The organism is Hymenobacter rigui (genome assembly GCF_003944715.1).
GTDB classification, from domain to species: Bacteria; Bacteroidota; Bacteroidia; order Cytophagales; family Hymenobacteraceae; genus Hymenobacter; species Hymenobacter rigui.
This window is the reverse complement of record NZ_RWIT01000004.1, coordinates 343,050-400,720: the sequence shown is the minus strand read 5'-3', so window position 1 is coordinate 400,720 and position 57,671 is coordinate 343,050. Positions and strand designations below refer to the sequence as shown.

At 60.1% G+C, this 57,671-nt stretch carries 49 protein-coding genes (2 of these 49 cut by a window edge); 29 read left to right on the top strand and 20 right to left on the bottom strand.

Features of this window, described 5'->3' with window-relative positions; all coding sequences use genetic code 11:
• A protein-coding gene (locus EI291_RS10775) for a DUF1361 domain-containing protein (RefSeq protein ID WP_125419820.1) crosses the window boundary here: on the bottom strand, window positions 1–541 show its 5' portion. The gene continues 155 nt to the left of window position 1, outside the view; 541 of the gene's 696 nt are visible here — the first part of the coding sequence; its start codon is at window positions 539–541; the stop codon falls past the left edge of the window.
• 221 nt (window positions 542–762) lie between these two features.
• Here EI291_RS10775 and EI291_RS10770 point away from each other — a divergent pair, with 221 nt between their 5' ends.
• The 5 genes from EI291_RS10770 (at window position 763) to EI291_RS10750 (ending at window position 6,586) form a co-directional block, all read left to right on the top strand.
• Window positions 763–2,733 (top strand): ABC transporter substrate-binding protein, encoded by a 1,971-nt coding sequence (locus EI291_RS10770; protein ID WP_170172598.1) that lies wholly within the window; start codon window positions 763–765, stop codon window positions 2,731–2,733.
• A 102-nt stretch (window positions 2,734–2,835) separates the two neighbouring features.
• Window positions 2,836–4,158: a glutamate-1-semialdehyde 2,1-aminomutase gene (hemL, locus tag EI291_RS10765; RefSeq protein WP_125419818.1), complete on the top strand. Its 1,323-nt coding sequence runs from the start codon at window positions 2,836–2,838 to the stop codon at window positions 4,156–4,158.
• 184 nt (window positions 4,159–4,342) lie between these two features.
• Window positions 4,343–5,203 (top strand): hypothetical protein, encoded by an 861-nt coding sequence (locus EI291_RS10760; protein WP_125419817.1) that lies wholly within the window; start codon window positions 4,343–4,345, stop codon window positions 5,201–5,203.
• Between the two features lie 112 nt (window positions 5,204–5,315).
• Window positions 5,316–5,852: a dCTP deaminase gene (dcd, locus tag EI291_RS10755; RefSeq protein ID WP_125419816.1), complete on the top strand. Its 537-nt coding sequence runs from the start codon at window positions 5,316–5,318 to the stop codon at window positions 5,850–5,852.
• Window positions 5,853–6,064: 212 nt separating this feature from the next.
• On the top strand, window positions 6,065–6,586 hold the full coding sequence (locus EI291_RS10750; protein WP_125419815.1) for a hypothetical protein: 522 nt from the start codon (window positions 6,065–6,067) through the stop codon (window positions 6,584–6,586).
• 130 nt (window positions 6,587–6,716) lie between these two features.
• On the opposite strand, the gene gldC is transcribed toward EI291_RS10750, so the two are convergent.
• From gldC to EI291_RS10715, 7 genes are all read right to left on the bottom strand, one after another.
• A complete protein-coding gene (gene gldC / locus EI291_RS10745) occupies window positions 6,717–7,055 on the bottom strand; it encodes a gliding motility protein GldC (protein WP_125419814.1) in 339 nt (112 codons plus the stop codon).
• Window positions 7,056–7,154: 99 nt separating this feature from the next.
• Window positions 7,155–8,279: a DNA polymerase III subunit beta gene (gene dnaN / locus EI291_RS10740; protein ID WP_044002528.1), complete on the bottom strand. Its 1,125-nt coding sequence runs from the start codon at window positions 8,277–8,279 to the stop codon at window positions 7,155–7,157.
• Window positions 8,280–8,376: 97 nt separating this feature from the next.
• Window positions 8,377–8,649: a hypothetical protein gene (locus EI291_RS10735; protein WP_125419813.1), complete on the bottom strand. Its 273-nt coding sequence runs from the start codon at window positions 8,647–8,649 to the stop codon at window positions 8,377–8,379.
• 97 nt (window positions 8,650–8,746) lie between these two features.
• On the bottom strand, window positions 8,747–10,468 hold the full coding sequence (gene gldG, locus EI291_RS10730; RefSeq protein WP_125419812.1) for a gliding motility-associated ABC transporter substrate-binding protein GldG: 1,722 nt from the start codon (window positions 10,466–10,468) through the stop codon (window positions 8,747–8,749).
• Window positions 10,469–10,572: 104 nt separating this feature from the next.
• Window positions 10,573–11,298 (bottom strand): gliding motility-associated ABC transporter permease subunit GldF, encoded by a 726-nt coding sequence (gene gldF / locus EI291_RS10725; RefSeq protein ID WP_125419811.1) that lies wholly within the window; start codon window positions 11,296–11,298, stop codon window positions 10,573–10,575.
• A gap of 119 nt (window positions 11,299–11,417) precedes the next feature.
• A complete protein-coding gene (gldA, locus tag EI291_RS10720; protein ID WP_125419810.1) occupies window positions 11,418–12,326 on the bottom strand; it encodes a gliding motility-associated ABC transporter ATP-binding subunit GldA in 909 nt (302 codons plus the stop codon).
• Window positions 12,327–12,459: 133 nt separating this feature from the next.
• Window positions 12,460–13,152, bottom strand: coding sequence for an SDR family oxidoreductase (locus EI291_RS10715; protein ID WP_125419809.1), 693 nt, complete (start codon window positions 13,150–13,152; stop codon window positions 12,460–12,462).
• Between the two features lie 61 nt (window positions 13,153–13,213).
• Here EI291_RS10715 and EI291_RS10710 point away from each other — a divergent pair, with 61 nt between their 5' ends.
• The gene (locus tag EI291_RS10710; protein ID WP_170172597.1) at window positions 13,214–13,942 is read left to right on the top strand and encodes a GIN domain-containing protein; all 729 of its coding nucleotides are present in this window, start codon (window positions 13,214–13,216) and stop codon (window positions 13,940–13,942) included.
• 103 nt (window positions 13,943–14,045) lie between these two features.
• Here the strand turns inward: EI291_RS10710 and EI291_RS10705 are convergent, their stop codons facing one another.
• A complete protein-coding gene (locus EI291_RS10705) occupies window positions 14,046–14,756 on the bottom strand; it encodes an SDR family oxidoreductase (protein ID WP_125419807.1) in 711 nt (236 codons plus the stop codon).
• 114 nt (window positions 14,757–14,870) lie between these two features.
• On the opposite strand from EI291_RS10705, the gene EI291_RS10700 reads away from it, so the two are divergent.
• Entirely contained in the window at window positions 14,871–15,602 is a 732-nt protein-coding gene (locus tag EI291_RS10700; protein WP_125419806.1) for an MlaE family ABC transporter permease, read from the top strand.
• A gap of 82 nt (window positions 15,603–15,684) precedes the next feature.
• Window positions 15,685–16,494 carry an ABC transporter ATP-binding protein gene (locus EI291_RS10695; RefSeq protein ID WP_125419805.1) on the top strand — a complete coding sequence of 270 codons (810 nt, stop codon included), beginning with the start codon at window positions 15,685–15,687 and terminating at the stop codon, window positions 16,492–16,494.
• Between the two features lie 101 nt (window positions 16,495–16,595).
• On the opposite strand, the gene EI291_RS10690 is transcribed toward EI291_RS10695, so the two are convergent.
• The 4 genes from EI291_RS10690 to EI291_RS10675 form a co-directional block, all read right to left on the bottom strand.
• On the bottom strand, window positions 16,596–17,138 hold the full coding sequence (locus tag EI291_RS10690) for a YfiT family bacillithiol transferase (protein ID WP_125419804.1): 543 nt from the start codon (window positions 17,136–17,138) through the stop codon (window positions 16,596–16,598).
• A gap of 104 nt (window positions 17,139–17,242) precedes the next feature.
• Window positions 17,243–17,869 carry a bifunctional nuclease family protein gene (locus EI291_RS10685; RefSeq protein ID WP_125419803.1) on the bottom strand — a complete coding sequence of 209 codons (627 nt, stop codon included), beginning with the start codon at window positions 17,867–17,869 and terminating at the stop codon, window positions 17,243–17,245.
• A gap of 102 nt (window positions 17,870–17,971) precedes the next feature.
• Window positions 17,972–18,949 carry an electron transfer flavoprotein subunit alpha/FixB family protein gene (locus EI291_RS10680; RefSeq protein WP_125419802.1) on the bottom strand — a complete coding sequence of 326 codons (978 nt, stop codon included), beginning with the start codon at window positions 18,947–18,949 and terminating at the stop codon, window positions 17,972–17,974.
• Window positions 18,950–19,086: 137 nt separating this feature from the next.
• On the bottom strand, window positions 19,087–19,827 hold the full coding sequence (locus tag EI291_RS10675) for an electron transfer flavoprotein subunit beta/FixA family protein (protein ID WP_125419801.1): 741 nt from the start codon (window positions 19,825–19,827) through the stop codon (window positions 19,087–19,089).
• A 74-nt stretch (window positions 19,828–19,901) separates the two neighbouring features.
• Here EI291_RS10675 and EI291_RS10670 point away from each other — a divergent pair, with 74 nt between their 5' ends.
• The 7 genes from EI291_RS10670 to EI291_RS10640 all read left to right on the top strand — a co-directional run bounded on the left by EI291_RS10670 (window position 19,902) and on the right by EI291_RS10640 (window position 30,072).
• Window positions 19,902–20,243 carry a tetratricopeptide repeat protein gene (locus EI291_RS10670; protein ID WP_125419800.1) on the top strand — a complete coding sequence of 114 codons (342 nt, stop codon included), beginning with the start codon at window positions 19,902–19,904 and terminating at the stop codon, window positions 20,241–20,243.
• A 185-nt stretch (window positions 20,244–20,428) separates the two neighbouring features.
• Window positions 20,429–21,106 carry a response regulator gene (locus tag EI291_RS10665; RefSeq protein ID WP_125419799.1) on the top strand — a complete coding sequence of 226 codons (678 nt, stop codon included), beginning with the start codon at window positions 20,429–20,431 and terminating at the stop codon, window positions 21,104–21,106.
• Between the two features lie 196 nt (window positions 21,107–21,302).
• On the top strand, window positions 21,303–22,652 hold the full coding sequence (locus EI291_RS10660) for an ATP-binding protein (RefSeq protein ID WP_125419798.1): 1,350 nt from the start codon (window positions 21,303–21,305) through the stop codon (window positions 22,650–22,652).
• A gap of 385 nt (window positions 22,653–23,037) precedes the next feature.
• Window positions 23,038–24,117, top strand: a complete 1,080-nt coding sequence (locus tag EI291_RS10655; protein ID WP_125419797.1) for an efflux RND transporter periplasmic adaptor subunit — start codon at window positions 23,038–23,040, stop codon at window positions 24,115–24,117.
• A gap of 241 nt (window positions 24,118–24,358) precedes the next feature.
• Window positions 24,359–25,645 carry a TolC family protein gene (locus EI291_RS10650; RefSeq protein ID WP_125419796.1) on the top strand — a complete coding sequence of 429 codons (1,287 nt, stop codon included), beginning with the start codon at window positions 24,359–24,361 and terminating at the stop codon, window positions 25,643–25,645.
• 2 nt (window positions 25,646–25,647) lie between these two features.
• Complete coding sequence (locus EI291_RS10645) at window positions 25,648–26,802, top strand: efflux RND transporter periplasmic adaptor subunit (RefSeq protein WP_240635487.1); 1,155 nt, start codon at window positions 25,648–25,650, stop codon at window positions 26,800–26,802.
• 108 nt (window positions 26,803–26,910) lie between these two features.
• Window positions 26,911–30,072, top strand: a complete 3,162-nt coding sequence (locus EI291_RS10640; RefSeq protein ID WP_125419795.1) for an efflux RND transporter permease subunit — start codon at window positions 26,911–26,913, stop codon at window positions 30,070–30,072.
• 221 nt (window positions 30,073–30,293) lie between these two features.
• Here the strand turns inward: EI291_RS10640 and EI291_RS10635 are convergent, their stop codons facing one another.
• Window positions 30,294–31,169 (bottom strand): alpha/beta hydrolase, encoded by an 876-nt coding sequence (locus EI291_RS10635; protein WP_125419794.1) that lies wholly within the window; start codon window positions 31,167–31,169, stop codon window positions 30,294–30,296.
• 164 nt (window positions 31,170–31,333) lie between these two features.
• Between EI291_RS10635 and EI291_RS10630 the strand changes: the two genes are divergently transcribed.
• The 3 genes from EI291_RS10630 (at window position 31,334) to EI291_RS10620 (ending at window position 35,849) form a co-directional block, all read left to right on the top strand.
• Window positions 31,334–32,230, top strand: a complete 897-nt coding sequence (locus tag EI291_RS10630; protein WP_125419793.1) for a DUF5996 family protein — start codon at window positions 31,334–31,336, stop codon at window positions 32,228–32,230.
• A gap of 108 nt (window positions 32,231–32,338) precedes the next feature.
• On the top strand, window positions 32,339–34,807 hold the full coding sequence (locus tag EI291_RS10625; RefSeq protein WP_125419792.1) for a M1 family aminopeptidase: 2,469 nt from the start codon (window positions 32,339–32,341) through the stop codon (window positions 34,805–34,807).
• 190 nt (window positions 34,808–34,997) lie between these two features.
• A complete protein-coding gene (locus EI291_RS10620; protein ID WP_125419791.1) occupies window positions 34,998–35,849 on the top strand; it encodes a transporter in 852 nt (283 codons plus the stop codon).
• Between the two features lie 216 nt (window positions 35,850–36,065).
• On the opposite strand, the gene EI291_RS10615 is transcribed toward EI291_RS10620, so the two are convergent.
• A complete protein-coding gene (locus EI291_RS10615; RefSeq protein ID WP_125419790.1) occupies window positions 36,066–37,031 on the bottom strand; it encodes a formylglycine-generating enzyme family protein in 966 nt (321 codons plus the stop codon).
• Window positions 37,032–37,191: 160 nt separating this feature from the next.
• Here EI291_RS10615 and EI291_RS10610 point away from each other — a divergent pair, with 160 nt between their 5' ends.
• Complete coding sequence (locus EI291_RS10610; RefSeq protein WP_125419789.1) at window positions 37,192–37,620, top strand: EamA family transporter; 429 nt, start codon at window positions 37,192–37,194, stop codon at window positions 37,618–37,620.
• A gap of 1 nt (window position 37,621) precedes the next feature.
• Here EI291_RS10610 and EI291_RS10605 read toward each other — a convergent pair whose 3' ends face one another.
• From EI291_RS10605 to EI291_RS10585, 5 genes are all read right to left on the bottom strand, one after another.
• Window positions 37,622–38,524, bottom strand: coding sequence for an NAD(P)/FAD-dependent oxidoreductase (locus EI291_RS10605; RefSeq protein WP_125419788.1), 903 nt, complete (start codon window positions 38,522–38,524; stop codon window positions 37,622–37,624).
• A gap of 123 nt (window positions 38,525–38,647) precedes the next feature.
• The gene (locus EI291_RS10600; protein WP_125419787.1) at window positions 38,648–39,595 is read right to left on the bottom strand and encodes an NAD(P)-dependent alcohol dehydrogenase; all 948 of its coding nucleotides are present in this window, start codon (window positions 39,593–39,595) and stop codon (window positions 38,648–38,650) included.
• Between the two features lie 276 nt (window positions 39,596–39,871).
• Window positions 39,872–41,479, bottom strand: coding sequence for a SulP family inorganic anion transporter (locus tag EI291_RS10595; RefSeq protein WP_125419786.1), 1,608 nt, complete (start codon window positions 41,477–41,479; stop codon window positions 39,872–39,874).
• Between the two features lie 187 nt (window positions 41,480–41,666).
• Window positions 41,667–43,073, bottom strand: a complete 1,407-nt coding sequence (locus EI291_RS10590) for a sensor histidine kinase (RefSeq protein WP_125419785.1) — start codon at window positions 43,071–43,073, stop codon at window positions 41,667–41,669.
• Between the two features lie 244 nt (window positions 43,074–43,317).
• Window positions 43,318–43,995 (bottom strand): response regulator transcription factor, encoded by a 678-nt coding sequence (locus EI291_RS10585; protein ID WP_125419784.1) that lies wholly within the window; start codon window positions 43,993–43,995, stop codon window positions 43,318–43,320.
• A gap of 274 nt (window positions 43,996–44,269) precedes the next feature.
• On the opposite strand from EI291_RS10585, the gene EI291_RS10580 reads away from it, so the two are divergent.
• From EI291_RS10580 to EI291_RS10535, 10 genes are all read left to right on the top strand, one after another.
• Window positions 44,270–45,055, top strand: a complete 786-nt coding sequence (locus EI291_RS10580; protein WP_125419783.1) for a polysaccharide biosynthesis/export family protein — start codon at window positions 44,270–44,272, stop codon at window positions 45,053–45,055.
• Between the two features lie 54 nt (window positions 45,056–45,109).
• Complete coding sequence (locus tag EI291_RS10575) at window positions 45,110–47,503, top strand: GumC family protein (protein WP_125419782.1); 2,394 nt, start codon at window positions 45,110–45,112, stop codon at window positions 47,501–47,503.
• Window positions 47,504–47,605: 102 nt separating this feature from the next.
• The gene (locus EI291_RS10570; protein WP_125419781.1) at window positions 47,606–49,225 is read left to right on the top strand and encodes a lipopolysaccharide biosynthesis protein; all 1,620 of its coding nucleotides are present in this window, start codon (window positions 47,606–47,608) and stop codon (window positions 49,223–49,225) included.
• 2 nt (window positions 49,226–49,227) lie between these two features.
• The gene (locus EI291_RS10565; RefSeq protein WP_125419780.1) at window positions 49,228–50,388 is read left to right on the top strand and encodes a glycosyltransferase family 4 protein; all 1,161 of its coding nucleotides are present in this window, start codon (window positions 49,228–49,230) and stop codon (window positions 50,386–50,388) included.
• The gene (locus tag EI291_RS10560) at window positions 50,385–51,686 is read left to right on the top strand and encodes an O-antigen ligase family protein (protein ID WP_125419779.1); all 1,302 of its coding nucleotides are present in this window, start codon (window positions 50,385–50,387) and stop codon (window positions 51,684–51,686) included. Before EI291_RS10565 ends, EI291_RS10560 begins: the two co-directional genes overlap by 4 nt.
• 34 nt (window positions 51,687–51,720) lie before the next feature.
• Entirely contained in the window at window positions 51,721–52,740 is a 1,020-nt protein-coding gene (locus EI291_RS10555; protein WP_205701591.1) for a nucleotide-diphospho-sugar transferase, read from the top strand.
• A gap of 99 nt (window positions 52,741–52,839) precedes the next feature.
• The gene (locus EI291_RS10550) at window positions 52,840–54,138 is read left to right on the top strand and encodes a glycosyltransferase family 4 protein (RefSeq protein WP_125419778.1); all 1,299 of its coding nucleotides are present in this window, start codon (window positions 52,840–52,842) and stop codon (window positions 54,136–54,138) included.
• A 30-nt stretch (window positions 54,139–54,168) separates the two neighbouring features.
• Window positions 54,169–55,008: a glycosyltransferase family 2 protein gene (locus EI291_RS10545; RefSeq protein ID WP_125419777.1), complete on the top strand. Its 840-nt coding sequence runs from the start codon at window positions 54,169–54,171 to the stop codon at window positions 55,006–55,008.
• A 46-nt stretch (window positions 55,009–55,054) separates the two neighbouring features.
• Window positions 55,055–56,257 (top strand): hypothetical protein, encoded by a 1,203-nt coding sequence (locus EI291_RS10540; protein WP_125419776.1) that lies wholly within the window; start codon window positions 55,055–55,057, stop codon window positions 56,255–56,257.
• 597 nt (window positions 56,258–56,854) lie between these two features.
• Window positions 56,855–57,671, top strand: the 5' end (the start) of a protein-coding gene (locus tag EI291_RS10535; protein WP_125419775.1) for an Ig-like domain-containing protein. Its footprint extends 2,390 nt past the window's final position; the window shows 817 of its 3,207 coding nt (coding positions 1–817); its start codon is at window positions 56,855–56,857; the stop codon falls past the right edge of the window.

Below are 57,671 nucleotides of genomic sequence, written 5' to 3'. Positions count from 1 at the left end.
CCGGGTTGGTGAGGATGTCCCAGCTGTTGAAGCGCAGATACCGGCCCAGGTACACCCCGAAGCTGCTGAGCAACAGCGCCACCGTGGCAAAGCCCCAGCCCGCGGCCCAGCCCAGGCGGCGCGTTACCAGCTGCTGCATGTCGGTGAGGGAGGCGTAGCCCAGCATCAGCCCGTTCCAGGCGCAGCTCAGAATCAGGGCCAGATCATACCAGTACGGCACGCCGGCGCGGGGCTCCAGGTGAAACAGGTCGGTGAGGATGTAGGGGGCATTGGGGAAGAACAGCAGCCACACCACTCCTACCGGCAGCAGTACCCGCGCCTTCAGCCGCCCCGCCGAGAGGCCCAGCATGGTGCTCAGCCCGAACGGAATCAGCGCCAGAAACAGGTTCCAGAGCAGGAACACAAACGTGATTTTGTGCACCAGAAATACCCGGAACACAATCAGCACCACGCTCAAAGCCAGGGAAGCCCCCAGTAGCAGCAGCAGATACAGGCGCTGCCGCAGCTGCGGCACGGAATAGGTAGCAATGGATAAGGCCATACAGACAAGTTCGGGAGTTTTAGGCGGATGTGGTAACGTAAAGCTGGCACGTATAGTGTAGCGTACGAATTGCGGGCGGATGTTGCGTTTGCGTGATGCCGGTCCATACCTCACCAATTCGGGCTACATCTTCCCCGCCGCAACTGCGTACCTTTGCGCCACGGGCTGCACTGGTTGCAGCTGCATGGTTTCTCCCGCCTATTTCCCCGGCTCCTCGGTTTATGAGGTTATCTTCTCTCCTGACTGCTGTATGTGTGTGCCTCGGTGCGGGCGTTGCGGCCCCTGCGTGGGCGCAACAAACGCCCGCCAAGAAACCCACTACCGCCACACCAGCCCCCGGCAAACCCACGGGCACTGCCCCGGCCAAAGTAGTGCCCGGCACTACGGCCCCAAAGCCGGCCACAACAACGCCTAAGCCGGCCACGACAACACCTAAGCCTACATCGGCCCCAAAACCAGCCGCTGGCTCCGGCACCAAACCGGCCCCAACAGCCACCACGCCCCGGCCCACGGTTGCGGCTGCACCCAAACCCAGCGGCCCGCCTCTGCCCGCCAACCTGGGCTCCTCGGACCCCAACGTGCGCTACAAAAACGGTAAAACGCTCCTCGACCAGACCCGCTACGACCTGGCCATGCAGGAGCTGGAGCCGCTCACCCTGCCGGCAGCCCGGTTCCAACGGGCTCCGGAAGCCGCCTACCTGTACGCCGTGGCCGCCGGCCGGGCCAAAAAGTGGGCCGAGGCCGAGCAGATGCTGAACCTGCTGCGCAACCAATATCCGCAGTGGCCCAACATGGCCGAAGCCTTTTTTCTGCAGGGCCAGTTGTCGTTTGAGCAGGGTGATTTTGACAACGCGCTGCGCGTGCTGGCTCAGGTGCCGGAAGGACGCCTCACCACCGAGCGGGAGAACATGAAGGCGACCTATCTGCCCCGCATAAAGGACAAAGCCACCTTTCAAAGCCTGCTCAAAACCTATCCGCAGGAAGCCGCCCTGGGCCGCGCCTACGCCGACAAGCTGGCCAATGGTGGCTGGTACACCGATGCCGATAAGGACCAGCTGGCCCAGCTGATTCAGCAGTTTCAGCTGGAGCCGGCCCGCTACACCCCCCGGCCCCGCCCGGCCCGCAAAAGCACCTACAATATTGGCGTGCTGCTGCCCTTCGAGTTCGATGATACCAGCTGGGAAAAGCGCCGCAAAAACCAGTTTGTGACGGATCTGTACGCCGGCCTGCGCCTGGCCCAGGACTCCTTGCAGCGCGAAGGCCACCCGGTGCAGCTGTTTGCCTACGATACCGGCGCTGACACGCTGCAGCTAAAACAGGTGCTGGCCTTGCCTGAACTGGCCGGTATGGATCTCATTGTGGGGCCGGTGTACAAATCGGGCTCCAAGATTCTGGCCCGCTACGCCCAGCAACACCAGATTGCCGTGGTGAATCCCCTCTCCCAGGATGGCGACCTGGTGCTGGACAATCCCTGGCACTACCTGTTCGAGCCCAGCACGGCTACCCAGGCCCGGCAGGCCGCGCAGTTTGCCTACACTCGTCTGGGCGGTGCCCGCACGGCCGTGGTCCTCTACGAAGACACCAAGGATGAAGCCGCTTTCGGGCAGGCCTACAAGCAAACCTATGAAGCCCTGGGTGGCAAGGTACTCCAGCTCCGCCGCATCAACTCCGACGTGCAGGAGAGCCTGTCGGCGGCGCTGGGCGACGTGGATCTGAAGTCGATTGGGCACCTAGTAGTGGCTTCCGATGGCAAGGGTGCGGGCCCCTACGTGCTGAGTGCCCTCAAGCTGCAGGCTGCCCGTACTCCGGTCATTGCCTATTCCTCCTGGCTCGATAACAACCGCATCAGCCTCGGCCAACTGGATTCCCGCGACGTGTACTTCGTGCACCCGAAGTTTCTGGACAAAACCAACCCCGGAGTGCGCCGTTTCCGGCAGCTGTACACGCAACGCCAGAACCTGCCGCCTTCCGTGTTTGCCTTTACTGGCTTCGAGCTGCTGTATTACTTCGGTAGCCAGCTGCACCAGTATGGCCCGGCCTTTCAGCAGCAGCTGGCCAATGGCGGCCCCGTTTCGGGAGCCGTATTCCAGGGCATCGGCTACCCCGGCGGCACTCACGATAACCAGTACGTACCCCTCACCAAACTGGAGCGGCTGGAAGTGGAAGTGCTGAACCCGGTGGGCATCCGGTAGGTTGTTTACCAGTACAGAGTAATGGGTATTGAGTAGTGAGATGCCCTTCACTCTCCGGTTTTGTTTTCTGTTTCACTGCACCTCTTCCTCAGCTTTCCGTTCATGTCGCAATCTGCCCTACCCGCTACTCCATACTCTTTAGCCACTTCCGACGCCCTGTTTACGCGGGCCAAAAATCACATTCCGGGCGGGGTGAACTCGCCGGTACGCGCTTTCCGCGCCGTGGGCGGCCACCCCGTGTTTATGCAGTCGGCCAAAGGGGCTTGGCTGACGGATGTAGACGGCAACCGGTACCTCGACTTCATCAACTCCTGGGGTCCCATGATTCTGGGCCACGCCCCCGACATTGTGCTGAACGCCGTGCAGCAGGCCATCGGCAACTCCCTGTCGTTTGGGGCCCCTACCCGCCGCGAGGTGGAAATGGCCGAGCTGATCAAGCAGATGGTGCCCAGCATTGAAAAAGTGCGGCTGGTAAACTCCGGCACCGAGGCCACCATGTCGGCCATTCGGGTGGCGCGGGGCTACACCGGCCGCAACAAAATCATCAAATTTGAAGGCTGCTACCACGGCCACGGCGACTCGTTCCTGATTGCCGCCGGCTCGGGCGCCCTCACGCTGGGCGCGCCCGACTCGCCGGGCGTCACCCAGGGCGTGGCCCAGGATACCCTCACGGTACCCTACAACGACCTGCCCGCCGTGGAACGCATCATTGCCGCCAACGACGGGCAGGTGGCCGCCCTTATCCTGGAGCCAGTGGTGGGCAACATGGGTTTGGTGGCCCCCGCCGAAGGCTATCTGCAAGGTCTGCGTGACCTGTGCACCCGGCACGGCATCGTGCTGATTTTTGATGAGGTGATGACCGGCTTCCGCTTGGCCCGGGGCGGCGCGCAGGAGCTGTACGGCATCACGCCCGACATGACCACGCTGGGCAAAATCATCGGGGGCGGCATGCCGGTGGGCGCGTATGGTGGCCGTCAGGACATCATGGACAATGTGGCCCCGGCCGGCAAGGTGTATCAGGCGGGCACGCTCTCGGGCAACCCCATTGCCACCGCCGCCGGTATCGCCCAGCTCACCTACCTGCAGCAGCACCCCGAACTCTACGACCAGCTCAACCGCACCACCACCCGCATTGCCGACGGCACTCGTCAGATTTGTCAGGAGCTGGGCCTGAACTACACCGTGAACCAAGTGGGTTCCATGTTCAGCGTGTTCTTTACGGATCAGCCTGTTACGGACCTGGAATCGGCCAAAACCTCCGACACCGAAGCCTTCGGCCGCTACTTCCAAGCCATGCTGGGCCGCGGCATCTACCTGGCCCCGGCCCAGTACGAAGCCCTGTTTGTGAGCACCGCCATGACCGATGACCTCGTGGACCTCTACCTCACCGCCTGCCGCGAATCCATGCAGGAAGCACACCGGTAAGAATGATGAGGTATGCTTTAGCGCGGTCAGTTCTTCGGAGAGAAGGATATACACGACTACGAGCCAGCGGTAACGGGTCTTCCCAAACCTGGCAGGGTCGAACGACATAATTCATACCTCATCATTCAACGCTCATAACTCATTATCGAACCGCCTACCTTTGCCGCAACCATCCGCTGCCCGTATGCTTCAATTTCGTCAGCTGCTCCCGCTTTTTCTGCTGCTGTGGCTTGTAACGCCCGGCATCCTCCAGGCTCAGACCGAAACGCCTGCGGCAGCCAATAAGCGGCTGTTTGACCGCACCATCGACGAGCTGAACTTTCGGACGATGGAAACGGTGTATGATAAGTCGTTTGCCCGGGGCAAATACCCGGCTGCATTGCGCACGGCCAAGGCCCGGCGCGAATTCAACAACTTCCCCGGCCGCGACGACCTGAAGCAGCTGTTTCTGAATTATAATGGCATTGCCGAACGGTACAAGAGTCGCTTCGGGAAAGGTCGGACGGATCTGGTGGAGTTTGAAAAACAGCTGAATGCGGTGCTGGTAGACCGCAACTTCGAGTTCTTTATCCGGGTACTGCCCCGCGACGAGCGGGTGGCCCTGATTCATAGTCTGCAGCGGGCCATTAAGCAAGGGGCCGCCCAGTTCAACGCCTCCGAAGACCCCGCCCCCGAGGATCTGGCAGCGGATGCCGCCGCCGTGCCACCAGCCGATGGCCCGACTACCGCGTCCTCCACCACGTCTTCCTCCACCGCCGCCGTAGAAGACCCGCAGCCGCAGCCCGAAGTAGCCGTAGCCTCTGTGCCCGCCGCGGAGTATGCCGCGCCCCGCTCCCTGGATGTAGCGCCCCGCCACGACTGGATGGACTACCTGAGCCTTATGCTGGCGGGTGGCTCCTTCCTGCTGCTGCTCTACATCATCACCAGCGTACTTCCCGACCTGCGCCAGCGCCTGGATGGTCAGTACGAAGCGGATGAGCAGCCCGCGCCGCGTCCGCGTAAGCGCGCCGTATTGCCCGACGACAGCTACGCGGACGACGAGTAGTTTTTCAATTAAAAATTAAGAATCAAAAGTGCTCCGCCTACTGCTGTTCAGCTGGTGATGTGAGCCCCCTTTTTAATTCATAATTTTTAATGCATAATTCTTAATTCACCCCATGATTCTCACCGATCAGCAGATCCTCGCCGAAATGGAGCGGGGCACCATTGTCATTGAACCCTACGACCGGAGCTGCCTGGGGACGAACTCCTACGATGTGCACTTGGGCCGCTACCTGGCCACTTACCGCGACGCGGTACTGGACGCACGTAAGCACAATGAAATCGACGTATTTGAGATTCCGGAGGAAGGCTTCGTGCTGCAGCCTGGCGTATTGTACCTGGGCGTAACCGACGAGTACACGGAAACCCATGCTCACGTACCTTTCCTCGAAGGCAAGAGCAGTGTCGGCCGTCTGGGCATTGATATTCACGCCACTGCCGGCAAAGGCGACATCGGATTCTGCAACACCTGGACCCTGGAAATCAGCGTATCCATGCCGGTGCGGGTGTATTACGGCATGCCCGTAGGACAGCTCATTTACTTCACCGTGCAGGGCGACGTGGAGAACTTCTACAACCGCAAGCCCAACGCCAAATACAACGAGCGGACCACCAAGCCGGTGGAATCCATGATGTGGAAAAATCAGTTCTAGGGCCCTGAATAACCCGTTTTCAGGTGTCAACAGCGCCGCTGTGCCTAATGAGGCATGGCGGCGTTTTTACTTTCTTGCATATCCATAATTCTGGGGTTTTTAGGGCTCTAGTAAACTAGCTGGCACAGTTTTTCGTTAGAAAGTAACAGCCAGCGGTTTTCTGATGCGTTGAAAAGCTGCCGGTCCTTTCCTGAACCGAACTGCCTGATATCATGACCAAGAAACTTGCCGCTGCGGCTGCTTTGCTCGTTGCTTCGCTTGGGGCCCACGCCCAGCAGAAGCCCGCGCTGGCCCCGCAGGATAAAACCCAGCCCTCCCCCCGCCTCAATCCGGTACAGCAGCACGCCAGCCAGCTCTCCGAGCAAATGGCCCGCGACCTGCGCTTGAATGGCTACCAGAAAACCCGCCTGCAGGCTATCAATGAAGATAAGCAGGCCAAAATCGTAGCCATCAACCAGAAGAATGCCGGCAACACCAAGCTCATTAAGGAGCAGTGCGACGCCGTGTGTAAGGAGCGTGACAAGGAGCTGCAGTCGGTACTCAGCACCGACCAGTACAGCAGCTACTATGATTCGCGCCGCACCTACAACACGTTCAGCATGGACTATGGCTCGAAAGCGGCCAATGCCATCTTCGTAAATTCGGTGCAGAATCCGCTGCCGGCCAGCAGCAATGGTGCCACCATTGGCCCGGCCCGCACTACGGCCGCTCCCGCCACCCGCACCCGGCAGTAACAGCAATGCCGTAGCATACAAAAGGCCCCGCCAAGTGAATTGGCGGGGCCTTTTGCGTTATCCTGTCAGCGAGTTCCGGCAACAAACCGGGATTCTTCGCTACGCTCAGGATGACAGGCGGTGAGCTTAATTAACGCTGCTTGCGCTCTTCTTCTTCAATGTGGTCCATCAGCTCGCGGCAGAGGTTACGCATTTTGGTGGCCATTACCGAGTCATTGGTGGCCGTTACGATGCTCTCGGCCATGGCACCCATGGTGTCCACGTAGAAACGCTTCATTTCGTCCACGGGCATTTCCTTGGTCCAGAGGTCGATTTTCATTGTGCCGCGCTCATCCCGGTCCCAGAGGGCAATGTTGATGGCTTTGGCAAAGTGAATATCGGGGCCGGCATCGGTGGCCGTCCAGCTGATGGCCTCGGGCACTTTCTGGTCGTCGAGGGCAATGCTGAAGCGGATTTCAGACTTCTTCATAAATGTGAAAAATGTGGGGAATGTGCTGAATGTGAAAAATGTGCTGAACATGGTTTCGAGCCACATTCAGCACATTTTTCACATTCGCCACACTCAAGTTTATACGTAGTTGTTGAGCATCACCGGCATTACCAGCATCAGGATGCTTTCGTTGTCGTCGGCGAGGGTGGGCATGAGCAGGCCGGCGCGGTTGGGCGTGCTCAGCTCCAGGGTGATTTCCTCGGAGTCGATGTTGCTGAGCATTTCCTGCAGGAACTTGGCGTTGAAGCCGATTTCCATGTCCTCTCCGTCGTACTGGCAGGCCAGCTTCTCGTTGGCTTCGTTCGAGAAGTCGAGGTCTTCGGCCGAAACCGTCAGCTCCGAACCAGCCAGGCGCAGGCGCACCTGGTGAGTGGTTTTGTTGGAGTAGATGCTGATGCGCTTCACCGAATTCAGGATTTCCTGGCGGCTGATGATGAGCTTGTTGGGGTTGCTCACCGGAATTACGTTTTCGTAATCGGGGTAGCGCTCATCAATCAGGCGGCACACCAGGCGCATCTGGTTGAAGGAGAAGAAGGCGTTGGAGCTGTTGAACTCCATGCGCACGGTGGTAGCCTCGGAGGGCAGTGCGCCCTTCAGCAGGTTGAAGGCCTTGCGCGGGATGATGATGTTCGAGGTCTGACCCGCGCCCACATCGGAGCGGCGGTAGCGCAGCAGGCGGTGGCCGTCGGTGGCCACGAAGGTTACCTGGTTATCGGCCAGCTGCACCAGAATGCCCGTCATGGCGGGGCGCAGCTCGTCGGTGCTCACCGCGAAGATGGTTTTGTTGATGGCCCGAGCCAGTGAGGTAGAAGGAATTTCAACAGGAGCCGAGCCTTTTACCACCGGCACGCGGGGGAAATCGGTGGCGTTTTCGCCGGCCAGCTTGTAGCGGCCGTTGCTGCTGGCAATTTCGATAGTGTAGGTTTCCTCGTCCAGGGTGAAGGTCACGGGCTGGTCGGGCAGGTTTTTCAGGGTATCGAGCAGGATGCGGGCGGGCGCGGCAATACGGCCACTTTCGCGGGCCTCCACGGGCAGCTCCGTCATCATGCTGGTCTCCAGGTCGGAGGCGGTAATCGTCAGCTTGCCGTCCTCAATTTCGAAGAGGAAGTTCTCCAGAATGGGCACCACGGGGTTGTTCGTAACCACGCCGTTGATGCTCTGGAGCTGCTTGAGCAGGGCGGAAGACGAGACGATAAATTTCATACGGAAGAGTCGTTTCGGGCTTGGTTGGGTAGAGGGCAAAGATACGCAACGGCCGTGGGGTTTTCTAGCGGGGCTGCTTCTCGTTGCTACCAAAGCGTTATGAGAATATCATACTGTAAGCTGCACCAAGCCACAGGAAAAGTATTAACCCGATAATTAGCGCTTGCAGCAGCCCCCGCAACGCAACGCCACCAGCCGTAACGTAACTGGCACCATAGTCCTTAACCAACTGCTCCTGTACCCGCTGAGGCCGCTGGTAGCGTAGATAGAGATAAACGAAGCCAAGTAGAAACAATACCGCCCTAAAGAAGGGACTGAGTACCGCATTGACAATGGGACCAACTAATAAATCCCCAAGAAAATCTTCCATCACCAGCCGTTAGGTTCAGATTGATTATAGATATAGATTTCTGCAAACTATGATACATCTGCTACGCCCGGTTGTTTAGCTATGGCTTAGCTTTCATCTAAAACCGCGCGTACCGGCGCTTCCGCCGCCAGGCGCGCACGGCCCCGAACAGGGCCAGCAGCACCAGCGGCGCGCCCAGGTTCAGCAGCTGCCAGCGGCGGCGCTCCTCCACTGCCCGCAGCTTATCGAGGGGGCGTAGGGTGATTTGCTTGCCGCGCACGGCAATCAGGCCCGATTCGTCGAGCATGTAGTCCACGGCGTTGAGCAGCAGCTCACGGTTGGCAAACTCGGTGCTGGCGAGACGGTCGAAGCCCAGGCGGAAGGGCCGGCCGGTTTTGGGGTCCACCTCGTTGCGCACGAAGTCGCCATCCGACACCACCAGAATTTTGGCGGGCTTGGCTCCGGCGGGCGTGGCGGGTTGGAAGTTGGTGGTGCCCGGCTCGGCGCGGTTGGCGTAGAGGGAGCCGAACTGGCCCTCCAGCAGGTAGCCTACGGGCTTGAACTGGGAGGTGTATAGCTTGGGGTTGGGCTCCAGGCGGGCGTCGTTCAGGTTCACGGGCACCGGCGAGGGCAACACCCGGGTGTAGCGCGAGGTGAACAGCAGCGGCGTTTTGCGGATGCCGGTGGCCTTCACCGTGTCCATGCTGCTCACGAATTTGGTGTACACCGCATCGAGGTTGCGGGTGATGGGGTGCGGGCTGAACTTGTTGATGAGCGGGTAGAACTGCCAGGGCATGGGCTCCACCTTGGGCTTGTTGCCGGTCATGCCCGTTACCAGCGGAATTACGCCGGAGTTGAGGTCGAGCAGCAGATCGGGGTTCACGCGCACGCCGTACTTGAATAGCAAGTCATCCAGGTTGTGCGACTGGGGGAAAGCCAGCATGCCGCCCCGGCTGGCGCTGTCGAGGTTCACGCGCATGGCATCCACAAAGAACAACGCGTTGCCGCCCCGGGTGATGAACTGGTCGAGCTTGAACTTCTCGGGCTCGGTGTACGCCCCGGCCGGCTTGGCCACGATGATAGCACTGAGCGTCTGCAACGCCTCGGGCCTTGACTGGGCCAGGTTTACCCGGAACACGTCGTAGTACTGGCTCAGGGAGCCGATCAGGTCGCCGGCTTCCACGTTGCTCAACTCGCCGTGGCCTTCCACCACCCCAATGCGCTTGCGCTGGCCGGGGTTGAGCTTGCGGATGGCCGAGGCCAGCTCATATTCCAGCCCTTCGATGCTCTGGTTGAGGCGCACATCGGAGGGGGCGGCCTGGTTGCCACGCAGTAGCAGCACGTTCTGCTCCTTGCCGCCGGCCGATACCACGGCCCAGGGGAAAATGATTTTCTCCACGCGCTTGCCGTTCTCGTTGGCCCCCAGATTGGTGGGGCTCAGGCCTTTCTTGAACAGCGTCTGGTAGTACTCGTTGCGGGCCTTTTCGGTGCCGGCCGCCGAGGGATCCACGAACACGTAGTGCAGGTTGGAGCCGCTGTGCACCTGCATTTCGTTCAGCGTTTCGCGCACCGACTGCTGCAGCCGCCGGAAGGCTGGCGGGAAGTCGCCATCCAGGTACACCGTGACGGTGACGGGCTGCTTAAGGCCCGAAAGCAACGTCTGGGTGGCGGCCGACATGGTGTAGCGTTTTTCCTCCGTAAGGTCGAGGCGGAAGAAGTACAGCCCCCCGAGGAAGTTGAGCAGCAGCAGCACCAGCAGCACCGCCCCGAAGCGCGTCAGGTCGCGTTTTTTAGCTGTTAGCTGATGGCTTTTAGCTGATGGCTGTTGTTCTGGATTCACTTGCGAAGGTCAGTTGATTTTTGGGCTTGACTTCTGGATTCATAAGCCAGCCGCTAATTCTTTTTCAAAAGCTAATAGCCATCAGCCAACAGCTCAAAAAACCCTTACCAGTTGCGGCTTTGCAGCACTAGGCGCGTGGCCAGCAGGCAGCCGGCAATCAGGCTCAGGAAGTATAGCAGGTCGCGGGAGTCGATGAGGCCCTTGGCCAGGTCACGGTAGTGGGCGGCAATGCCCAGCTGCCCGATGTAGTAGGCCAGGCCACCATCAAACACCGAGGCCAGCGAATCGAAGCCCGAGTATACCAGAAAGCACCCCACCACGGCCGCCAGAAAGGCCACAATCTGGTCCCGCGTGAGGGCCGAGGCCAGCACCCCGATGGCCGCAAACACGGCCGCCAGCAGCGCCAGCCCCAGGTAGGAGCCCACCGTCGCGGCCGAGTCGATGTTGCCCGCGGGGTTGCCCAGTTGGTACACCGAGTAGTAATAGAGCAACGTGGGCACCAGCGCCAGCAGCGCCAGCAGCAGGCAGGCCAGGTACTTGCCCCCGATGATCTGGCCATCGGTGAGCGGGCGGGTGAGCAGCAGCTCCATGGTGCCGGCCTTCTTCTCCTCGGCAAACGTGCGCATGGTAAGGGCCGGAATCAGGAACAGGAAAATCCAGGGGGCAATGTTGAATAGCGTCTGCAAATCGGCAAACCCGTAGTCGAGCACTGAGCTGTCGGGAAACACCCACACGAACAGGCCGGTAGCCACCAGAAACACCCCCAGCACCACGTAGGCCACGGGCGAGTTCAGGAAGCTGTTGAATTCTTTGCGAAGTATTGCGAGCATGAAAAGTAGCGTAAGCTTTAGCTTGCGCCGTCGGCCGCTTAGATTGGGCTAACGGTAGTTTGAAAAGAAGTAATACAGCAACCAGGCACGGCGCAAGCTAAAGCGTGCGCCACGTACCGCTACTTCGTCAGCTCCTGGAACACCTGTTCCAGACTCTGTTCTTCCTGGCGCAGCCCCAGCAACACCCAGCCCTGGGCGGCGGCCAGGCGCGAAATGGCTCCGCGTTGGTCGGTGCCGGCGCGGGCCCGGATGCGGTAGGTGTGGCCGGTTTCGGCCTCCACGGCCAGCACGCCCGGCAACGCCCGCAGCGGGGCCACGTCGATGGCCTGCTCGAACTCGGCGCGGATGATGGTTTCGCCGGCGGCGCGGGCTCCCAGCTCCGATACAGGCGAGTCGGCCACGAGGCGGCCCCGGTTGATGATGACGGCGCGGCTGCACAGGGCTTCCACCTCGGGCAGAATGTGGGTGCTGAAGATGACCGTTTTATCCTGGCCCAGCTCCCGGATCAAGCTGCGGATTTCGCCGATCTGGTTGGGGTCGAGGCCGGTGGTGGGCTCGTCGAGGATGAGCACGCCGGGGTCGTGGATGAGAGCCTGGGCCAGCCCTACGCGCTGGCGGTAACCTTTCGAGAGGGCCCCGATCTGCTTGTTCTGCTCGCGCCCTAGCCCTACCCTATCCACCAACTGGCGCACCCGCTGGCGCAGCGCGCTGCCGCCCAGCCCGTGCACCGAGCCAATGAATTCGAGGTATTCGTGCACGTACATGTCCAGGTACAGCGGGTTGTGCTCGGGCAGGTAGCCCACCCGGCGGCGCACTTCCAGCGGAGCCGTTTGCACGTCGAAGCCATCCACCACTACCGTACCGGCCGAGGGCGGCAGGTAACCGGTGGCAATTTTCATGGTGGTGGACTTACCGGCCCCGTTCGGCCCCAGAAACCCCAGGATTTCGCCTTTCCCGACCGAGAAGCTAACGTTGTCCACGGCCGTCTGCGGGCCAAAGGTTTTGGTGAGGTTCGTTATTTCTACCATGTGATGAGTTACACGCAAATTTTGTCATCCTGAGCGGAGCGAAGGACCTTCTCACGTCAGAATCACTATCGGATAATGTTGTTCTGACGTGAGAAGGTCCTTCGCTCCGCTCAGGATGACAGGTGGTTTGTCCTTACTTCACCTGCGTGGGGCGCATTTGAATTTCCGAGAGCATAACGGTCTGCGGGGCTTCCAGCGCGTGCACGATGGTGGCGGCTACGTCTTCGGGCTGCATTTTGTGCGGGTCGGGCTGCTGGCCGGGCTCGTTGCCGTTGAAGTTGGTTTCCACCGAGCCGGGCATCAGGCAGGTCACGCGCACGCCCTGGGGGCGCACTTCCTTGAACAAGGCATCGGAGAAGCCGCGCACGGCGTACTTGGTGGCGCAGTAGCCGGCCAGGTTGGCGGTGCCCGCCGTACCGGCCAACGACGCCACGTTGATGATGTGGCCCAACTGCTGCTTTTTCATGGCGGGCAGTACGGCGCGGGTGCAGTAGAACAGGCCGTGCACGTTGGTATCGAACATTTCGTGCCACTGCTCCGACGAAAAGCCGTCGATGGGGCCGAAGTTGCCGAGGCCGGCGTTGTTCACCAGCACGTGAATTTCCTTACCCAGGGCTTTCTCGGTGGCCTTATAGGCTTTCTGCACCTCCGCTTCCTGGCGGATATCACACTCAATGAACAGAAAGCGCGGGTGCTTGAAGTCGGCGGGGGCAGTGCGGCCCCAGCCGGCCACCTGCATGCCGCGGGCCAGCAGCAGCTCCACGGTGGCCCGCCCGATTCCTTTGCTGACGCCTGTGATAATGGCTACCTTGCCGCTGAGGTCCATAGGTCCGGGTTTTATGGTGTGGTCAGATTTAAAGATGCAAGTTAGCGGGCTGGGTCGGGTTTTGCGCGCCCTGGCCGTATCGGGCCTGGTGGCCGGTCTGCTGCCGGGCTGCAGCAAGGAGAACGAAGCGGGCTGCTTTACGAGCACGGGCAACATCATAACGGAGCGCCGTAGCCTCCGGCCCTTCCGCGTGCTGACTACCTACGACAACGTACAGGTGACAGTGGTGCAGGATACCGACACCTACGCCGAAGTGCGGGCCGGCAAAAACCTGCAGGACGATATCCGCCTGGAAGTGAAAGGCGACGAGTTGATCATCCGCAACACCAGCCGCTGCAACTGGGTGCGCCGCTACGATACCCCGCGCGAGGTAACGCTGCACACGCCCCGTATCACCAGCACCTTCCTGCGCGGCCAAGCCGATATCCGCACCGAGGGCGCGTTCAGCCAGGACACTATTTTCTTTCACCTCATCGGCTCCGGCGACTATCACCTCAACCTGCGCAGCCACTACGTGGGCATGAGCCAGTACGAGCTGGGCGACATCTACCTATCGGGCTCAGCCCAGGAACTGCACCACACCCTGGGCGGCAACGGCAGCCTGTACGCCACCGACTTCCCGATTCAGAGCCTGTACCTGCAAACCAACTTCGACAGCAACGGCAATATCCACTCGCGCCCGGCGGGGCTGCTGGCCGGTACGCACGCGGGCACCGGCACCGTATTCTACAGCCTGCAGCCGCGGCTGGACATGAAGACTACGGGTAAGGGGAAACTGATAGCGGAGTAGGCTGTTTTCCCGCAGGGTCTCGCAGTGGCCGTTCAAACACTGCGAGTCAAACACTGCGAAACCCTGCGCCTTTCACCCGCGCACCACTGCGCGAAAACAACGCTTACAAATCCCCCAGCTGCGGCCGGATGAGCAGCTCCTCCACCACGGCCTGCGGCGACAGAGAAAAGGCCCCGAAAATGGCGTCGGCCACGTCTTCGGCCCGGATGAACCGCTCGGCGGGCAGGTCCACGCCTTCCCAGCTGGCCGTGAGGGTGGCCCCCGGCAGCACAGCCGTAACCCGGATACCGGCATCTTTCAGCTCCTCGCGCAGGTTGCGGGTGAAGCCCAGCAGCGCGTGCTTGGCAATGCCGTAAGACCCGCCGTTGGGATAGGCCGTAATGCTGGCCGTGGAGCAGATGTTGAAGATGTAGCCACTGCGCTGGGCCAGCAGCCCCGGCAGCAGGGCCTGGGTCACGTCGTAGGCGCTGAGCAGGTTCACGTCCAGCATCCGGCGCAGCTGCGAGCCATCCTGGGGCTCATCCTGCAACCTTCCGGGAATAAAGGAACCCGTATTGTTGATGAGCACCTGCACCGGCCCCCGCGCCTGCACAAACTCGGTGAAGCGCACCGTTTCTGAACGCTGGCCGAGGTCGGCCACGTGCGTGTGCAGTACCGACTGGGAAACCAGCTCGGCGGCAGCGGCTTGCAGCTCCTGCAGGTCGGCAGCCGAGCGGGCACAGGTAACCACCGGGTAACCGGCCCGCAGGAACCGAAATACCAGCGCCCGCCCAATTCCTTTGGTTCCTCCCGTGACAACGATATTTTTTTGCATTCCTTTGATTGCTGAAGCGGTTTTTACGTAAGCACAGCGGCTACCTTCACCGGGCAGATTTCCGACTGACGTTTTCGGCCGCAAGTTTCGCTTTTCCTTTTGTTTTTCGATTGTATGGTTAAAGCCTTCGGTGAATTCCTGCTCTTTATTCAGAGCATGCTCACGCGGAAAGAACGCCTGGCGGTGCTGTGGCAACGCACCCTGGATGAGTGCATCGTCATTGGTATCAATTCCATTTTTATTGTAGCCATTGTATCGGCGTTCATTGGGGCGGTAACCTGCGTGCAGATTGCCTATAACCTCACCAACCCGCTCATCCCCAAAAGCACCATCGGCTACATGGTGCGCGAGATGACCATCTTGGAGCTGGCCCCCACCATCACCAGCATTGTGCTGGCGGGCAAAGTGGGTTCCAGCATTGCCGGTGGCCTGGGCACCATGCGCATCACCGAGCAGGTATCGGCGCTGGAGGTAATGGGTATCAACTCGGCCTCCTACCTGGTGCTGCCGCGTATTCTGGCGGCCATGCTCATGTTCCCGCTGCTCGTGATTCTGGCCATGGCCCTGTCAATCATTGGTGGCTATCTGGCTGGCTCGCTTACCGGAGCGCTGTCGGCGCAGGAGTACATTGAGGGCATCCGCACCGATTTTATCCCTTACAACATCGTCTTCGCCCTCATCAAATCGGTGGTATTTGCCTTTCTGGTGTCGGCTATTTCCTCGTTCAAAGGCTTTTTCACCCAAGGCGGCGCTTTGGAAGTGGGCAATGCCAGCACCACGGCCGTTAACAACTCCATTATCGCCATTCTGGTAGCCGACTTCCTGCTGGCGGCGTTGCTGCTGTAAAAGAAGTTGTTAGGAGCGAGGAGTCAGGGAGCTGATTTTTCATCTTCTGGCTCCTGGCTTCTAGCTCCTAGTTCCTACTCTCATGATTGAAGTTCATAACGTCCAGAAATCCTTCGACGGCAACCAGGTGCTCAAGGGCATTACCTGCACCTTCGAAACCGGCAAGTGCAACCTGCTGCTTGGCGGCTCGGGTACCGGCAAGTCGGTGCTCCTGCAGTGCATTGTAGGCCTGATGAAGCCTGACCTGGGCAGCATTACCTTCGATGGCACCATTTTCACCAACAACAAGGTGCAGATCCGCCAGGAAATCCGCCGTAAAATCGGGATGCTGTTCCAGGGCTCGGCGCTGTTCGACTCCATGACGGTGTACGAGAATGTGGAGTTTCCCCTGAAGATGCTCACGCCGGAAATGACCCGCGAGGAGCGCCGCGACCGGGTGGAGTTCTGCCTCAAGCGGGTAGGTCTGGAAAATGCGGGCGTTAAGATGCCCTCAGAAATTTCGGGGGGTATGAAGAAACGCGTGGGCATTGCCCGGGCCATTGCTCCCAACTGCACCTACCTGTTCTGCGACGAGCCCAACTCCGGCCTCGACCCGCTCACTAGCATCAAAATCGACGAGCTCATCCACGAAATCACCCACGAGTACGGCATCACCACCGTAGTAGTAACCCACGATATGAACTCCGTGGTGGAAATCGGGGACCACATCATCTTCCTATACAAAGGCCTCAAGCTGTGGGACGGCAACAAGGATGAGATCCTGAATGCCCAAGTTCCCGAGCTCAAGGAGTTCATCTTCAGCAGCAGTCTGGTGCGCGCCGCCAAAAAAGTGGACGACGAAACCCAGGGCGGCTTAGCCGCCGCCACCACCGACGAAGCCATTAATATTTAGAACTGAGACAGTGAGAGGTGAGAAGCAAGATGATGTTCAAACGTATAGCTATTTTGAACATCATCTTGCTTCTCACCTCTCACTGTCTCAGTTCAAACAGTCTACCTCCGCCAGCCTTCCCGCTGCACTAGGTGGGCCATGTGCGCCAGGTGGTGCCGGCCGTGCCAGGCGTAGAGCACCAGAGCTTGGTCGAGGGTGAAGGTGCGCTTGGTTTCGGGGTGCAGGAAGGTGCGCTGCCACTGGGCATCATCCAGACCGCGCAGCAGCTTTATCCAACGGATGTGCAGGGCCTCCAGCAGCGCCAGCGACACGGCTGGGGGTGTGCTGGCCGTGTCCGGCAGCTCGGCCCAGGCGGCTTCGTCGTAGGGTTTGATGGTGGGGTTATCCTCCGTGAGGGCCAGCCGGAAGCGGGTGTAGGCGTTCAGATGCGAATCGGGCAGGTGGTGGATGAGCTGGCGCATCGTCCAGCCGCCGGGGCGGTACGGAGTATCCAGCTGCTCGGGCGTGAGGCCAGCCACGGCGGCGCGCACCTGATCGGGCAGAGTAGCAATCTGAGCCATGTAGGCCGTGCGGGCACCCCGGTCGAGGGTTTCATCCGGCAACACCGGGTGGCCGATGGGGTAGCGTAAATCGGGAGTTTCCATGCGGGAGAGAAAGTAGAGGCTGGTGAAAAGACAGACCTGCGCGGCAAACCAAAAGCCCCGAACAACCGGGCGGATGTTCGGGGCTTTTGACAAGCGGGGTCCGGTTAGCCGTTGCGCTTGTTGAGTTCGTCGCGGATTTTGGCGGCTTTCTCGTAATCCTCACGCTCCAAGGCCTGGGCCAGCATTTTGGTCAGCTCGTCCAGCGACACCTGGCCGCTGGGTTCCTTGGGCTCGGTCGGCGAAGGAACGGGCCGGTCGCCGGCGTCATCGTCCTCGTCGTCGTCATCATCCTCATCCGAGTCTTCAGCGTTTTCGTCGAGGTCCGACAGAATGATACCGGCTTCGCTCAATACGCTTTCTACCGTGAAGATGGGCACACCGAAGCGCAGTCCAATGGCAATAGCGTCGGAAGGGCGCGAGTCCAGCTCGAAGGTGGTGGCCCCGTCGGAGCACACAATCTTCGAGTAGAACACGCCTTCCTTCAGGTCGGAAATCAGCACTTCCAGGACGGCCACGTGTACCTGTTCGGCAAACGACTTGAACAGGTCGTGCGTGAGGGGCCGGTTCGGGTTAATTTTCTCTATCTGAATGGCAATGCTCTGCGCCTCAAACATGCCGATGATGATCGGCAGGCGTCGGTTGCCGGTCTTCTCCCCCAGGATGAGGGCAAAGGAACCCGACTGCGACTGGCTGGACGAGAGGCCCAGGATTTCGAGCGGTATTTTTTTCACAAGTAGGGTCTTGGTGAATTTGCTAATGCGAAGAATGTGAAAATGTGCGAAATACCGGAACGGCCGCAGCACAATTCCCGCATTTCGCACATTTCAATCACATTAGTTCAGCTCTTTTACCGCTTGCGTGAGCTTGGGCAGCACATCAAACACGTCGCCCACGATGCCGTAATCGGCAGCTTTGAAGAACGGAGCCTCGGGGTCTTTGTTGATGACCACGATTACTTTGCTCGAGTTCACGCCGGCCAGGTGCTGGATAGCACCCGAAATACCGCAGGCAATGTACAGGTTCGGCGACACGGTGATGCCGGTCTGACCCACGTGCTCGTGGTGAGGGCGCCAATCCACGTCCGATACGGGCTTGGAGCAGGCCGTAGCTGCGCCCAAGGCCTTCGCCAGATCCTCGATGAGGCCCCAGTTTTCCGGGCCTTTCATGCCGCGGCCACCCGATACCACTTTATCAGCCTCGGGCAGCAGAATGCCACCGGCCTGGTCCTGCATCACCACCTGCTTGGGAGCATCGGCGAAGTCGGCGTCCGTCAGCTGGGCCGAGAAGGCTTCTACCTGAGCGGTTTTACCAGCCTCGTGCAGAGCCTCGATGGAGTTCTTTTTAACGGCAATGATTTTCCGGTCGCCGTCCAGCTTCACATCAGCAAAGGCTTTGCCCGAGAAGGCACCGCGCTTCACCGTGAACGAGCCGCCGTCGGTTTTGGGCAGCTCTACCACGTTGGTGGCAATGCTGGCCTGCAGCCGGATCGACAGACGCGAACCTACCGAAGCACCGATGTTGGAGTTGGCCAGTACAATTACTTTGGCGTCTTCCTTCTGGGCAGCGGCGGCAATCAGCTTGGTGTAGGCACCGTTCACGAAATCCTTAAGGCGGGGCTCGGCGTCGTGCAGCACCTTTGTGATGCCCTGCTCGCCCAGTTTGGCCAGGTTGGCTTCGGTGGCTTCACCTACGGCTACGGCCGTAGCCGTGGTACCCAGCATCTGGGCTACCTGGCTGCCGTAGGAAGCTACTTCCAGCGAGGATTTCTTTACCTCGCCGCCGTCACATTCAACAACTACTAGTACAGACATTTTTCTTTCTTCAATTAAAAATTGAGAATTAAAAATTAAAAATTGAATTGGGCAATTGGCAACCACTTCGCAATCAGCAGTCAATAGCTGATTCAGCCAATTTTTTAATTCTCAATTTTTAATTTTTAATTGATTCTTTAGATGACCTTGGCTTCGTTGCGGAGCAGTTTGATCAGCTCGCCGGCGTTTTCGGCGGGGATGAGCTTCACGCCCTGCTTCTGGGGGGGCAGCGCGAAGGCGGCTACCTCGGTGCGGGCCGCGTCGGCGGTGGGCTCCACCACTTTCAGGGGCTTGGTGCGGGCTGTCATGATGCCGCGCATGTTCGGGATGCGGGGCTCGCACATCGGCTGCTGGCAGGAAGCCACGAAAGGCGTGTTCACCTCTACGATTTCTTTACCGCCTTCGATTTCGCGCTCCAGCGTGGCGGTGTTGCCGCTCATATCCAGCTTCATGGCCGGGGCCACCGTGGGGACGCCGAGCAGCTCGCCCACCATGCCGTGCACCTGGAAGCCGTTGTAGTCGATGCTTTCCTTACCCATCAGAATCACGTCGTAGCCGCCGTCTTTGGCGATGCTGGCGATTTGCTGGGCCACGAAGAAGGCATCCTTCGGGTGGGCGTTTACGCGGATGGCGTCGTCGGCGCCGATGGCCAGGGCCTTGCGGATGTTGGGCTCGGTGTCGGCCTCACCTACGTTGAGGACGGTAACGGTGCCACCGCCCTGGGCTTCTTTGAGCTCAATGGCGCGAGTGAGTGCATACTCATCCCACGGATTAATCACGAACTGCACGCCAGCTTTGTTAAACTCCTTGTTATCAGGAGTAAACGTAATTTTGGTGGTCGTGTCGGGTACGTTGCTGATGCAAACGAGAAACTTCATCTACGGCTGCTTATATGGAAGATACTAGGAGAAAGTGCCAAATTTGGGGCGAAGATACTCAAAACTACCGCCCCATGGAAACCGCGCCGAGCCGCCTACAACAACTCCTGGCCTTTTACCAGGATGATCCTACCGACGCGTTTACCATCTACGCGCTGGCCACCGAATACCGCGTTACGGAGCCGGAACGGGCCATGACGTACTACCAGAAACTACTCGACGAGCATCCGGACTACGTGGGTACGTACTACCACGCCGGCAAGATGCTGCAACAGCTGGAAAAGCCGGAAGAAGCGGAAAAAGTTTACCGCAAAGGCCTCACCGTGGCCCGCAAGGCCGGCCAGCTGCACGCCGCCAGCGAAATCCAGCAAGCCCTGAACCAGCTGCTGGGTCTGGATTACGAGGACGAGGATTAAATGGATTGTTGAATGGGTGAATTGAAAAATATGTCATCCTGGGCGCAGCGCAGAATCTTACCACGTTTGCCTAGTTCAGCATACCTTCCGTTCCGCCACCAGCCGTTCTGCTGTTATAAGGTCCTTCGCTGCGCTCAGGATGACAGTTCATCTATTCAACAATCCACCCATTCAACCATTTCCCCATGAAAATTCTGCTGGTTGAAGATGAGCCCAAGGTATCGGCGTTTATAAAGCGGGGGCTGGAGGAGGAAGGATTTGAGGTAGAAGTGGCCTACGATGGGCGCTTTGGGCGGCAGCTGGCCCTCTCCCACTCCTACGAGCTGATTATTCTGGACGTGATTCTGCCCTACTTCAGCGGGCTGGAAGTGCTGGAAGCCATCCGGGCGCAGGACCAGCAGACGCCGGTGCTCATGCTCACGGCCCTGGGCACTACTCAGGACAAGCTGCACGGCTTCGGCGGCGGAGCCGATGACTACCTAGTGAAGCCCTTCGATTTTCCGGAGCTGGTGGCCCGGGTGCGGGCCCTCACCCGCCGCCGCGGCCAGCAGGCTAAAAGCGCCGTGCTGCAATTCGAGGACCTGACGCTGGACTCGGGGGCCAAAACCGTGACGCGGGCCGGGCAGCCGCTCAAGCTCACGGCCCGCGAATTTGGGCTGCTGGAGCTACTGCTACGCCACCCCGGCCGCGTGCTCAGTCGCGCCGAACTGGCCGCCGACGTGTGGGAAGACTCCTTCGACGCCGGCTCCAACGTGGTGGACGTGTACGTAAACTACCTGCGCAACAAAGTCGACAAGCCCTTCCCTCGCAAGCTCATCCACACGGTAGTAGGCATGGGCTACGTGCTGCGCGCTCAGGAGTGAGGCGGTAAGAAGTGAGAAAAAGAACGTCATTCTGAGCGAAGCCGGAGGCGAAGTCGAAGAATCTTTACCGCTTCGTTGCCTTATGACCAAGATTACTGTTGCGGTAGAGATTCTTCGACTTCGCTCAGAATGACATTCTTTTATGTCCTTTGCTTTCCTTCCTGCCCCACCATCTGTCTAATTCACTACCTGCTTCATGACCATCCGTAACCGACTCACGTGGCTGTTTCTGGGATTGGTGGCCGTGATTCTGCTGGCGGTAATGACCACCATTTACCTGCTGCAGGCCGATTACACCCACGAGGAGTTTCACCAGCGCCTGCGTGACCGGGCTGAGGTGACGGGCTACGTGTTTCTGGAACAGGACGAGCTGCGGGCCGAAGCGTTCCGGGAGTTTCAGCGCCGCTATTTGCGCACGCTCACCGGCGAAGTGCTGCAGATTTACAATAGCAAGCTGGAGCCCCGCTTTATTGAGGAAGACGAGCGGATTCAGATTTCGGAGCGCATTCTGTCCCGGATTCTGACCGAAAAGGAAGTGTACTTTGACCTGGGCCCGCGCCAAGCGGTAGGCATTTTCTACAGCGACAACCAGGGCCAGTTCATCATTGTGGCCGCCGCTCAGAACCACTCCGGCACGGCCCGGCTGGAACACCTAGTGGTGATTCTGGCCAGTATTTTTGTGGTGAGTCTGGTGGTGATTTACGTGGCCGGGCGGGTGTTTTCGGGCAAGGCCCTGGCCCCCATTGCCGCCGTCAACGACCAGGTGGACCGCATTACCACCCAGGACCTGCACCTGCGCGTGAGTGAGGGCATCAGCCACGAGCAGGACGAAATAACCCGCCTAGCCCGCACCTTCAACCGCATGCTGGAGCGCCTGGAGGAAGGCTTCGAGACCCAGCGTACCTTCGTCAGCAACGCCTCGCACGAGCTGCGCACGCCCCTCACGGCCACCATTGGCGAGCTGCAGGTGCTGCTGAACCGGGAGCGGGAGCCGGCCGCCTACCGGGAAGGCGTGGCCTCGGTGCTGTACGAGCTGCAACAGCTGAAACTGCTCATCAATAACCTGCTCGACCTCACCCAAACCAACACCGGGGCCCGCGACGAAATCCGGCTGGATGAGCTGCTGGCCGAAGCTCGGGAAGCGGTGCTGCCGGAGCAGCGGCGCCGGGTACAGCTCACGTTTGGCCAGCTGCCGGAGGATGCCGAAGCCCTGGAAATTCTGGGCAACCGCCAGCTGCTGAGCCGAGCCCTCACCAACCTGTTCGACAACGCCCTGAAGTACTCCCCCGCCGACCAGCCGGTGGAAGTGCGGCTGGAATACCGGGCCGGCCGGCGCTACATCCGGGTGCAGGACTACGGCATCGGCATCAGCGAAAAAGCCCTGCCGCAGGTGTTTCAGCCGTTTTTCCGGGCCGATAACGCCCGTCATGTGGTGGGGCACGGCGTGGGGCTGCCGCTGGCCCGCAAGATTATTCAGCTGCACGGCGGCGAGGTACACATCAGCTCTCGACCGGGCCAGGGTACGGTGGTGGAGGTGGTTTTATAGCGAGGAGGTTGATTGGTTGCACGATGTAGAGACGCAACACTTTGCGTCTCGTCGTTGCTGATGTTGTTTGGATTGTGCGTCTCATCAGTTGCCGATGTTGTTGAAGCTACGCGGCGGCGTACAGTCCCAACCGTTCAACGACGAGACGCAAAGTGTTGCGTCTCTACACCATTCTGCCCATCCTACAAACCAACAACATCAGCACGCGAGATGCTTCGGCTGCGCCTCTGCATGACGTTCTATCCTTCCCTACTTTCAGCTTCTACCCTCAGAATTCGGAAGAAATTTCATCAAATCTTCACGCTCTAATCCGTTTCTAATGCGGCTCTAACCGGGTCCTAATAACGGCGGCGTAAGCTTGCACCTCACTCGTGTTGCTTACCCCATGACCCGATTATTCCACTTCGCCAGCCTGTTGCTGTTACCCTCCGGCCTAGGCCTGGCCAGCTGCTCAGAAGAAGCCGCCGAAGCCATAACGCCCGCCACCGCGCCCCAACTCACCAACCTCACCACCGATACCGTGCGTCTGGCCCCGGTGCAGGCCCGGCTGAAGCTCAGCGGGCAGGTAGTTACCAATGCCGACCGCACGGCCCCCGTGTACCCGGTGGCCGGCGGCGTGGTGGAGTCGGTGCCCGTGACGCTGGGCGACGAAGTGAGCAAGGGCCAGGTGCTGGCCGTGGTACGCAGCACGCGGGTGGCGGGGCTGGCTCAAGAGGCCCAGGTGGCCGCCGTCAACCTGGCTACCGCCCGCCGGGAGCTGGCGGCTACGGAGTCGATGCACGCCGATGGCATGGCCTCGGAGCGGGAGCTGGCCCAGGCCCGGGCGGCACGGCGCACGGCTCAGGCCGAGGTGAGCCGGGTGCAGCAGCAGCAGGCGGTGCTAGGAGCCTCGCAGGAGCGGTACGTAGTACGGGCCCCGCTGGCGGGCACCATCACCGCCAAGCACGTCAGCGCCGGCATGCAGTTTGAGCCGGGGCAGGTGGATGCCCTGTTCACCCTGGCCAACCTGGACGAAGTGTGGGTGCTGGCCGACGTGTTCCAGGCCGACATTGCCGGCGTGCGGGTGGGCGTGCCCGCCGAAATCCGGACGCTGGCCTACCCTGACAAAGTATTTACCGGGCAGGTTGATAAGGTATTCAACCTACTGCACGCTACCAGCAAGAGCCTGCAGGTGCGGGTGCGGCTCCCCAACCCCGGCCACTTGCTGAAGCCTGGTATGTACACCCAGGTGCAGCTCACTCGCACCCTGCCCGAGCAGCTGCCCACCGTGCCAGCCGGCAGCCTGGTATTTGCCAACGGCCGCCGCTACGCGCTGGTGCTGCAGGAATCGGGGAAGGTGGAAACCCGGGCGGTGGAAACCGGCCCCACGGTGGGTGGCGTGAGCTTCGTGCGCAGCGGCCTGACGCCGGGCGAGCAGGTGGTCACCGGCAACCCGCTGCTTATCTACAAGGAGCTCAATGATTAGGCCCGACGGACCAACGACCGGGGCGGCGCGGCAGTGGGTGGCCCGGGCCATGTGGACCTCGGAGCGGGAGTTGACGCAGCGGCCAGTTTTTTCCGTTGCCCCGGCTACCAAAACCTACGTTTATCAGCCGAAAACGGCCTTTCTGAGAAAATTTTTCAGCTCTAATCCGTTTCTAATCTACCTCTAATTCAGCCCTAATACGGGGGGCGTACTCTTGCATAACCAACCACCGAATCCGGTTATGCAACGCTCTGTTTTCGTGCTGATGGCGGCCCTGCTGCTCAGCATTCTTACCCGCCCCGCCGCGGCTGCTCCCCTCGCCGGCGACACGGTGCGGCTCTCCCTCTCCGATGCCGAACAGCGGTTCGTGCAGAACAACCTTGATCTGCTGGCCCAGCGCTACAACGTATCGGCGGCCGAGGCCCAGATTCTGCAAGCCCGGCTCTGGGACAACCCCACGGTTTCCATCGAGCAGAACGCCTACAACCAGTTCACCCACAAGGTGCTGGATGTGACCAAAACCGGCAACTCCATTGTGCAGGTGCAGCAGCTGTTTGCCATAGCCGGCCGCCGCAAAGCGGCCGCCAGCGTGGCCCAGCAGAATGCATTGGTGGAGCAGTTCACCTTCCAGGATTTGCTGCGCACCCTGCGCTACCAGCTCCGCAGCACCTTCTACGACCTGTATTTCAAGCAGCAGAGCGTGGGTGTATACGACAAGGAAGTAGCCAGCTTTCAGCGCACCGTGAGCCTGTACCAGGGCCAGTACGACAAGGGCAACATTGCCCTGAAAGAGGTGATTCGGCTGAAAGCCTTCCTGTTTCAGCTCCGCAACGAGCGGCAGGCCCTGCTCAACGACATTGCCTCGGAGCAGGCGGACCTGCGCACCCTGATGCGCGACACCACCGGGGCATACTACCTGCCCCAAGCCGACCAGAACCGCCTGAAAGCCCTGAGCCTGACCAACCGCACCGAGGCGCAGCTCATCGACTCGGCCCAGGTGAACCGCGCCGACCTGAAGGCCCGCCAGGCCGCCGTGCAGCAGCAAACCCAGAACCTGCGCCTGCAGCGCGCTTTGGCCACCCCCGACCTGGCCGTGGGCTACGTGTACGACCGGGCCGGCAACTACATCCAGAACTACAACGCCCTCACGCTGGGCGTGGCCGTGCCCCTGTTCAACCGCAACCAGGGCAACATCCGCACCGCCCAGAACCAGATTGAGGTGAGCAAAGCCCAGCTGGGTCAGCAGCAGCTCCAGGTGCAGAACGACGTGCAGGAAGCCTGGCGCCTGGCCCGCCAAAACGACCAGCTCTACCAGGGCACCGACCGGGAAACCTCCGACTTCGACCGCCTGATGAAGGGCATTGACGAGAGCTATGCCAAGCGCAACCTCACCGTCGTGGAGTTCCTGGATTTCTACGAGAGCTACAAGAACAACCTAGTGCAGCTCAACAACCTGCGCGCCAATCGGGTGCGCGCCTTCGAACAACTCAACTACGCCGTGGGCCGCCCGGTGTTCAACGCCGAATAATCATGCTGCCGACTTCCCAACCTTCTCTTTCTCCCCTCAAACGCCCTTTCCAGATGATCCGCTTTGCCACTTTGGCCACTTCCCTGGCCCTCCCGCTCGCCCTGGCATTGGCGGGCTGTTCGAAATCCGAAGAAACCGACGCCCCGCAGAAGGCCGAAGCCGGCTTCTCCATGTCGGACCAGATGCTGCGGGAGCTGAAGATTGACACGGTGCGCCGGGAGCCCGTGCGCGACGAGCTGAACCTCTCGGGCCAGATTGCCACCGATGGCGACAAAACCGTGAAGGTGTACCCGCTGGTGGGCGGCGTGGTGGAGCAGCTGAGCGTGGAGCTAGGCGACCATGTGACGAAAGGCCAGGTGCTGGCCGTCATCAAGAGCGGCGAAATTGCCGACCTGCAGAACCAGAACAGCACCGCCGGCACCGACCTGGACATTGCCCGCAAAAACCTCTCGGTGCTGGAAGACCAGTACAAATCGGGCCTGGCCTCGGAGCGCGACGTGACGCTGGCCCGCCAGGAGCTGCGCAAGGCCCAGAGCAATGTGGGCAAAACCAACAAACAGCTGGGCGTGTACGGCGTATCAGCCGACGGCACCTACACGCTGCGGGCCCCCATTTCGGGCTTCATCACGGAGAAGAACGTGACCGACCACATGCAGTTCAACGCCGACAACGTGGGCAACCTGTTCACGGTGAGCAACCTCGACGACGTGTGGATTATGGCCAACGTATTTGAGTCGGACATTAGCAAAGTGCGCGAGGGTTACCAGGCCGACGTGACCACCCTCTCCTACCCCGACAAGCAATTCCAGGGCCGCATCGATAAGGTGTTCAACGTGCTCGACCCGGAAAGCAAGGTGATGAAGGTTCGCGTGAAGCTCAACAACCCCGGCTACCAGCTCAAGCCCGAGATGTACGCCCAGATCAAGGTCCTCAACACCGAAAATCAGCAGATGCTGGCCGTGCCCGCCAAGTGTGTGGTCTTCGACAAGGACCGCAACTTTGTGATGGTGTTCCGGGACCGGCACCATGTGGAAACCCGCGAGGTGAAAATCGCCAAAACCGTGGGCGACGTGAGCTACGTGCAGTCGGGCCTAAAAGACGGGGAGCACATCATCGCCCAAAACCAGCTGCTGGTGTACGACGAGCTGAACGACTAAGTGAGCTTCAAGCTGTCAGCTACAAGCTGCAAGCCTATTTGCCCGCTTTACACATCCTTGCTAACCAGGCTTGCAGCTTGTAGCTGACAGCTTGAAGCTCATCCAACCATGAATAAATTCATCCAGGGCATTATTGCCTTTTCGCTCAAAAACCGGGGCTTCGTGTTCCTGATGACCTTCGTAGTCATTGTGGCCGGGGTGATGAGCTACCGGAATACGCCCATCGAGGCCTTCCCCGACGTTACCAACACCGAAATTACCATCATCACGCAGTGGCCCGGCCGCTCGGCCGAGGAGATTGAGAAGTTCGTGACGGCTCCCATCGAAATTGCGCTGAACCCGGTGCAGAAGAAAACCAGCATCCGCTCAACCACCCTATTTGGGCTGTCGGTGGTGAAGGTGATTTTCGATGATGGCGTGGACGATGCCTTTGCCCGGGTGCAGGTGAACAACCTGCTCAGCCAGGCCGACCTGCCCGAAGGCGCCGACCCCGACGTGCAGCCGCCCTACGGCCCCACCGGCGAGATTTTCCGCTACACCCTCAAAAGCAAGGACAAAACCACCCGCGAGCTGAAAACCCTGCAGGACTGGGTGGTGGAGCGCAACCTGAAAGCCGTGCCCGGCGTGGCCGACGTGAACAGCTTCGGCGGTGAGGTGAAGGACTACGAAATCAGCGTGAACCCCGGCAAGCTCCAGGACCTGGGCCTCACCCCTTTGGACCTCTACAACGCCATCCAGCGCAGCAACATCAACGTGGGCGGCGACGTGATAAACGAGGGCCAGCAGAACTACGTGGTGCGCGGTATTGGCCTGCTCAACAATATCAACGACATCAACAACACCGTCATCAAAAACGTGAACGGGGCCCCCATCCTGGTGAAGGACGTGGCCATCGTGCACGAATCGGCGCTGCCGCGGCTGGGTAAGGTGGGCCGGGGCCTGAACGACGACGTGTTGGAGGGTATTGTGGTGATGCGCAAGGGCGAAAACCCCTCCGAAGTTATTGCCCGCCTCAAGGATAAAGTGCAGCTGCTGAACGAGAAGATTCTGCCCTCCGACGTGAAGATTCAGACCTTCTACGACCGGCAGCAGCTCATCGACTTCTCGACTGAAACGGTAATCCACAACCTGCTGGAAGGCATTATTCTGGTCACGGTTATCGTGTTCGTGTTCATGGCCGACTGGCGCACCACCATCATCGTATCGGTGATTATTCCGCTGGCCTTGTTGTTTGCCTTCATCTGCCTGCGGCTGAAGGGCATGTCGGCCAACCTGCTCAGCATGGGTGCTATTGACTTCGGTATTATCATCGACGGGGCCGTGGTGATGGTGGAAGGCCTCTTTGTGGCCCTCGACCACCGGGCCCACAAGATGGGCATGGAGCGCTTCAACAAGCTGGCCAAGCTGGGCCTCATCAAGAAAACCGGCCGCGACATGGGCAAGGCCATTTTCTTCTCCAAGGCCATCATCATCACCGCGTTGCTGCCCATTTTCTCCTTCGAGAAGGTAGAAGGCAAGGTGTTCTCGCCCCTGGCCTGGACGCTGGGTTTTGCCCTGCTGGGGGCTCTGATTTTCACGCTCACGCTGGTGCCGGTGCTCACCTCGCTGCTGCTCAAAAAGAACGTGGTGGAGAAGGATAACTTCTTCGTGCGGGGCATCAACCGCGGGGCCGAGCGGTTCTTCCGCTTCACCTACGCCCGCAAAACCGCCAGTCTGCTGGTAGCCACGGTGGCCGTGGTGCTGGGCATGGGCGCGTTCCACTTCCTGGGCTCCGAGTTCCTACCCGAGCTGAACGAAGGCTCCATCTACGTGCGGGCCCAGCTGCCCCTGAGCATCAGCCTCGATGAATCGAACAAGCTCTGCAACGAGATGCGCCGGGTGTTCCTGAGCTTCCCGGAGGTGGGCGACGTGGTGAGCCAGACCGGCCGCCCCAACGACGGCACCGACCCCACCGGCTTCTACAACAATGAGTTTCTGGTGCAGCTGAAGCACACCCCCGCAGTGGAGGCCGAAATGAAGCACAAGGACAAGCGCGAAGCCCTGATTGAGCACATGAAGGAAAAGCTCAACCGCTTCCCCGGCGTGGATTTCAACTTCTCTCAGCCCATCACCGACAACGTGGAGGAAGCCGCCTCGGGCGTAAAAGGCTCCATTGCGGTGAAAATCTACGGCACCGACCTGAAGCTGATGGAGGAAAAAGCCCGCCAGGTGTACGGCATCCTCAAAAAGGTAAAAGGTATCGATGACCTGGGCGTGCTCCGCAACATCGGTCAGCCCGAGCTGCACGTGGATTTGGATGAGCAGCGCATGGCCCAGTACGGCGTAAGCAAAGCCGACGCCAACGCGGTGCTGGAAATGGCCGTGGGCGGCAAGCAGGCCTCGCAGATGTACGAGGGCGAGCGGAAATTCCCCATCCGGGTGCGCTACCAGGAGCAGTTCCGCCAGACGCCCGAGGAAATTGCCGCCCTCATGGTGCCCACTCAGAACGGTACTACCATTCCCCTCTCCGAAATTGCCACCATCGGCGATGTCAACGGCCCCAGCCTCATCTACCGCGACGATAACCAGCGCTTCGCCGCCGTGAAGTTCAGCATCCGGGGCCGCGACATGGGCAGCACCATCGAGGAAGCCCAGAAAAAGGTAAATGCCGTGGTGAGCCTGCCCAAAGGCTACAGCATGAAGTGGACCGGCGACTTCGAGAACCAGCGCCGCGCCACCCAGCGCCTCACGCAGGTAGTGCCGGTATCGTTAGCCCTCATTTTCTTCATCCTGTTCATCCTGTTTGGCAACCTGAAAGATGCCGGGCTGGTGCTCCTGAACGTGCCGTTTGCCATCATCGGCGGCATTGCGGCCCTGCTCATCACGCACACCAACTTCAGCATCTCGGCCGGTATCGGGTTCATTGCCCTGTTCGGTATCTGTATCCAGAACGGCGTGATTCTGATATCGGTGTTCAAGCAGAACATGGTGCGCAAACTCAGCCTGGACCGCAGCATCCACGAGGGCGTCACCAGCCGCGTCCGCCCTGTCGTCATGACGGCCCTGATGGCGACCATCGGCCTCATGCCCGCCGCCATGAGCACCGGCATCGGCTCCGAAACCAGCAAGCCCCTCGCCATTGTGGTTATCGGCGGCCTCATCACCGGCACCATCCTCACCCTGTTCATCTTCCCCCTGATTTTCGAACGCGCCTACCGCGCCGAGCACACCCACTACGGCGACGACCCACAGCTGCACCCCGAGCGGCAACAAGCCGTACTGGCGCATTAGGCACACAAACAAAAGGCCCGGTCAGTGACCGGACCTTTTGATTCTACCGAACGATGTAGAGACGCAATAGTTGGAGTCTCGTCGTTGCTGATGTTGTTTAATCCGTCAGTTCCCAAGTCGTTCAACGACGAGACGCAAAATATTGCGTCTCTACACCGTTCAGCAACTGCTCTTGCGCCTACCAAATCAGCACGCGGCAAGACTCGAACTATTGCGTCTGTTTACTTCACCGCTACCCCACCCTTTTCCAGCACCTGCTGAAAGAACTGCACGTGGTAGGGCAGCGCGTTTTGCCAGTACTCCCAGGTATGGGCACCGGGCCGCTCGGTGTAGTCGTGGGGGGTGTGGTTGTACACGAGGCGGCGGTGCACTTCGCGGTTGATGTCGATGAGGAAATCGTCCACGCCGCAGTCGATGATGAGAGGCAGGCCGTTGGTGTATAGCTTATCCACCATGTTCACCACCGAGTTGGTGCTGTACGGGCTGGGCGCGGGCGTTTCGGGGCCGAGGATGGGGTTGAACAGGCTCTGGCGCTGCTGGGCTTCCTGCGGATTCAACTTGCGGTTGGTGATGCTCATGTCCAGGGCCCCGCTCATGCTGCCGGCCGCGGCAAACAGCTCCGGGTGCCGCCCCGAGAGGTACAGCGCCCCGTGCCCGCCCATCGAGAGGCCCGAAATAACCCGGCCTTCCTTGCGCGCCACGGTGCGGTACCGCTGGTCGATGGCCCCGATGACGTCCTTGGTAATGTATGTTTCGAACTGGCTGCCGGGGCTCACCGGCGAATCGAGGTAGAAGCTGAACGTCTCGCCCTCGGGCATCACGATGATGAGGTTGTACTGGTCGGCGAGGCGGTGGATGAGGTTTTTATCGGGCGTTTTGCTGCTCCAGTCGGCGAAGTGGCCGTAGGCCCCGTGCAGCAGGTACAGCACCGGGTAGCGGGCCTTTTTATTTTTGGCGTAGGAAGCCGGCACCGCCACCGCGGCCTTGTAGGTGCGCTGCATAGCGGCGCTGGCAATGGCCACGGTATCGACGGTGGCGGCGCGGGCGGCGGGGCCCAGCAACAGCAGGAGCAGCAGCAGGCGTAAGACGTTTTTCATGGGAGAGGAATGGATACGGGGGTACAGACGCGGATTCGTGGCGGCCCGTTGCGGATGCTGGCCGGCCCGAAGCAAACGGCCCCGAAATACTAAGGGCCTTTTCCCAACGCGCCGGGCCTAAGTTGCGTCTTTATCAGCACGTTTCACCTGTTACCCCGTCTGCTATGCCTACCGCCTCCGCCACCTCCTGGCCCGCCCTGCTTCTGGCCGCCTGGGCCGACACCCTCGCCACCCTGCACCTGTACACGCAGGTGGTGGGCAAAATCCGGCTGGCTACCACCCCGCTCGTCAACCATTTCTGGAACGTGCCGCTCTACGTTTCGGCGCGGGGCCTCACCACTTCGGCCATGCCCTACCAGGGCCGCAGCTTCCAGATGGATTTCGATTTCCTCGACCACCAGCTTATCATCCGGTGCAGCGACGGGGCCGAGCAGCGCTTGACCTTGCAGCCCCGCTCCGTTGCCGCCTTCTACCAGGAAGTGCAGCGGATGCTGGCCGAGCTGGGCATCCAAGTAAACATCTGGCCGGTGCCGGTAGAAATCGAAAACCCGATTCCATTTGCCGAAGACGAGCAGCACGCCAGCTACGACCCCGAAGCGGCGCAGCGCTTCTGGCGGGCCCTCACCCTTATTACACCGGTGCTGGAGCAGTTCCGGGCCGGATTCATCGGCAAGTGCAGTCCGGTGCATTTCTTCTGGGGCTCGTTTGATCTGGCCGTGACGCGCTTTTCCGGCCGCCTGGCTCCGGCCCGCCCCGGGGCCGACGGCATCACCCGTGAGGCCTACTCCCACGAGGTCATCAGCCACGGTTTCTGGCCCGGCGGCAATGGGCAGGAGGCCGCCTTCTACGCCTACACCGCCCCCGCTCCGGCCGGCTTTGCCGAGGCTCCGGTGCAGCCGGCCGCCGCCTTCTACAGTGCGGAGCTAAGCGAATTCCTGCTGCCCTACGAAGCCGTGCGCACCGCCCCCGACCCCGCGGCCGCCTTGCGCGAATTCCTCGACAGCACCTACGCCGCCGGCGCCACCCTGGCCGGCTGGGACCGGGCGGCGCTGGAACGGTAACGCACCGACCGGAAATCGGGCCCGCAAAAGCAACTCTACCGTAGCCTGCCGCATCTGTGCTGAAAAGTTTGCAACTAGCAGCCTGATTTCACCCTCCTCTTTTTCGCTATGACAAAAGCTTTCCTGCTGAGCCTGGGCCTGCTGGCCGCCGCCCCCGCCCTGGCCCAGCAAGCCGCCCCCGCCGATACGACCGCCCTCAAGATGTACCGCGAATCGGCCCGCAAAATCAACGCCCTGGTGCACACCAAGCTGGATGTGCGCTTCGACTACGCCAAGCGCCAGCTTATGGGCAAGGAATGGGTGACGCTGCAACCCGTGGGCTACGCCACCGACTCGCTGCGCCTCGATGCCAAGGGCATGGATATTAAATCGGTGACCTTGGTGGACGGCTCGAACACCAAGACGCTGAAGTACCGCTACGACAACCAACAGCTGGATATTGACCTCGACAAAGCCTACCTGCCCGGCCAGCAGTACACCGTGTACCTGGAGTACGTGGCCAAGCCCGACGAGCTGAAAGTGAAAGGCTCGGCCGCCATCAACGACGCCAAGGGCCTGTACTTCATCAACCCCGACAGCACCGAGGCCGGCAAGCCCCGCCAGATCTGGACGCAGGGCGAGACGGAGGCTTCGTCGGCCTGGTTTCCCACCATCGACAAGCCCAACCAGAAAACTACCGCCGAAATCAGCATGACGGTGCCCGCCCGCTACGTGACGCTGAGCAACGGGGCCCTCACCAGCCAAAAAAACAACGCCGACGGCACCCGCACCGACACCTGGAAGCAGGAGCTGCCCCACTCGCCCTACCTGTTTATGATGGCCGTGGGCGACTTCAAAATCACGAAGGACACGTGGCGCGGCAAGGAAGTGAGCTACTACCTGGAGCCCAAATACGCGCCCTACGCCAAGCAGATTTTCGGCAACACGCCCGAAATGATGGAATTCTTCTCGCGCCGTTTGGGCGTGGACTACGCCTGGAACAAGTACGCCCAGGTGGTGGTGCGCGACTACGTGAGCGGGGCCATGGAAAATACCTCGGCCACCCTGCACGGCGAGTTTGTGCAGAAGGACCCGCGCGAGGCGCTGGATGCTGAGTACGCCAACGGTGAGTCGGTTATTGCCCACGAGCTGTTCCACCAGTGGTTCGGCGACCTGGTAACGGCCGAAAGCTGGAGCAACCTGACGGTGAACGAGTCGTTTGCCGACTTCTCGGAGGCGCTGTGGGCCGAGTATAAGTACGGCCAGGACGCCGGCGACGCCCACGCCTACCAGAACATGCGCAACTACCTGCGCAGCCCCCGCGACGCCCAGAAGCAGCTCGTGCGCTTTCACTACGCCGACAAGGAGGACATGTTTGACCTGGTGAGCTACCAGAAGGGCGGCCAGATTTTGAACATGCTGCGCAACTACCTCACCGACGACGTATTCTTCGCCGGCCTGAAAAAATACCTCACCGATAACAAGTTCGGTAACGGCGAGGCCCACCAACTGCGCCTGGCCATGGAGGCCGTATCGGGTCAGGATTTGAACTGGTTCTTCAACCAGTGGTACTTCGGTGCGGGCCACCCCGTGGTCACCATTGACTACGGCTACGATGCCGCCGCCAAGCAGCAGACGGTTACCATCAAGCAAACCCAGCCCGGCACCGTGTTCCAGCTGCCCATTGCGGTGGATGTGTACGTGAACGGCAAGCCGGAGCGCCACCAGGTGTGGATGCGCGAGCGGGCTGAAACTTTCCGCTTTGCCGCCGCCAGCAAGCCCAGCCTGGTAAACGTGGACGCCGAAAAGGTGCTGCTGTGGCAGAAAACCGACAACAAGCCGTTTGCCGATTTCGCCTACCAGTTCAAGAATGCCCCCCGCTACGTTGACCGGCGCGAGGCCATTGCCGCCGCCGCGGCCCTGCCCCCCACCGATGCCGCCGCCCGCCAGGTGTTGCTGGCCGGCCTCACCGACAAGGCTACGGGCATCCGCCTGTCGTCGATTGCCGCGCTGAAGCTGGATGACAAGGCCGTGCAGAAAGCCGCCGCCCCGGCCCTGCGCAAGCAGTTGGCTCAGGAGAAAAACACCAACGTGCAGGCTGCCCTGCTGGGCGCTCTGGCCAAGATGAAGGATAAGAAGGACGAAAAGCAGTTCCTCAAGTCGCTCGAAAGCCAGTCGTATGCGGTGGAAGGAGCAGCTCTGGAAGGCCTGACCGCCGTGCAGCCCAAAACGGCCCTGGCCCGCGCTAAGGCGCTGGAAGCTACTAAAAACAGCACCGTAGCCACCGCCGTGGCCAGTGTGTACGCCGAACAGGGCGACGCCAGCAACTGGCCCTTCGTGCGCCAGCAGTTTGATGCCGCCGGTCCCCAGGGTAAGTTCCAGATGCTGGAAAGCGTAGTGGGCTTTATGACCCGCCTGAACGATGCCACCGTCCTCAATGAAGGCACGGAGCGTCTCCGGAAACTGGCCATAGAATACAAGCGCTACGGCGTGGATGAACCCATCCTGCAGATGCTCACCAAAGTAAAACAAGCCAAGCCCGCTGATCAGCAGGCTGTAGTAGACGCCGCAATGGAGGCTATTAAGAAAGCGGAATAGAATATAACTTTCCCGCTAAAAGTAAAAAAAGACCGGAGCCTGCTCCGGTCTTTTTTGTATCCTATAGATACCTCAAATATGGTGATGCAGGGCATTACTCAGCAGAAAACCGGGTAACGCATTTTACCCGGCAGGGTTACATCTTCTTCAAAAAATCGAACTTTTAAAAGAAGCTGGACGTCGATAAGACATGCGAAAGACCACTCTGCTGACCGCCGGAGCCCTGCTGCTTGCCGGCCCGGCCCGCACCCTGGCCCAGACCACCGACCCCAACCTCAACAACGGCGAGTCGCCGTTTGTGCGGCTGATTCGCCCGGACCGCCCGGGGCAGACCATCACCACCAACATGCTGTACCCGGGCCAGTTTCAGCTGGAAACCGGCCTTACCCGCTACGATGCGGGCAGCAGCGTGGGCTACGCCGGGCGCTCGGTGTGGGGCAGCACCCTGCGGGTGGGGTTCTTCAACCACATTGAGCTGCGCGCCACCCAGAACTACCTGCTCACGCCCGACGTGCGCCCACTGAGCGTGGAGGGCACCCCGGCCGCCTATGCCGGCCCCGTCGGCTTCGCCCCGCTGAACGTGGGGGCCAAGTTCCTGGCCTCCACCGTGCAGAACGCCCGCTCCCAGGTGGTGGTCCTGTTCGATATGAACCTACGCAACGGCGACGCCAGCTACCCCGATAAGCAGTTTGAGCCCGGCGCACGCCTGCTGGTGTCGCAGCAGTTGGGGCAGCGGTTTGGATTGGAGGGTAACTTCGGGTTCCGGCAGCGTGGCTTCAAGGCCGAAGGCACCAAGCAGGGCCAGTACCTGACCACGCTGGCCCTCAATGGCCCGCTCGGCCCCACCACGCACTTCGGCTTTCTGGCCGAAACCTACGCCACCTGGCAGCGGCAGCAGGGCTGGCGACCGGGCCTCACCACGGGCCTGTACTTCCGGCCTTCTCCTGCAATCCGGCTGGATGTTACGGCCGGCCACGGCCTCACTCCAGCCGCTGGTGGCTTCAACGTAGGGGCGGGCCTCGCCTTCCGCTTCGGCAAGTAGGCTGCTCTCTTCATGATATTGACCGTCATGCTGGGCTTGTCGAAGCATCTCTACCACTTCGTTGAAACAACACTGACGAAGCGGTAGAGATGCTTCGACAAGCTCAGCATGACGTTTTAGTAGCAGGCGGCTACTTTTAGAACAACTCTGCTGTCTGACTAGCGGCCACCGACAAAAGCGCCGACCAATTCACTGCAGAACTGGTTGGCGTTTTCACTACTTACCGGCTTTGCGCACCATGCGTACGGTGGCCAAGCACCGAAAGCCCAGCCAGTTCTGAGGGCTTTGGTAGGGCTGCTGGGTAGTGAGCGTGAGACCTTGCACCGAGGTTTTGAAGGAGCCACCCTTGGCCACGCCCCGGGAAGCCGTCATTTCGGCTACATTTCCAATGACGTTCTGCAGCCCGAAGCCGTTGGGTGGGCCAATAGTAATGGCCTGCAACGGAAACTCGCGCTTGGGTGGCGGGCAGCTGAACACTTGGTTACTGCTGGCCAGGTAATAGTTTTCGCGCAGGTTGTAGGGCAGTTCGAAGGCCGTCTCGGTGGCCGGGTGCGCCAGGTGTTGGGCATCCAGGCACGCCACCAACTCCTCCGATTCATTTAGCTTGATGGCCCTTGGCTTGCGGACAGAGCGGGTCTGAATCAGTTCGAAAGGACGCGAACCAGCGGGCAGACCGCCGGCCGCCGCCTGCTCCCACTCGGCTTCGGTAGGCAGGCGGTATTCCACCGTCACCTCATAGTCACGAAGTTCGGGATGCTGCTTGCGGAACTCAGCACCCTGAAAGTAGCTGCGGTTGACTACTGCGCTGCGCCAGCGGCAATACGCCCGGGCTTGCTCATAGCTGACACCAGTGGCCGGATGGTAGCGGTAGGCCGGGGCCCGGAAATATGACTGGGGCGCGGTGGCCTGCTCCGGGTCGGGGACGGGTTGCCAGCCGGTGGAATCAGGTAACTGGGCCCGGTAAAACGCCAGCGCGGAGTCGCGGCGCACAAAGTGCAGATACTCCAGCCAGTGCAGGTTGGCTACCTCCGTTTCATCCATGAACAGGTTGGCCGCTACCCGCACGGTGCCGGGCGGCTCCGGCAATGCAGGCGTACCACCCGTTCCGGTTTGCGCCTCGGCTACGCCCGTCACATTCATAACGGCACCCAGCAGTCCACTAATCCAAGCAAGTTTCTTCATAACACACTACCAGAGCCGCAACGCTGCCGGCTATACCTTGCAAGATACTACCTGTGACCTTTTCACGGATAAGGCAACGCTTGATCTTTACCACCCGCTCGCCCGGCTGAATTTGGCCAACGCACGTATTGCCAAGCAGGTCATCTGTTCAGGAGTACGTATGTGGGTAGTATTTTCATTATTGGCAGCTATATCAGCGGCTATTGTGGTTACGCTCTCGAAGGTGGGCGTCAAGAATGTGGAGTCCAGCGTGGCCTTTGCCATTCAATCGGTGCTGATTGTGACGGTGGCCTGGAGCGTAGTGGCCTGGCAGGGCCATTTGGGGCAGGTAGCCGAAATTGACCGCCGCACCTGGCTATTCCTGATTGCCGCCGGCGTTATCACTTGCCTGTCCTCGCTATTTTCCTTTCAGGCCCTGAAGCTGGGGCAGGCCTCCCGCACGTCATCCTTCGACAAAATCTCGCTGGTGTTTTCCATCCTGCTGGCCGTTTTCTTTCTAAAGGAAAAAGTAACCTGGCAGATTGTACTGGGCGCAATGCTCATGGCAGGCGGAGCCATTTTGATTGCCTTTTCGCGGGAAAGTACCTGAGCTAGAGCCCCAGTAGCTCGTGGTTGACGAAGGCCCCGGCCCGGGTACCCGCCGCCACCGCATTGGCCACGGAGCGCATGGGCGTGGTGGCATCACCGGCCGCGTACACCCCCGGCACGGATGTTTTCTGCCAGTCATCTACCTCCAGGTGGCCGGTTGCGGTAACGCGGCACCCCAATAGCGCCGGCAGTTCACTTTGTTGCCGGAAAGGCACGTGCGTAAAAACAGCTATCAGGTCCGCTTCTGCCCCATTCGCCAAGGCAAGGCTGCACAACTTTCCCTGCTCGTGGCACACGGCCTGTACGGAGGATTCTTCAACAAGTATTCCTTCAGCGTGCAACTGTCGGGTCTGTGCCTCAGTAAGCGTGGATGGGCCGTTGGTGAACAGCGTGAGCTGAGGCGTCCAGTTACGGATGAGCCGGGCCTGCACAAAGCCCCCGTCGCCGTTGTTGAGTACGCCCAGCGGCTGGCCGTGCACCTCGTAGCCGTGGCAGTACGGGCAGTGCAGCACCGAAATACCCCAGCACGCGGCCAGCCCCGGCAGGGCCGGCAGGAGGTCTTCAATACCACTGGCAAAAATCAGCTTGCGCGCGGTGAGGTGCCGGCCGCCGGCCGTTGCTATCCGAAAACCATCTGCTGCCTTTTCGGCCAGGAGGGCTTCGTCGGCCACTACCTGCACCGTGGGGTAGCGACGTACCTGCGCCAGTGCCCGCTCCCGGATAACGGCAGGCTTTTCACCATCCTGCGTCAGAAAATTGTGCGAGTGAGGCGTCTGGCGGTTGCAGGGCCGGCCACTATCCAGCACCACTACTTGGCGCAATGCCCGCCCCAGGGCCATAGCGGCCGCCAGCCCGGCATAGCTGCCCCCAATAATTACCACATCTGCATTGCTGCTCTGTTCCATTTCCAGGCCGTTAATCAGTTACGTTGCCAAGGCTCCCAGCCTATCCGGGGGCCACACAACGCACGAAGGTACTCAAATGCAACTAAGTTGCATTTGAGTACCTTCGTTTTCGGCTGGAATTGCTTACTCTACGGTCAGCACAATTTTCCCGGCGGCGCGGCCGGTTTCGCTGTACTTGTGGGCTTCGGCAGTTTCCTGCAGCGGAAACGTCTTATCAATTACTACCCGAATAGTACCCGCCTGCAACCAGGCCGAAATCAGGGCCAGATCGGTGCCGCGTTCCTTAGCGAAGAACATGTGCGCCGATTTGGTGGAAAGGGCCGCCGCCAGTTTATCAGTGATTAGAACACTGGGCTCTGGCGTGGTAGTTACATAGCGGCCGTTGCGGCGCAGCGCGTGCTGGCAAGCCGTAAAGCTGCTCTTGCCCACGGCATCAAACACAATATCGTAGTGGCTCCGGTTTTTGGTGAAGTCCTGCTCCTCGTGGTTCAGCACTTTATCGGCTCCCAGGCTGCGTACCAGCTCTGCGTTATCGGGGCCGCACACGCCGGTTACCTCGCCGGCCCCCAGGGCCTTGGCAATCTGAATGGCGAAGGTACCTACTCCACCCGAAGCGCCGTTTATCAGCACCCGGTCGCCGGAGAGCAGTTGGCCGTGGTCGTGCAGGGCCTGCAGGGCGGTAAGGGCCGCCAGCGGCACAGCACCAGCTTCTTCAAAGGAAATCTTCTCCGGAATAAATGCCGCTACCGAATCGGCCAGCACAGCGTACTCGGCATTGGCGCTGCCCACGCCGTCATTGGGCATGCCGTACACCCGGTCGCCTGTTTTGAAGCGGGTTACGTGGCTGCCCACGGCAGCTACCTCCCCCGCCACGTCGCGGCCCGGAATCTTGGGAAAGCGCTGGCCAGTAATGAGCTTCATATCACCATTGCGCACTTTCCAATCAATAGGGTTGATGCTGCTGGCCCGCACTCGCACCAGGATCTGGTCGGATTTGGGCGTGGGAGTTGGCTGTTCGCCGTAGCGGAGTACATCGGCCGGGCCGTATTCGGTGAAATAAATGGCATTCATACGCGGTCATTCAGTTGTTGAGGGAGCTTCTGCCTACGCAGAACCGTTGGGCTTAGGCCTGTTTCCGGTCATATTTTTTCTTAAAACCGGCTGTAAAGTAAAGCCCAGGCAAAGCATAAAAAAACCGACCTATCCAATGGATAGGCCGGTTCCACACATCGAAAGCGCACTCCCCTCAGACTACGCCCGATGATGTTTGTGCGGCACCCGCTGCCCGTAGGCGGCCTGATGCACGCGGTGCCCGATCCGGGCAGCAAAATGGCTATGAGGCCCGGGCTAGTGGCCCAGCACCTGCACCTGCGGAATATCCCGCAGCTCCAGCCGGATGCCCCGCTCGGAGGCTGCCAGCCGGAAATTTTCAATGGCTTCCAGCACGTCGTAATCAATGAACGAGGAGTTGCTGCCGTCTATGAGCACCTGGGTATCGTCGGGCAGGTCGTCCAGCACCTGTACAATGCTGGCTTTGTTGAGAAATGTAACCTGCTCGGACAGCTTCAAATGAATGGGGCCGGGCTGCATAGCGGCGGGCTTACTCAGGAAGTAGGCTGACTCGTAATTGGCCTTGAGAATGTAGAAGATACCGATGGCCAGTCCTACGGATACGCCCTTGAGCAAATCAGTGAACAGAATGGCGAGGATGGTGACAATGAACGGCAGAAACTGCTGCCAGCCAAGCCGCCACTGGGTGATATACAGCTCGGGCTTGGTTAGCTTGTAACCCACCACCAGCAGCACGGCCGCCAGCGCGGAGTACGGCACCTGATTCAGTACTGACTCCAGAAACAGGAGGCTCACCAGCAGCAGAATCCCGTGAAAAAACGCCGACATCCGAGTTTGTCCGCCAGCGTTGATGTTGGCTGAACTGCGCACAATAACTGCCGTAATGGGCAGCCCCCCCAACAGGCCGCTGATAATATTACCGGCCCCCTGCGCCATCAACTCCCGGTTGGTGGGCGTTACGCGCTTGTGCGGATCCAGTTTATCTACGGCCTTCACGCTGAGCAAGGACTCCAGGGAGGCCACAATGGCAATGGTAAACGCCACCGTCAGAAAGCCCGGCCGCTGCAGGGCACTCCAATCAGGCTGGGTAAAGGACCCGATAAAATCCTGCCAGGAGGTGATGTTGGGCAGATTCACTAGGTGCTGCGGCCGGATGCGCAACACCGGGGCCGCTTCATCCAGCAAATTATTGAGGCCGATGGATAACAGTACCACCACCAGCGCACCGGGCACCAGCCGCAAAAAACGCAGGTGCTTAGTAACCGTTCGGTCCCAGAAGAGCAGCACGCCTAACGATACCAGCCCTACCAGTGCCGAACCGGCCCCGATGCCTTCCATAGCTTTTTCGATGGCCGAAAACGTGTTCTGGCCGTCAAACTGCAGAAAGGTCATGTCCTCGAAATAGTCGGCGTCGGCCCCAACTAGGTGCGGAATCTGCTTGAGAATGAGCGTAAGACCAATGGCGGCCAGCATGCCCCGGATTACGGACGTAGGAAAGTACATGCCCACGATGCCCGCTTTCAGCGCGCCCAGCACTACCTGAATAACCCCGGCCACTACCACGGCCGCCAGCACTGCCTCAAACGATTGGAGCGTAGCGAGAGAGGCCAGCACAATACTGGTAAGGCCGGCCGCCGGACCACTCACGCTCAGGGGCGAGTTGCTGATCCACGACACCAGCAGACCGCCCACGATACCGGCAATAACCCCGGCCAGCAGCGGCGCCCCGGAGGCCAGGGAAATACCCAGGCAAAGCGGCAACGCCACCAGAAACACAACCAGGCCCGCCGGTAGGTCTTTGCTCAACGATTTCCAAGGCGACGAAGGCACACCAGCGGGTGTGCGGGCCGTGGTGGTTGCGGCTGATTCGGCAACATCTAACATACAACGAGGGGAGGCAGAGAAGGTCAGAAACCCACTGAAATGCGGTTGCACCCAGTAGGTTTAATGCAAGTCTACGGCCGCGTCGTTAAGACCTAATTAAAAGCGAATTAAAAACTAATTAAAAACATAAAATATTCACTTTCAGAACATTACATTGGCAATAATCCTCCTTTTCAAAGACGGCTGTTTATACGGTAGCCGTGGGCAGATCCAGGGTAACGGCCGTACCGTGCCCCAGTTCACTTTCCACCCTGATTTCGCCCTCATGCAGTTCCATAATTTTGGCGGTAAGCGGCAGCCCGATACCGTGTCCCGGCACCGTTCGAACCGACTCGGCCCGGAAGAACGGCACAAATACCTGCTGCCGGTCAGCCTCCGTCATGCCCATGCCCCGGTCGCGTACGGTGAGGCGCACCCGGGTACGCGAGGTGATGAGGGTGGCCACTACGGGGTACGTGCATCCGGCGGAAAACTTACAGGCATTTTCCAGAATATTCAGGAAGGCTGAAAGTAACAGCGCCTCATTACCCAGCACCCCGTACGGCACGCGGCGCGGCGCATCCGGCGACTCCCCAAAATCCAGGTCGATGCGGCAGGTGGGGTGGCGGCGGTGTACCTCCTCGTGCGCCTGCAGCAGCAGCTCATCCAGGCGCACCAGCGTGCGGGGTACCTGCGAGGGGTCGTCGGAGGCGCGGGCAATCTGCAGCAGGCCGTTGGTGAGGTCTTTCAGCAGGCGGGCAGCATCCAGGGTGCTTTGCACTACCCGGCGGTATTCCTGTGGGCTGCGCTCCTGCTGCAGCAGCGCCACTTCCAGTTGCCCGATAATAGCTGCCAGCGGGGTACGCAGCTCGTGAGAAGCGTCGCGCACGAAGGTCCGCTGCCCGGCAAAGGCCGTTTCGAGGCGGTTGAGCAGGCTGTTGAAGCGTTGGGCCAGCAGGGACACCTCATCCTGCCCATCGGCCTGCGACAGGCGGCGGTGCAGGTCGGAGGCCGTGATGCTGTCCACTTCCTGAATGATGCGCTTCATGGGCTTAAGAGCCTGCCCGGCAAAAAACCAGCCCCCGATTCCTACTATTACAAACGAGGCCAGGAGCCCAAAGGTGAGCACCGTCAGCAAATCCTGCAGCTTCTGGCGGCTGTCGGCATCCACGGAAGAGGCCACCACCACAAAGTCGCCGCGCACGGCGTCGCGGTAGAGCAGCCCCACGGTCTGGCGGTATTCATCTTCCAGCACCACCTCGCGGCCATCGGTACGCACGGCCCGCAACAGGCCCCGCGGCACGGCTTCGCGGCCCGCCAAACCCTCTTCAAACACTACCTGGTTGCGGGTATCGAACACGCGCACCTCTTCCTCGGGGAGGGTGCGGTAAAACTGCCGCAGGTAGCGGCGGTAGGTGGCCCGGCTGGCTTCGTCGCTGCGGCGGGTGCCATCCAGGTACACGTGGGCCACAATACGGGCCCGGGCAAACAGGCTCTCACTAAACGCCTCCCGCCGCGACTGATGCGTGAAGAAGTAAATCACCGCCGAAAACAGCAGCAGCGTCACAACCAGAATAGCTACAAACTGCAGCGTCAGGCGGGTACGGATGGACATTTTTAGTTGCTAGTTGCTGGTTATCAGTTGTCAGTTGCTCGTTGTCAGAACTATACTAGGATGTGTCTGAAAAGTCGGTTCTAATCTGCTACGGTCATGCTGAGCTTGTCGAAGCATCTCTACCGCTTCGTGACAGCAACATTTCAATGAAGCGGTAGAGATGCTTCGACAAGCTCAGCATGACTGTTTGAGAGTTTTCAGACACAGCCTAACAACTGACAACCAGCAACTGACAACTCATTCACTACTCTTCCTTCATCACGTAACCCATGCCCACCAGGGTATGAATGAGCTTGGGGGTGAAGTCTTTATCGAGCTTTTTACGCAGGAAGTTGATGTACACGTCGATGACGTTGGAGCCGGTATCGAAGGACGTTTCCCAGACGTGCTCCAGGATATCCACCCGCGACACTACCCGATTCTGATTGCGCAGCAGGTACTCCAGCAGGGCAAACTCGCGGGCAGTGAGCTGAATGGTTTGCCCGGCCCGCTGTACCACTTTGCGGCTGGGGTCGAGGGTGAGGTCGGCCAGGCGCAGCACCAAATCGGCGGAGGGCGACTCGTGGCGGCGGCGCGTGAGGGCCCGGATGCGGGCCAGCAGCTCCTGAAACGCAAACGGCTTCACCAGGTAATCGTCGGCGCCGGCATCGAGGCCCCGGATTTTATCGTCGGTTTCGCCCAGGGCCGTGAGCATCAGAATAGGGACGCTGGTATCCTGAGTGCGCACCTGCCGGCATACCTCCAGTCCGCTCAGGCCCGGCAGCAGCGTATCGAGAATGATCAGGTCGTAGGAGTTGGATTGCGCCAGCCGAAGCCCCAGCAGCCCATCGGCAGCCAGATCAACGGTGTGGTGCTGCTCAGTAAGGCCCTGGTGCAGAAAGGAGGCCACTTTCGGTTCGTCTTCAACCAACAGAATCTTCATGGGTGGGCAATACACGGGTTCAACCCCGGCAAGGTAGTGTACCCCGCCCGATGAAGCAGAGTTTCGGCGCAAAACCTTGTTCCGGCCCTCAAAATCGATCCACTTCTATCAATGCAAAAAAATATCCGAATAATTTAAAATTAACTTGACTTTGCGGTTTCAATCCAATACGTTTATGGAAATATTCAATACTAATGCGTAGGCAGCGAAATGGCGGTCTACTCATTTTTTGAGCTTCTCCTGCTGAGTTCATCAGTTGTTCTACTCTCTCCCCATGCGTCTGCCCCTCCTCCTTCGTCGTGTGCTGTTGTGGTTGCCTTTGCTGATTATGCTGGGCAGTTGTGTGTCGCAGAGAAACCTGCCGTATCTACAGGGCCAGGGGTACAATACCCGCACGCCGGTAGTGGCCGATAATGCCCGCCAGCAGTACCGCATCCAGCCCGGTGACGTGCTTAGCATCCGGGTGCAAAGCGTGCAGACCCAGCTCAACGACATGTTCAATACCGTGGACACCCGGGCCGTATTCAACGGCGACCCAGGCAACCTGTTTCTGACGGGATACTCCGTGGATGAAACGGGCTTCATTAACCTGCCTACGGCCGGCCGCCTGAAGCTGCAGGGCCTGACGGTGGAAGAAGCCCAGGTGGCGGTGCAGCAGCAGGTGAGCAAGTTTGTACGCGACGCCAACGTGCTGGTGAAGCTGCTCTCCTTTAAGGTGACGGTGCTGGGTGAGGTGCGCAATCCGGGCCGCTACTTTGTGTACAACGCGCAATGTACCGTGCTGGAGGGCCTGGGCCTGGCCGGCGACCTGACCGAGTTTGGCAACCGCCAGAACGTGAAGCTGATCCGCCAGACGGCCAAGGGCTCCGAAGTAGTGCTGCTGAACCTCACGGACCCTGGCCTGCTTACCTCGCCCTACTTCTACCTGCTGCCCAATGATGCCCTGTACGTGGAGCCTATGCAGGCCCGCACCGCCCGGGGCAATGCCACCAACCTGGCCCTAGTATTCTCCGGAATATCTGCGGTGGTGCTGATTCTCAATTACCTGAAAGTGCTCTAGCCTGCTTATCCGCCACCGTCGCTTTTCCCCTCATCCCATTAAACGCCTATCGGAATGGAACAACGTCCACACCTCTCCGCCGACGAACTCGACCTCCACGAGCTGTTTTTCCGGTTGCGGCACCGCTGGCCGCTGTTTCTGATTTCGTTGCTGATAGCCGGGGCCGCCGCCTTCTTCTACCTGCGCGTGAAGCAGCCGGAATACGCCTTCCGCGCCACCATGCTGCTGGGCGACCAGGGCACCGGCTCGAAACAGGCACAGGAGCTGCTCAAGATTCTGGAGGTGAAGGACAAAGGCACCAAGATGGAGGACGAAATAGGCCTGCTTACCTCGGCCGATATGGTGCAGCGGGCCCTGCAGCGGCTCCCCTTCGCCACGGCATACTATGCCGCGCCCACCACGTGGCTGAACTCTCTTAATGACATTCAGGTGGAGGAGCGGCCCATGGGCTCGGTGCCTTTCCGCCTGATTCCGGACCTTAACGCTCCACAGCTTACGGGCGTGCGCATTTACGTGGAGCCCCTGCCCGACGGGCGCTACCATGTGCAGGCCGATGCGGCGAAGGGCAAACTCTACAACCTGGCCACCAGTGAGCTGGTCCGGGAAGTGCTGAATCCGCACATCAACGAAACGGTGCGGCCCGGCGACACCCTGCGCACGCCGCTGCTCACGGCTGTATTTCAGCAGGAACCCAAATACCCGGCTCAGAACACGCTGGAGCGGTATTTTGTAACCCTGCGCGACCAGAACAGCCTGATTGGGGAATACCAGCAACACCTGGCCGTGCGCCCCATCGACCGGGAGTCGCGCATTGTGGAGCTGACCAGCAAGGGTAAGGTACCCCAGAAGGAAGTGCAGTTTCTGGATACCCTGATGCGGGAATACGTGGAACATGACCTGCACGACAAGAATGTGACGGGCCAGAAAACGGTAGCCTTCCTGGATAAGGAAATCGGGCACATGTCCGATTCGCTGCGCCGTTCCACGGCCGCGCTCAGCTCATTCCGGGCAGCGCGCGGGGTGGTGGATGTCGGGGCGCAGTCGGCCAGTGGTATCCAGCAGCAGGGCGAACTGGAAATGCTGCGGGCCAAGGTGAGCACCAACCGCAAGTACTACCAGAATATGCTGGCGTACCTCCGCTCCCACCAGGCCGTGGGCCAGCTGGCAGCCCCTAGCAGCATCGGTATTGAAGACCCCGTGGTGAACAACCTGATTCTGCAGCTCACTGACCTAAACAGCCAACGGGCAGCCCTGGGCGTGAATGCCAGCGTCGAAAACCCGATGGTGACCATTCTGGATGAGCGGATTCGGGTAGCCAAGGAAAGCCTGACCCAGACGCTGGCCAACATGACCCGCGCCGCCGACATTGCCCTGCGCGACCTGGACGGCCAATTGAGCAAAGTGCGCGGCACCATGAGCAAGCTGCCCGAAAATGAGCGGCAGCTGGCCACGCTGAAAAGCAAGACCGATTTCAACGACAAGAACTACCAGTTTCTGATTGAGAAGCGTGCTGAAGCGGCTATTGCCCTGGCCACCAACGCCACCGACAAAAAAGTGGTGGACGTAGCCGCCATGAACGGCGACGGCCCCACGGCCCCCAAGCCGGGCGTAGTAGCCCTGATTGCCCTGGTGGCAGGCCTGGCGCTGCCGCTGGGTATTTCGCTGCTGATTGATAAAGCCAACCGCCGGATTCAAAGCAAAGAAGACCTGTCGCGCATTACCACCATTCCCATGCTGGGCGTGGTGGCCCACGGCAGCAAGCAGGACAAGGAGACAATGTTGCGCGACCCCAAAGGTCCCATTGCCGAATCGTTCCGCTCCATCCGGGTAAACCTGCAGTACCTCTCAGCCGGCCTCGATAAGAAAATGATTGGCGTGACCTCCTCCATACCCGGCGAGGGCAAATCCTTCTGTGCCGTGAACCTGGCCGCCGAAATGGCCCAGAGTGGCCGTAAGGTGCTGCTACTGGAATGCGACCTGCGCCGCCCGACCATTGCCAGCTACTTCGACCTGCAGGCCGCCTGCGCCGAGCATGGGCTGAGCAGCTACCTCATGGGCCTGAGCACCTTTGAAGAGTGCCGCCACCCTTCGCTGGTGCGCAATCTGGATGTGCTGTGCTGTGGCCCTATTCCGCAGAACCCTACGGAGCTGCTGGAAGGCCCGCGCATGGAAGAGCTGATGAATCGCCTGCGCGACGAGTACGACTATGTGATTGTGGATACGCCGCCCACCGGCTACGTGGCCGAGTTCTTCATGCTGCTGCGCCACCTGGATGCCAACGTGTACGTGGTGCGCCAGAACTATACGGATAAGGGCCTGATCAGCCAGATCAACGAGCTGCACCAGCAGCAAAAGGTGAAGCAGATTTACATGATCATCAACGACATGCACTTCACCAAAACCTACGAATACCGCTACAAGGAAAAAGCCTATACCTACGGCTACTAGCCTGCTGTCATTCGCGCCCGGCGGCGCTGCTCCTGGTGGCGCCGTCAAATTCCCCGTTCTGCTGCTCATTCCTTTCGCACCTCCCCTTTTCCGGATGGCTTCATGGCATCTTCTGCTTCTAACCTGACAACTGCCGCCGTGCACGGCGTGAAGTGGACTACCGCGGCCACTGTTATTACAGCGGTATTGCAAATGGGCTACACCGCCACCATGGCCCGCCTGCTGAGTCCGGCGGCATTTGGCTTGGTGGCCCTGGCGGGAGTAATCCTGCGTTTCGGCTCCTACTTCGCCCAGATGGGCATGGAGCAGGCCATTATTCAGAAGCCGGAGCTAACCCGCGTCGATATTCGGGCGGCCTTCACCTCGTCCGTAGGCCTGGGTATCCTGTTTGCCGGGTTGCTGGTATTGGCCGCCCCGCTGGCGGCCGGCATTGTACGCCAGCCCGAGGTGGTGCCGGTGGTGCGGGTACTGGCCGTGGGCCTTTGCCTGACGGGCTTCAATGCCACGGCCCTGAGTCTGCTACGGCGCCACATGCGGTTCCGGACACTGGCCATCATTGAGTTGACTTCTTATATTCTGAGCTACGGCGGCCTGGGCATCGTACTGGCGTTTAAGGGCTTCGGCGTATGGAGCCTCGTGGCGGCCACCATCGGCCAGGGGTTGATGACGACCATTCTGAGCTACCTGGCCGAGCGGCACGCCGTGCAGCCGCTGTTTCACTGGGAAACGTACCGCCCCTTGGTGGCCTACGGCAGCCGCATGTCGGCCATCAGCTTTCTGGAATTTGTGACGGGCTCTCTGGATACGCTGCTGATTGGACGGCTGCTCGGGGCGGCGGCGCTGGGCATTTATAGCCGGGGCTGGATGCTGATTGGCCTGCCGGTGTACCTGCTGACCACCAGCGTATCGAAAGTGGTGTTTCCTTCCTTCAGCCAAGTACAGGCCGACCGGCCCCGGCTGCGGGCCGTGTACCTGAGCAGCATTACGCTGATTGCGGCACTGGTTATTCCGATTTGCGCCGGGGCCGCCGTGGCCGCCCCCGAAATTGTGCGCGTAATGCTCGGCCCCGATTGGGCGGCGGCAGTGCCTATTCTGCGGGTGGTGTGTGCGGCTTTCGGGATGAGCATGGTGACGATGTTTGCGGGAGTGGTATGTGATGCCACGGCCACTCTCACGCCCAAGCTCTGGCTGAACCTGTTTTACGCCGTGCTGCTGACCGGCCTGTTTTACGGGCTAAGCCGCTACGGTCTGCTGGGCGTAGCCGCTGCGGTAGTGGCCGGCGAGGTTATTCGCACGGTGCTATACCTGCTGCTGATGCGCCGGGTGCTGGCCGTAACCACTGCCGAGGTACTAGGTGCTTACGTACCCGGCCTGCTGGCCGGGGCGCTGGTGGCAGCCGGCATTGCCGGCACCCCTCTGCTGCTGCCTCCCGGCACCGTACCCAGTGCGGCGCTGCTCGTGGCCGAAATGCTGGCCGGGGGCCTGCTGCTGGCCGGGTTTACAATTGCAGCCCCGCCGCACCGCCTCCGCCAGGTGCTGCTGCGCCTGCTGGGCCGCCTCCACGAAGGCAAGGCTGCTTCCGGCCAGATGGCTCACTTACTCACTGCCTATTCAAACCGGCTAACTCGCCTGAATGGTGACGCCGCCCCGCTTACCCCCGCTCCTACAGTCCGCCGTCCCCACCCTGCCCTGCTACCCGATCCTGAAACTGAACTGGTATAGTCATGCGCGTGCTGTACGACCATCAGGCCTTTACTCTCCAGGATTTTGGAGGAGTATCCCGCTACCACCATGAGCTGCTCTGCCACGCTAACTGGCAGTCGGAGCTGGCAGTGGCCCTGAGCAACAACCTGTATCTGCGGGACCGGCAACACTCCCGCCACCGCACGTTCCTGCCCGAGTCGTCGTTGCCGGCCCGCTGGCGCGTGATTCGGTACTTCAACCAGCGGGCCTCCCGCCGGGCCCTGCAGCGTGGCAACTTCGATGTGTTCCATCCCACCCTGGCCGACGACGACTATTTCCTGGAGCTGCTTCCGGCTGACCGGCCCCTGGTAGTAACCATCCACGACATGATTCCGGCTCTGTTTCCGGAGCATTACCCGGACCGTGACGGGGCAGTGCTGAACCGCATTGTACAGCGCGCCACCCGTATTATTGCGGTTTCGGAACACACCCGCGCCGACTTGCTGCGGCTGCTGCCCGTAGCTCCTGAAAAAGTGCGGGTGGTGCACCACGGCTACACCGAGCGGGAGTTTACCACCACGGCGGGCCCGGCCCTGCCGGTGCCGGAGCGGTACGTACTGTTTACGGGTAGCCGGGCGCTGTACAAAAACTTCGGGGTGCTGGCAGAAGCTCTGGCCCTACTGCCAGCGGCCATTGCGCAAGACCTGCACCTGGTGTGCGCGGGCGGCGGGCCTTTCACGGCGGCTGAGCGTGAGCTGCTGGCCAGGACCGGCTGGACCGGGCGGGCCCACCAGTTCGGGCCGGTGACGGATGCCCAACTCAACCAGCTGTACCAGCACGCCCAGGCATTCATCTTTCCTTCTGAATACGAAGGCTTCGGGCTGCCCATTCTGGAGGCGTACGGTCAGCAGTGCCCGGTGGTGCTGAGTGAGGCATCCTGCTTTCCGGAAATAGCCCGCGACGCGGCCCTGTATTTCCCGGCCGCTCAACCCGCCGCCCTGGCCGAGCAGCTGGCCCGCATACTTACCGACTCCGCGCTGCGCCGTGACCTGATCCGGCTGGGCCAGCTGCGCCTACTCGACTTTACCTGGCAGCATACCGCCCGCCGTACCCGCGCCGTGTACGACGAGGCCTGCCAGAACACCAACCTGCACCCGCTGCCGGCGCAGTCTGACCCGCTCATACCCGCTTTGGAGCTATGAAGATAAGTTTCCGCTTCCGCCACGTACTGCCGCTGCTGCTGGTTCTGCTCACGGACCGGGCCTTCACGGAGTTTGTCATCAAGGAAGATGACGACCCGGCGCTTGGGCTCTACAACTACGCCATTACGGGCCTCTCGCTGCTGTTGATTGCGCTGTACTTCCGGTATCTGAGCCCCATCATGCGCAAGTGGCTGCTGGTGGTACTTGCGGCTACTGGGGCCCTGGCGCTGGAGTCCTACAATGGGTGGGGCACGCCTTTCGTGTATCCGCACGTATTTGCGAAGCTCATGGCCATTCTGCCCGTTTTTGCCATGTACGCCTACTACCGGCGTCACCCGCTGCCCATGGGGCTGCTGATGTTTCTGGTACTGACGGGACTGGCTCTCAGCATGGCCCTGTACCACCCGGATGCGTTGAGCCTCACGGCATTTCTGGAAACGGAACGAGGGTTCAACGTGACGTCGGCGTTTCTGCTGATGCTGCCTGCGCTGTATTACTTCAACCAGTATGTAACGCAGGGCGGCCTGCTGCGGCTGGCACTGTTTTTCATCATTCTGGCCCTGATTGTGTTCCTGCAGCACCGCACTGTGTGGCTCACCATGACCCTCGCGTTGGTAGTCAACGGCCTGTTTATTGCGCTGGGCCGGGTGGAAGGCGCCCGGGTGCACCTCAACCGGATGCTGCCCATTCTGGTGATGCCGCTGCTGGCGGGGCTGCTCGGCGGCACGGCCTTGGTGCTCGATAACCCACAGGTGCTGCGCAAGCTGGAAACCAACGTGGAGGACATTACCCACGCCGATAAGCAGGGCACCGGCAGCTGGCGCCTCAAGCAGTGGGAAGCCTACGAGTCCTTCGTGCAGGAGCATCCGGTGGTAGGAATGCGGCTGGAAGGCTTCGAACTGCCCATGCAGTTTTACGGCGACGGAGACCACCCGGTGTGGGCCGACCGCACCGGCCACCACTTTCACAGCTTCTACCTCGACCGGCTTTTTTACTTCGGTATTCTGGGCGTGCTGCTGGTAATGCTCCTTCCGCTCTGGCAATTGGTAAAGCGGGCTTTTCAGCCGGTACCATTCAGTGCCGCAACGGCCACCCTGCTCAGCTTTACCAGCACTGCCCTGCTCTACGGCGTTTCCTATGACTGGCCTCCCTACCTGTATGGCCTCATTGGTATTACCATGGCCGTAGCAGCACCGCTGCCATTTGTTGCTGCTAAACCACTAACTCCGGCGGGGGCCACTGTTTCCATTGAGCCAACAGTGGCACCTGTTTCTGCAGCGTTGGGCGTGCCGGCCTGAGCCCCTTTTTTCCAGGTTCTCTACTTCCCGTTATATGCTACCTGCCTCTTCCAGTTCTGCCCCTTTGCGCACGGCGGTCCTACTGCTCATCTTTAACCGCCCCGACACAACCCGGCGCGTGTTTGAAGCCGTGCGCCGGGCCCGCCCGCCCCGGCTGTACATTGCCGCCGACGGCCCCCGCACCACGCACCCCGACGACCAGGCCCGCTGCGCCGCCGCCCGCGCCATTGTGGCTGATATTGACTGGCCCTGCGAGGTATTCACGCTGTTCCGGACTACCAACCTGAACTGCGGCGTGGGCCCGGCCTCGGCCATTGATTGGTTTTTCCGGCAGGAAGAGGAAGGTATTATTCTGGAAGACGACTGCGTGCCGGCTCCTTCCTTTTTCCGGTTTTGCGAGGAGCTCCTGACCCGTTACCGCACCGATACCCGCGTGATGCACATCGGGGGCAACAACTTCAGCCGGGAGGCCCGCCGCCCCCGCCCCGTGGAGGCTGAGTCGTACTACTTCTCCACGCAGGTGAATAGCTGGGGTTGGGCTACCTGGCGCCGAGCCTGGCAGCTGTATGATTTTCAACTGAGCAATTACCACGACCTACACAGCCAGGGCAAGCTGGCCGGCCTCTACAGCACCTGGCTGGAAACCCGTTACCGCCTCAGCAAAATCGAGAGCGTGCTCGACCACCCCCAGCCACCCGATGTATGGGATTACCAGTGGCACTTCACCATCGTAGCCAACTCCGGGCTGTGCATCGTGCCGGCCACCAATCTGGTGGGCAACATCGGGTTTGGCGAGCAAGGCACCCACACGCTCAACGCCACCGATGAGTTTGCCAACGTGCCCACCACCAACCTGGCATTTCCGCTGTGCCACCCCACCACGGTACTGGCCGACCGCCGCCGCGACAAGCGCCGCTTCCGCGAGTTTCTGTGGGGGCGGGTAGCGGCCAAATTCCGGCAGCTGTTCCGGCGCTCGGCGGCGCCCCGCCCGGCGCGGGCGGCTCCCCCGCTTACCGCACCAGTTCCGGCTTTTTCCTCGGCCACGCATGCCTGAGGGCTGGCTTCCTGTTCATTTGCTCTTGTCTACCGCTCTTTTTTCTTCACCACAAGTCCAGTTCTTCCCGCCCTCCTGCGCTTCATTTCTCTTCTGCTCATGAACGTTCTGCTATCTGCCTATGCCTGCAACCCGGCCCACGGTGGCGAAGACGGTTTTGGCTTCAACTGGACCTGGCAAACTGCCCAGCAAGGCCACCGCGTGTGGTGCATCACCAACCCCGATGGGCGCGAGGGTATTGCCGCCTTCATGGCCAAACACGGCCACGAGGTGAAGCCGGAGCAATTGCACTTCATTTTTGTAGCGGTGCCGGCCTGGGTACAGTTTCTGCACCGCTGGCAGTTTGGTGTGTACCTGCACTATATGGTGTGGCAGTACCTGGCCTGGAAAGAAGCCGCCCGCATCAGCCGGACCGTGGCTTTCGATTATGTGCATCATGCCACCTACGGCAGCCTGCAGATGGGTTCCTGGATGTGGCGCCTGGGTAAACCGCTCATCTTCGGGCCGGTTGGCGGCGCCCAGCGTGCTCCCAAAGCTTTCCGGGCATTTATTCCCGATTGGTTTAAGTCGGAAACCATGCGCAACGCGGTGGGCTGGCTGCTGATGACGTTTGACCCCAATGTGCGCCAGACGCTGCGCCACGCGGCCGTAGTGCTGGCCACCAATTCCGAAACCGCCGAGTTGGCCCGCCGCATGGGGGCCCGTCGCGTGGAGCTGTTTCTGGACTCCGGCCTGCCCGAGTCATTCTTTCCACCTGCCTTTCCGCAGCGGGAGCCCAGTTCTACGTTCCGGCTGCTGTGGCTGGGCCGTCTGTTTCCCCGCAAAGCCCTGCTGCTGGCCCTCGATGCACTGGCGCGGGTTGATAAACGGGTGCCGTTTCACCTGACCATCATCGGCGACGGTCCGCTGGGGCAGCAGCTGCCGGCCGCCATAGCCCGCTACGGCCTCCAGGACCGGGTAACCTGGCGCGGCGCCGTTTCCTGGCAGGAAGTCCGGGTGGCTTTTCTCTCGCATGATGCCTTCCTGTTTGGCAGCCTCCGCGACTCCTTTGCCTCGCAGTTTCTGGAAGCCATGGCTACCGGCCTGCCCATCATCACCCTCGACCACCAGGGAGCCCACGATTTTGTACCGGCCACGGCGGGTATTAAAGTACCCGTGACAACTCCGGAAGCCACTGCCACTGCCATGGCCCGGGCCGTGGAGTATTATTACCATCACCCCGAGGCCCGCCTGGCCGCCGGGCAGGCGGGCTACCTCTTTGCCTGCACCCAGACCTGGACAGCCCGCACCCAACGCCTGTTGCTGCTGGTGCAGCAGCTGCTACGGCAGCCGCAGTCGGTATCCGCGCCAGCACCCAGCCCTGGTACTCCCCTGCCCGTCCTGGCACAGGCTTCTTAGTTTTTCTCTGGCAACTCCTACTGTTTTGCTATGCTTTACATCGTTATTCCCGTTTTCAACCGGAAGGACTTCACCCGCGCCTGCTTAGAGTCCTTACAACAGCAAACTACCCAGGGGTTCCGGGTGGTGGTGGTCGATGATGGCTCCACGGATGGCACCGGCCAGATGCTCCGGGATGAGTTTCCGGCAGTGCTTATCGAAGAAGGTGACGGCAACCTGTTCTGGACGGCCGGGGTGAACCTGGGCATCCGCCGAGCCCTGGCCGAAGGCGCTACCCACATCATGACGCTGAACAACGACGTACTGGCTGCTCCCGATTTTGTAGACCGGATGCTGAACTGCGCCGCCCAGCATCCTACCGCCGTACTGGGGTCCCTGGAACTGGATGCCGCCACCGGCCAGCCCGTGTACGGCGGCGAAACCCTGGACTGGCGCACCAATACCCGCCGCGACTTGCTGGAAACCCTGCCAGTGGCGCAGCGACAAGGTCTGCACCGCGTTACTTACCTACCGGGCCGCGGCCTGCTCATTCCCCGGCTAGTGCTGGAAACCATCGGCTTGTTTGATGAGAAGCGCCTGCCGCATTACCTCGCCGATTTTGACTATACCAGCGTAGCCCGGCGGCACGGCTTCCCGGTGTACTGTAACTACGACGCCTGCCTGAGCACCTACCCCGATGAAAGCGGCCAGGAAATAACCCGCCGCCAGCGCAGCCTGCGGGGCTACTACCAGCACCTGTTTGGTATCCGGGGCGGTGGCAACCTGCGCAACTTCACTTGGTTCGGTCTCAAGAACTGCCCCCGTCCGTACCTGCCGTACTTTCTGCTGAACGGGTATGCCCGCCGGCTGGTGGGTTATTTTCTGCACTAACCGGATGGCTTTGTAGCTGTTCAGCCCCATTTCCTCCCAACTAATCATGGCAAATTTTACTCTATTGCACGCGTTACTGGGAGGTGGACTGCTCCTCACCGGTGCTACCTGCACGCTTCGCCCAGGGCAGGATGCGGTGCTGGTTATCCGGGAAGGCGGCACATATTCCGGCCGGTATGTGAGCAGCAGTTCAGAGCAGGCCTGCGTTCGGGTGGAAACCACTGAGCCAGTGGTGCTGGATGGCTGCGAGCTGCGGGGGCCGGGCCGGCTGATTGATGCAACTGCGGGCGGCAGCCACCTTACTGTGCGCAACTGCCGGGCCTACGGAGCACCTCAGACTGCCGATAACCAGGCGCAGGGGCGCTTTCTAGAAGTAAACGACGGCGTGAGCCTCTTGGCCGAAAACAACTACTTGGAGCATACAGCTGGCATACTGGTGTACCGCTGGCAGGGTGACGGATCAGCAAACCAGAGTATTGCGGTCCGCCGCAACCAAGCCCGTAACATTGATGGCCGCTTCCGCAACGGAGGCGGTGCCAAAGTGAGCTTCCTGCAGCTCAATGATATTCATGGTCTGGGCAACATTGATATCAGCTGGAACGAGGTGATAAATGAGCCCGACCAAAGCATGGTGGAGGACAACATCAACCTGCACAACACCTCCGGCACCTCCACCAGCCCGTTGCGCGTGCATCACAACTACATCCAGGGAGCGTATCCCGTGCCAGCCACTGCCCCCAAATTCACCGGTTCTGGCATCACCACTGATGGGGATGCCTCGTCGGCCCAGTTGACCACGGCGTATGTTGAAGCATTCGAGAATGTAGTTGTCAGCACCTGCAACGCCGGAATGAACATTGCCGCCGGCCACCACAACCGTTTTCATCACAACCGCATCATCAGTAGTGGGCTGCTTGCTGGTGGTACGCATCTGCCGTCCAGCTACGCGGGCATGGCTATATTTAATGCGTATGAAACCGCCGCCACGGTGTTTTTTGCCAACCAGGTAACCGATAATACTATTGGTTTTGTGAGCTGGGGCCGCCGCAGTCCGTACTTGGACCGCCACGACCTGAGCACGGATGCCTGCGCTGCCTGCACCGGCACTATCCACCTGCCGGCACCCATCACACTCCAGACGGAGGCACGGGAACATGCGGCCTGGCAACAAAATCTGCATAAGTACCAGGTACGGCTGGGTGCAGGCAAGCCTCTCCAAACCGCTGCTTCCAGAAGGCTAACTAATTGACTAGTAAAGCGTACATTTTTTTGCCATTCAAAATAGTCTACAAAACAGCTCGTCAGGTACTGACGGGCTGTTTTGCTTTTTATGGCTTCTATCATTTAGAAGAATAATACCATTCTCTATTTTCACGAGAGGCTTTGCATATTCAACTCTTTTTATACATTTGCAATGAACCTCAGGTATCAATCTAGCACTATTTTTAGTTTTAGATTGAGCAGGCTCTCCCAAAAACTATTCATACACCTCTGTTTACAGGTTTTGAATTGGATGGAAAAGAGAACCGATAGTTCAGCGGGTTGCATTCAACCCCTGGTGGCTGCAGATGGAATAGTGCGGAGTGATAAATAGGTTTGCCACAAGCTTTTAAGCTGCTTTCTACCATCAGACGATTCAGTCGTTGGTTAAACATCCTTCAGAAAAACGGTTAGCATCAGGTGCCCGGTGCTACTCCAGTATCTCCTGAAACAGGCTGTTCAGAAAGCCAACACAGCAACTTTCATCAATAGCATAAATTTTATCCAGTCATCTGGAACAAATTGACTTAGGGATTTAGTTAAGCATACATCCCTATATAGTTTTTTTCTTTTAAAGGCTCACAGAATGCAAAAAGCCCTCAGCACAAAGTTCAACCTGATGACTAAAAGCACCCGCTCTGGCGCCCGCCTGCTGTCGTTGTCGGCAGCCATGATTTCTCTCTTCAGCCTGCTGCCCTCTACTTCTAAGGCGCAAGGCCAGTACCCCACCAACATTACGTACTCAGCCCCTATCACCATCACGCAAGGGGGTACGTATACCGGAAACTTCCGCAGCACCGACTCGAATACGCCCTGCATTCGGATTCAGACTACGCAGCCTGTTACCATTACCGGTTGCACGCTGGTAGGTGCCGGCGACCTGATTGACGCCAAGAATGGCGGCTCCACCCTGGTGATTACCAACAACAAGGGATATGGTACCCAGCAGAGCGTGGATAACCGCCGCCACGGCCGCTTTGTGGAGGTGAACTCCGGCCGCTCGGTACGCATCGAGAATAACTACTTCGAGCACACCTCGGGTATTGCCGCCTACCAGTGGAGCGGCGACGGCTCGGCCGCCCAGACGCTGACCGTACGCTATAACCAGGCAAAGAATATTGACGGCCGCTACCGCAACGGCGGCGGCCAGTACGTGCAGTTCTGCGGTCTGAACCAGGTACGTAACGTGGGCAACATTGAAATTGCCTGGAACCAGGTAATCAACGAGCCTAACAACAGCCTGGTAGAAGATAACATCAACTTCTACAACTCGGGGGGCGTGCAGCAGAGCGTAGCCCGCGTGCACGATAACTTTGTAAAGGGTGCCTACCCCTACCCGGCCAACGGCAGCACCTTTACCGGCACGGGCATGACCACCGACGGCGACGGCTCTTCGGCCACCA

Bases quoted from the DNA above. Each gene is read 5' to 3' on its own strand.
- EI291_RS10770 (WP_170172598.1), top strand. From the start codon at position 763: ATGAGGTTATCTTCTCTCCTGACTGCTGTATGTGTGTGCCTCGGTGCG.
- hemL (WP_125419818.1), top strand. From the start codon at position 2,836: ATGTCGCAATCTGCCCTACCCGCTACTCCATACTCTTTAGCCACTTCC.
- EI291_RS10760 (WP_125419817.1), top strand. From the start codon at position 4,343: ATGCTTCAATTTCGTCAGCTGCTCCCGCTTTTTCTGCTGCTGTGGCTT.
- dcd (WP_125419816.1), top strand. From the start codon at position 5,316: ATGATTCTCACCGATCAGCAGATCCTCGCCGAAATGGAGCGGGGCACC.
- EI291_RS10750 (WP_125419815.1), top strand. From the start codon at position 6,065: ATGACCAAGAAACTTGCCGCTGCGGCTGCTTTGCTCGTTGCTTCGCTT.
- gldC (WP_125419814.1), bottom strand. From the start codon at position 7,055: ATGAAGAAGTCTGAAATCCGCTTCAGCATTGCCCTCGACGACCAGAAA.
- dnaN (WP_044002528.1), bottom strand. From the start codon at position 8,279: ATGAAATTTATCGTCTCGTCTTCCGCCCTGCTCAAGCAGCTCCAGAGC.
- EI291_RS10735 (WP_125419813.1), bottom strand. From the start codon at position 8,649: ATGGAAGATTTTCTTGGGGATTTATTAGTTGGTCCCATTGTCAATGCG.
- gldF (WP_125419811.1), bottom strand. From the start codon at position 11,298: ATGCTCGCAATACTTCGCAAAGAATTCAACAGCTTCCTGAACTCGCCC.
- gldA (WP_125419810.1), bottom strand. From the start codon at position 12,326: ATGGTAGAAATAACGAACCTCACCAAAACCTTTGGCCCGCAGACGGCC.
- EI291_RS10715 (WP_125419809.1), bottom strand. From the start codon at position 13,152: ATGGACCTCAGCGGCAAGGTAGCCATTATCACAGGCGTCAGCAAAGGA.
- EI291_RS10705 (WP_125419807.1), bottom strand. From the start codon at position 14,756: ATGCAAAAAAATATCGTTGTCACGGGAGGAACCAAAGGAATTGGGCGG.
- EI291_RS10700 (WP_125419806.1), top strand. From the start codon at position 14,871: ATGGTTAAAGCCTTCGGTGAATTCCTGCTCTTTATTCAGAGCATGCTC.
- EI291_RS10695 (WP_125419805.1), top strand. From the start codon at position 15,685: ATGATTGAAGTTCATAACGTCCAGAAATCCTTCGACGGCAACCAGGTG.
- EI291_RS10690 (WP_125419804.1), bottom strand. From the start codon at position 17,138: ATGGAAACTCCCGATTTACGCTACCCCATCGGCCACCCGGTGTTGCCG.
- EI291_RS10680 (WP_125419802.1), bottom strand. From the start codon at position 18,949: ATGTCTGTACTAGTAGTTGTTGAATGTGACGGCGGCGAGGTAAAGAAA.
- EI291_RS10675 (WP_125419801.1), bottom strand. From the start codon at position 19,827: ATGAAGTTTCTCGTTTGCATCAGCAACGTACCCGACACGACCACCAAA.
- EI291_RS10670 (WP_125419800.1), top strand. From the start codon at position 19,902: ATGGAAACCGCGCCGAGCCGCCTACAACAACTCCTGGCCTTTTACCAG.
- EI291_RS10665 (WP_125419799.1), top strand. From the start codon at position 20,429: ATGAAAATTCTGCTGGTTGAAGATGAGCCCAAGGTATCGGCGTTTATA.
- EI291_RS10660 (WP_125419798.1), top strand. From the start codon at position 21,303: ATGACCATCCGTAACCGACTCACGTGGCTGTTTCTGGGATTGGTGGCC.
- EI291_RS10655 (WP_125419797.1), top strand. From the start codon at position 23,038: ATGACCCGATTATTCCACTTCGCCAGCCTGTTGCTGTTACCCTCCGGC.
- EI291_RS10650 (WP_125419796.1), top strand. From the start codon at position 24,359: ATGCAACGCTCTGTTTTCGTGCTGATGGCGGCCCTGCTGCTCAGCATT.
- EI291_RS10645 (WP_240635487.1), top strand. From the start codon at position 25,648: ATGCTGCCGACTTCCCAACCTTCTCTTTCTCCCCTCAAACGCCCTTTC.
- EI291_RS10640 (WP_125419795.1), top strand. From the start codon at position 26,911: ATGAATAAATTCATCCAGGGCATTATTGCCTTTTCGCTCAAAAACCGG.
- EI291_RS10635 (WP_125419794.1), bottom strand. From the start codon at position 31,169: ATGAAAAACGTCTTACGCCTGCTGCTGCTCCTGCTGTTGCTGGGCCCC.
- EI291_RS10630 (WP_125419793.1), top strand. From the start codon at position 31,334: ATGCCTACCGCCTCCGCCACCTCCTGGCCCGCCCTGCTTCTGGCCGCC.
- EI291_RS10625 (WP_125419792.1), top strand. From the start codon at position 32,339: ATGACAAAAGCTTTCCTGCTGAGCCTGGGCCTGCTGGCCGCCGCCCCC.
- EI291_RS10620 (WP_125419791.1), top strand. From the start codon at position 34,998: ATGCGAAAGACCACTCTGCTGACCGCCGGAGCCCTGCTGCTTGCCGGC.
- EI291_RS10615 (WP_125419790.1), bottom strand. From the start codon at position 37,031: ATGAAGAAACTTGCTTGGATTAGTGGACTGCTGGGTGCCGTTATGAAT.
- EI291_RS10610 (WP_125419789.1), top strand. From the start codon at position 37,192: ATGTGGGTAGTATTTTCATTATTGGCAGCTATATCAGCGGCTATTGTG.
- EI291_RS10605 (WP_125419788.1), bottom strand. From the start codon at position 38,524: ATGGAACAGAGCAGCAATGCAGATGTGGTAATTATTGGGGGCAGCTAT.
- EI291_RS10600 (WP_125419787.1), bottom strand. From the start codon at position 39,595: ATGAATGCCATTTATTTCACCGAATACGGCCCGGCCGATGTACTCCGC.
- EI291_RS10595 (WP_125419786.1), bottom strand. From the start codon at position 41,479: ATGTTAGATGTTGCCGAATCAGCCGCAACCACCACGGCCCGCACACCC.
- EI291_RS10590 (WP_125419785.1), bottom strand. From the start codon at position 43,073: ATGTCCATCCGTACCCGCCTGACGCTGCAGTTTGTAGCTATTCTGGTT.
- EI291_RS10585 (WP_125419784.1), bottom strand. From the start codon at position 43,995: ATGAAGATTCTGTTGGTTGAAGACGAACCGAAAGTGGCCTCCTTTCTG.
- EI291_RS10580 (WP_125419783.1), top strand. From the start codon at position 44,270: ATGCGTCTGCCCCTCCTCCTTCGTCGTGTGCTGTTGTGGTTGCCTTTG.
- EI291_RS10575 (WP_125419782.1), top strand. From the start codon at position 45,110: ATGGAACAACGTCCACACCTCTCCGCCGACGAACTCGACCTCCACGAG.
- EI291_RS10570 (WP_125419781.1), top strand. From the start codon at position 47,606: ATGGCATCTTCTGCTTCTAACCTGACAACTGCCGCCGTGCACGGCGTG.
- EI291_RS10565 (WP_125419780.1), top strand. From the start codon at position 49,228: ATGCGCGTGCTGTACGACCATCAGGCCTTTACTCTCCAGGATTTTGGA.
- EI291_RS10560 (WP_125419779.1), top strand. From the start codon at position 50,385: ATGAAGATAAGTTTCCGCTTCCGCCACGTACTGCCGCTGCTGCTGGTT.
- EI291_RS10555 (WP_205701591.1), top strand. From the start codon at position 51,721: ATGCTACCTGCCTCTTCCAGTTCTGCCCCTTTGCGCACGGCGGTCCTA.
- EI291_RS10550 (WP_125419778.1), top strand. From the start codon at position 52,840: ATGAACGTTCTGCTATCTGCCTATGCCTGCAACCCGGCCCACGGTGGC.
- EI291_RS10545 (WP_125419777.1), top strand. From the start codon at position 54,169: ATGCTTTACATCGTTATTCCCGTTTTCAACCGGAAGGACTTCACCCGC.
- EI291_RS10540 (WP_125419776.1), top strand. From the start codon at position 55,055: ATGGCAAATTTTACTCTATTGCACGCGTTACTGGGAGGTGGACTGCTC.